This window comes from Raoultella sp. T31 (assembly GCF_002806725.1).
Lineage (GTDB): Bacteria > Pseudomonadota > Gammaproteobacteria > Enterobacterales > Enterobacteriaceae > Klebsiella > Klebsiella electrica.
Map to the genome: position 1 here is coordinate 1 of NZ_PIBO01000033.1, position 55693 is coordinate 55693.

57 protein-coding genes (1 of these 57 cut by a window edge) are annotated in these 55693 nt (G+C 56.9%); 36 read left to right on the top strand and 21 right to left on the bottom strand.

The features are described 5' to 3' along the window. Positions 1 to 184 precede the first annotated feature (184 nt). The 7 genes from CWM52_RS19135 to queG form a co-directional block, all read right to left on the bottom strand. Positions 185 to 1318 carry an NAD(P)-dependent alcohol dehydrogenase gene (locus CWM52_RS19135; protein WP_100685595.1) on the bottom strand — a complete coding sequence of 378 codons (1134 nt, stop codon included), beginning with the start codon at positions 1316 to 1318 and terminating at the stop codon, positions 185 to 187. A gap of 21 nt (positions 1319 to 1339) precedes the next feature. Continuing rightward, positions 1340 to 2812 carry a benzaldehyde dehydrogenase gene (locus tag CWM52_RS19140; protein ID WP_100685547.1) on the bottom strand — a complete coding sequence of 491 codons (1473 nt, stop codon included), beginning with the start codon at positions 2810 to 2812 and terminating at the stop codon, positions 1340 to 1342. 236 nt (positions 2813 to 3048) lie between these two features. Next, positions 3049 to 3810 carry a SphA family protein gene (locus tag CWM52_RS19145; protein ID WP_206057727.1) on the bottom strand — a complete coding sequence of 254 codons (762 nt, stop codon included), beginning with the start codon at positions 3808 to 3810 and terminating at the stop codon, positions 3049 to 3051. Positions 3811 to 3853: 43 nt separating this feature from the next. Then, positions 3854 to 5338 (bottom strand): AMP-binding protein, encoded by a 1485-nt coding sequence (locus CWM52_RS19150; RefSeq protein ID WP_100685548.1) that lies wholly within the window; start codon positions 5336 to 5338, stop codon positions 3854 to 3856. Positions 5339 to 5436: 98 nt separating this feature from the next. Beyond that, entirely contained in the window at positions 5437 to 6267 is an 831-nt protein-coding gene (locus CWM52_RS19155; RefSeq protein WP_100685549.1) for a p-hydroxycinnamoyl CoA hydratase/lyase, read from the bottom strand. A 14-nt stretch (positions 6268 to 6281) separates the two neighbouring features. After that, entirely contained in the window at positions 6282 to 6767 is a 486-nt protein-coding gene (locus CWM52_RS19160) for a MarR family winged helix-turn-helix transcriptional regulator (RefSeq protein WP_100685596.1), read from the bottom strand. 579 nt (positions 6768 to 7346) lie between these two features. Continuing rightward, the gene (gene queG, locus CWM52_RS19165; RefSeq protein ID WP_100685550.1) at positions 7347 to 8486 is read right to left on the bottom strand and encodes a tRNA epoxyqueuosine(34) reductase QueG; all 1140 of its coding nucleotides are present in this window, start codon (positions 8484 to 8486) and stop codon (positions 7347 to 7349) included. A gap of 13 nt (positions 8487 to 8499) precedes the next feature. Between queG and nnr the strand changes: the two genes are divergently transcribed. From nnr to rlmB, 19 genes are all read left to right on the top strand, one after another. After that, a complete protein-coding gene (gene nnr / locus CWM52_RS19170; protein WP_165785417.1) occupies positions 8500 to 10011 on the top strand; it encodes a bifunctional ADP-dependent NAD(P)H-hydrate dehydratase/NAD(P)H-hydrate epimerase in 1512 nt (503 codons plus the stop codon). Next, positions 10004 to 10462, top strand: a complete 459-nt coding sequence (gene tsaE, locus CWM52_RS19175) for a tRNA (adenosine(37)-N6)-threonylcarbamoyltransferase complex ATPase subunit type 1 TsaE (protein ID WP_100685552.1) — start codon at positions 10004 to 10006, stop codon at positions 10460 to 10462. Before nnr ends, tsaE begins: the two co-directional genes overlap by 8 nt. Positions 10463 to 10473: 11 nt before the next feature. Next, positions 10474 to 11808, top strand: coding sequence for an N-acetylmuramoyl-L-alanine amidase AmiB (gene amiB, locus CWM52_RS19180; protein ID WP_100685553.1), 1335 nt, complete (start codon positions 10474 to 10476; stop codon positions 11806 to 11808). 10 nt (positions 11809 to 11818) lie between these two features. Then, the gene (gene mutL / locus CWM52_RS19185; RefSeq protein ID WP_100685554.1) at positions 11819 to 13684 is read left to right on the top strand and encodes a DNA mismatch repair endonuclease MutL; all 1866 of its coding nucleotides are present in this window, start codon (positions 11819 to 11821) and stop codon (positions 13682 to 13684) included. Next, complete coding sequence (gene miaA, locus CWM52_RS19190; protein ID WP_100685555.1) at positions 13677 to 14627, top strand: tRNA (adenosine(37)-N6)-dimethylallyltransferase MiaA; 951 nt, start codon at positions 13677 to 13679, stop codon at positions 14625 to 14627. Before mutL ends, miaA begins: the two co-directional genes overlap by 8 nt. Before the next feature lie 92 nt (positions 14628 to 14719). Beyond that, a complete protein-coding gene (gene hfq / locus CWM52_RS19195) occupies positions 14720 to 15028 on the top strand; it encodes an RNA chaperone Hfq (RefSeq protein WP_100685556.1) in 309 nt (102 codons plus the stop codon). A gap of 254 nt (positions 15029 to 15282) precedes the next feature. After that, on the top strand, positions 15283 to 16563 hold the full coding sequence (gene hflX, locus CWM52_RS19200) for a ribosome rescue GTPase HflX (RefSeq protein WP_100685557.1): 1281 nt from the start codon (positions 15283 to 15285) through the stop codon (positions 16561 to 16563). Positions 16564 to 16628: 65 nt separating this feature from the next. Next, complete coding sequence (gene hflK, locus CWM52_RS19205; protein ID WP_100685558.1) at positions 16629 to 17882, top strand: FtsH protease activity modulator HflK; 1254 nt, start codon at positions 16629 to 16631, stop codon at positions 17880 to 17882. Positions 17883 to 17884: 2 nt separating this feature from the next. Beyond that, a complete protein-coding gene (hflC, locus tag CWM52_RS19210; protein ID WP_100685559.1) occupies positions 17885 to 18889 on the top strand; it encodes a protease modulator HflC in 1005 nt (334 codons plus the stop codon). A gap of 219 nt (positions 18890 to 19108) precedes the next feature. Then, positions 19109 to 19306 (top strand): DUF2065 domain-containing protein, encoded by a 198-nt coding sequence (locus tag CWM52_RS19215; protein WP_054829130.1) that lies wholly within the window; start codon positions 19109 to 19111, stop codon positions 19304 to 19306. A 102-nt stretch (positions 19307 to 19408) separates the two neighbouring features. After that, positions 19409 to 20707 (top strand): adenylosuccinate synthase, encoded by a 1299-nt coding sequence (locus tag CWM52_RS19220; protein ID WP_100685560.1) that lies wholly within the window; start codon positions 19409 to 19411, stop codon positions 20705 to 20707. Between the two features lie 228 nt (positions 20708 to 20935). Beyond that, positions 20936 to 21361, top strand: a complete 426-nt coding sequence (gene nsrR, locus CWM52_RS19225) for a nitric oxide-sensing transcriptional repressor NsrR (protein WP_100685597.1) — start codon at positions 20936 to 20938, stop codon at positions 21359 to 21361. A gap of 38 nt (positions 21362 to 21399) precedes the next feature. Further along, positions 21400 to 23856 (top strand): ribonuclease R, encoded by a 2457-nt coding sequence (gene rnr / locus CWM52_RS19230; RefSeq protein WP_100685561.1) that lies wholly within the window; start codon positions 21400 to 21402, stop codon positions 23854 to 23856. A gap of 314 nt (positions 23857 to 24170) precedes the next feature. After that, positions 24171 to 25187 carry a D-cysteine desulfhydrase gene (locus tag CWM52_RS19235; protein WP_100685562.1) on the top strand — a complete coding sequence of 339 codons (1017 nt, stop codon included), beginning with the start codon at positions 24171 to 24173 and terminating at the stop codon, positions 25185 to 25187. Next, complete coding sequence (locus CWM52_RS19240; RefSeq protein ID WP_100685563.1) at positions 25180 to 25887, top strand: aspartate/glutamate racemase family protein; 708 nt, start codon at positions 25180 to 25182, stop codon at positions 25885 to 25887. Before CWM52_RS19235 ends, CWM52_RS19240 begins: the two co-directional genes overlap by 8 nt. 73 nt (positions 25888 to 25960) lie before the next feature. Beyond that, the gene (locus CWM52_RS19245; protein WP_100685564.1) at positions 25961 to 26968 is read left to right on the top strand and encodes a glycine betaine ABC transporter substrate-binding protein; all 1008 of its coding nucleotides are present in this window, start codon (positions 25961 to 25963) and stop codon (positions 26966 to 26968) included. Continuing rightward, on the top strand, positions 26965 to 27735 hold the full coding sequence (locus tag CWM52_RS19250; protein ID WP_100685565.1) for an ABC transporter permease: 771 nt from the start codon (positions 26965 to 26967) through the stop codon (positions 27733 to 27735). Before CWM52_RS19245 ends, CWM52_RS19250 begins: the two co-directional genes overlap by 4 nt. Beyond that, positions 27735 to 28511 carry an ABC transporter ATP-binding protein gene (locus CWM52_RS19255; RefSeq protein WP_100685566.1) on the top strand — a complete coding sequence of 259 codons (777 nt, stop codon included), beginning with the start codon at positions 27735 to 27737 and terminating at the stop codon, positions 28509 to 28511. Before CWM52_RS19250 ends, CWM52_RS19255 begins: the two co-directional genes overlap by 1 nt. Before the next feature lie 133 nt (positions 28512 to 28644). Continuing rightward, positions 28645 to 29376, top strand: coding sequence for a 23S rRNA (guanosine(2251)-2'-O)-methyltransferase RlmB (gene rlmB / locus CWM52_RS19260; protein WP_100685567.1), 732 nt, complete (start codon positions 28645 to 28647; stop codon positions 29374 to 29376). An 81-nt stretch (positions 29377 to 29457) separates the two neighbouring features. Here rlmB and CWM52_RS19265 read toward each other — a convergent pair whose 3' ends face one another. After that, positions 29458 to 30756: an MFS transporter gene (locus tag CWM52_RS19265; protein ID WP_100685568.1), complete on the bottom strand. Its 1299-nt coding sequence runs from the start codon at positions 30754 to 30756 to the stop codon at positions 29458 to 29460. A 197-nt stretch (positions 30757 to 30953) separates the two neighbouring features. Here CWM52_RS19265 and CWM52_RS19270 point away from each other — a divergent pair, with 197 nt between their 5' ends. Then, on the top strand, positions 30954 to 32591 hold the full coding sequence (locus CWM52_RS19270) for an isovaleryl-CoA dehydrogenase (protein WP_100685569.1): 1638 nt from the start codon (positions 30954 to 30956) through the stop codon (positions 32589 to 32591). On the opposite strand, the gene yjfN is transcribed toward CWM52_RS19270, so the two are convergent. Then, complete coding sequence (gene yjfN / locus CWM52_RS19275; protein ID WP_160702485.1) at positions 32582 to 32857, bottom strand: DUF1471 family protease activator YjfN; 276 nt, start codon at positions 32855 to 32857, stop codon at positions 32582 to 32584. The two genes, CWM52_RS19270 and yjfN, sit on opposite strands and share 10 nt — an antisense overlap. Positions 32858 to 32995: 138 nt before the next feature. Continuing rightward, complete coding sequence (bsmA, locus tag CWM52_RS19280; protein ID WP_032689819.1) at positions 32996 to 33304, bottom strand: biofilm peroxide resistance protein BsmA; 309 nt, start codon at positions 33302 to 33304, stop codon at positions 32996 to 32998. Positions 33305 to 33513: 209 nt separating this feature from the next. Between bsmA and yjfP the strand changes: the two genes are divergently transcribed. Beyond that, complete coding sequence (gene yjfP / locus CWM52_RS19285; protein WP_100685571.1) at positions 33514 to 34230, top strand: esterase; 717 nt, start codon at positions 33514 to 33516, stop codon at positions 34228 to 34230. Here yjfP and ulaR read toward each other — a convergent pair. Both ulaR and ulaG read right to left on the bottom strand, forming a co-directional pair. Further along, positions 34227 to 34982: an HTH-type transcriptional regulator UlaR gene (gene ulaR / locus CWM52_RS19290; RefSeq protein ID WP_100685572.1), complete on the bottom strand. Its 756-nt coding sequence runs from the start codon at positions 34980 to 34982 to the stop codon at positions 34227 to 34229. The two genes, yjfP and ulaR, sit on opposite strands and share 4 nt — an antisense overlap. 118 nt (positions 34983 to 35100) lie before the next feature. Next, the gene (gene ulaG, locus CWM52_RS19295) at positions 35101 to 36165 is read right to left on the bottom strand and encodes an L-ascorbate 6-phosphate lactonase (RefSeq protein ID WP_100685573.1); all 1065 of its coding nucleotides are present in this window, start codon (positions 36163 to 36165) and stop codon (positions 35101 to 35103) included. Between the two features lie 367 nt (positions 36166 to 36532). Between ulaG and ulaA the strand changes: the two genes are divergently transcribed. The 6 genes from ulaA to CWM52_RS19325 are packed head-to-tail and all read left to right on the top strand — an operon-like array spanning position 36533 to position 40957. Beyond that, entirely contained in the window at positions 36533 to 37933 is a 1401-nt protein-coding gene (gene ulaA / locus CWM52_RS19300; protein WP_100685574.1) for a PTS ascorbate transporter subunit IIC, read from the top strand. 12 nt (positions 37934 to 37945) lie between these two features. Continuing rightward, positions 37946 to 38251, top strand: a complete 306-nt coding sequence (ulaB, locus tag CWM52_RS19305; protein ID WP_100685575.1) for a PTS ascorbate transporter subunit IIB — start codon at positions 37946 to 37948, stop codon at positions 38249 to 38251. 9 nt (positions 38252 to 38260) lie between these two features. Beyond that, on the top strand, positions 38261 to 38728 hold the full coding sequence (gene ulaC, locus CWM52_RS19310; protein ID WP_100685576.1) for a PTS ascorbate transporter subunit IIA: 468 nt from the start codon (positions 38261 to 38263) through the stop codon (positions 38726 to 38728). A gap of 13 nt (positions 38729 to 38741) precedes the next feature. Further along, a complete protein-coding gene (locus tag CWM52_RS19315) occupies positions 38742 to 39392 on the top strand; it encodes a 3-keto-L-gulonate-6-phosphate decarboxylase UlaD (protein ID WP_100685577.1) in 651 nt (216 codons plus the stop codon). A 9-nt stretch (positions 39393 to 39401) separates the two neighbouring features. Continuing rightward, complete coding sequence (locus CWM52_RS19320) at positions 39402 to 40256, top strand: L-ribulose-5-phosphate 3-epimerase (RefSeq protein WP_100685578.1); 855 nt, start codon at positions 39402 to 39404, stop codon at positions 40254 to 40256. After that, positions 40256 to 40957 carry an L-ribulose-5-phosphate 4-epimerase gene (locus CWM52_RS19325; RefSeq protein WP_100685579.1) on the top strand — a complete coding sequence of 234 codons (702 nt, stop codon included), beginning with the start codon at positions 40256 to 40258 and terminating at the stop codon, positions 40955 to 40957. Before CWM52_RS19320 ends, CWM52_RS19325 begins: the two co-directional genes overlap by 1 nt. A gap of 111 nt (positions 40958 to 41068) precedes the next feature. Here the strand turns inward: CWM52_RS19325 and CWM52_RS19330 are convergent, their stop codons facing one another. Continuing rightward, positions 41069 to 41344 (bottom strand): DUF1471 domain-containing protein, encoded by a 276-nt coding sequence (locus CWM52_RS19330; protein WP_100685580.1) that lies wholly within the window; start codon positions 41342 to 41344, stop codon positions 41069 to 41071. A gap of 348 nt (positions 41345 to 41692) precedes the next feature. On the opposite strand from CWM52_RS19330, the gene rpsF reads away from it, so the two are divergent. Genes rpsF through rplI form a run of 4 tightly spaced genes read left to right on the top strand, consistent with a single transcriptional unit; the run spans position 41693 to position 43131 of the window. Continuing rightward, positions 41693 to 42088, top strand: a complete 396-nt coding sequence (rpsF, locus tag CWM52_RS19335; RefSeq protein ID WP_004098001.1) for a 30S ribosomal protein S6 — start codon at positions 41693 to 41695, stop codon at positions 42086 to 42088. Positions 42089 to 42093: 5 nt separating this feature from the next. Continuing rightward, a complete protein-coding gene (gene priB / locus CWM52_RS19340) occupies positions 42094 to 42408 on the top strand; it encodes a primosomal replication protein N (protein WP_004857121.1) in 315 nt (104 codons plus the stop codon). 4 nt (positions 42409 to 42412) lie between these two features. Next, positions 42413 to 42640 carry a 30S ribosomal protein S18 gene (rpsR, locus tag CWM52_RS19345; RefSeq protein ID WP_000135199.1) on the top strand — a complete coding sequence of 76 codons (228 nt, stop codon included), beginning with the start codon at positions 42413 to 42415 and terminating at the stop codon, positions 42638 to 42640. Positions 42641 to 42681: 41 nt separating this feature from the next. After that, positions 42682 to 43131 carry a 50S ribosomal protein L9 gene (rplI, locus tag CWM52_RS19350; RefSeq protein WP_015368607.1) on the top strand — a complete coding sequence of 150 codons (450 nt, stop codon included), beginning with the start codon at positions 42682 to 42684 and terminating at the stop codon, positions 43129 to 43131. Between the two features lie 256 nt (positions 43132 to 43387). Here the strand turns inward: rplI and CWM52_RS19355 are convergent, their stop codons facing one another. Beyond that, the gene (locus CWM52_RS19355; RefSeq protein WP_100685581.1) at positions 43388 to 44065 is read right to left on the bottom strand and encodes a LysM-like peptidoglycan-binding domain-containing protein; all 678 of its coding nucleotides are present in this window, start codon (positions 44063 to 44065) and stop codon (positions 43388 to 43390) included. A gap of 352 nt (positions 44066 to 44417) precedes the next feature. Between CWM52_RS19355 and fklB the strand changes: the two genes are divergently transcribed. Both fklB and cycA read left to right on the top strand, forming a co-directional pair. Next, entirely contained in the window at positions 44418 to 45038 is a 621-nt protein-coding gene (fklB, locus tag CWM52_RS19365; RefSeq protein ID WP_015585317.1) for an FKBP-type peptidyl-prolyl cis-trans isomerase, read from the top strand. Positions 45039 to 45346: 308 nt separating this feature from the next. After that, a complete protein-coding gene (gene cycA, locus CWM52_RS19370) occupies positions 45347 to 46750 on the top strand; it encodes a D-serine/D-alanine/glycine transporter (RefSeq protein WP_100685582.1) in 1404 nt (467 codons plus the stop codon). A 110-nt stretch (positions 46751 to 46860) separates the two neighbouring features. On the opposite strand, the gene ytfE is transcribed toward cycA, so the two are convergent. The 4 genes from ytfE to CWM52_RS19390 form a co-directional block, all read right to left on the bottom strand. Further along, entirely contained in the window at positions 46861 to 47523 is a 663-nt protein-coding gene (gene ytfE / locus CWM52_RS19375) for an iron-sulfur cluster repair protein YtfE (RefSeq protein ID WP_100685583.1), read from the bottom strand. An 82-nt stretch (positions 47524 to 47605) separates the two neighbouring features. Then, the gene (locus CWM52_RS19380; protein ID WP_100685584.1) at positions 47606 to 48580 is read right to left on the bottom strand and encodes a DMT family transporter; all 975 of its coding nucleotides are present in this window, start codon (positions 48578 to 48580) and stop codon (positions 47606 to 47608) included. A 75-nt stretch (positions 48581 to 48655) separates the two neighbouring features. Beyond that, on the bottom strand, positions 48656 to 49480 hold the full coding sequence (locus CWM52_RS19385; RefSeq protein ID WP_100685585.1) for an AraC family transcriptional regulator: 825 nt from the start codon (positions 49478 to 49480) through the stop codon (positions 48656 to 48658). Between the two features lie 80 nt (positions 49481 to 49560). Further along, positions 49561 to 50409 (bottom strand): SDR family oxidoreductase, encoded by an 849-nt coding sequence (locus tag CWM52_RS19390; protein ID WP_100685586.1) that lies wholly within the window; start codon positions 50407 to 50409, stop codon positions 49561 to 49563. A 90-nt stretch (positions 50410 to 50499) separates the two neighbouring features. On the opposite strand from CWM52_RS19390, the gene CWM52_RS19395 reads away from it, so the two are divergent. Beyond that, positions 50500 to 50880, top strand: coding sequence for a winged helix-turn-helix transcriptional regulator (locus CWM52_RS19395; protein ID WP_100685587.1), 381 nt, complete (start codon positions 50500 to 50502; stop codon positions 50878 to 50880). A 107-nt stretch (positions 50881 to 50987) separates the two neighbouring features. On the opposite strand, the gene CWM52_RS19400 is transcribed toward CWM52_RS19395, so the two are convergent. Then, positions 50988 to 52931, bottom strand: coding sequence for a bifunctional 2',3'-cyclic-nucleotide 2'-phosphodiesterase/3'-nucleotidase (locus CWM52_RS19400; RefSeq protein ID WP_100685588.1), 1944 nt, complete (start codon positions 52929 to 52931; stop codon positions 50988 to 50990). Between the two features lie 188 nt (positions 52932 to 53119). Here CWM52_RS19400 and cysQ point away from each other — a divergent pair, with 188 nt between their 5' ends. Then, on the top strand, positions 53120 to 53863 hold the full coding sequence (cysQ, locus tag CWM52_RS19405) for a 3'(2'),5'-bisphosphate nucleotidase CysQ (RefSeq protein ID WP_100685589.1): 744 nt from the start codon (positions 53120 to 53122) through the stop codon (positions 53861 to 53863). Here cysQ and CWM52_RS19410 read toward each other — a convergent pair. Beyond that, a complete protein-coding gene (locus tag CWM52_RS19410; protein WP_100685590.1) occupies positions 53853 to 54410 on the bottom strand; it encodes a YtfJ family protein in 558 nt (185 codons plus the stop codon). The genes cysQ and CWM52_RS19410 overlap by 11 nt on opposite strands. 319 nt (positions 54411 to 54729) lie before the next feature. Here CWM52_RS19410 and CWM52_RS19415 point away from each other — a divergent pair, with 319 nt between their 5' ends. After that, positions 54730 to 54936 carry a DUF1107 domain-containing protein gene (locus tag CWM52_RS19415; RefSeq protein ID WP_004857160.1) on the top strand — a complete coding sequence of 69 codons (207 nt, stop codon included), beginning with the start codon at positions 54730 to 54732 and terminating at the stop codon, positions 54934 to 54936. A 74-nt stretch (positions 54937 to 55010) separates the two neighbouring features. On the opposite strand, the gene CWM52_RS19420 is transcribed toward CWM52_RS19415, so the two are convergent. Then, a protein-coding gene (locus CWM52_RS19420; protein WP_100685591.1) for a hemolysin family protein crosses the window boundary here: on the bottom strand, positions 55011 to 55693 show its 3' portion. The gene runs 661 nt beyond the window's last position; only the last 683 of its 1344 coding nucleotides appear in the window; its start codon lies off the right edge, out of view; it ends in the stop codon at positions 55011 to 55013.

Here is a 55693-nt window from a genome sequence, read left to right on the forward strand (position 1 = left end):
GAGCACGACCTTGCCAAGGTCGGGGTCGCGAGTTCGAGTCTCGTTTCCCGCTCCAGATTTACTTCCATAAAATTCCACACGATCCATAAGCCACTGGAAACAGAGCATCACGCCTTTTTTCATCCATGCTGCGTCGACTAAAAACCCCTGTTCCTGTGATATTTACCATCCATTTTTAAGCTCATCAACACCGATGCGTCGGCACCGCTTGCGTGAAACAGGATGGCATGCGAACGATAGCCTTGACCGTTACGCCTCGTTCGGAATCGTGGATAGCCTGATTGATCTGTTCGAACGGGTAGAACGTCACCAGCTTATCGAACGGAAAACGCCCCTGGCGGTAAAGATCGATCAGGCGAGGGATAAGGACGTCCGGGGTACTTTCTCCCTCAACGATGCCCCGCACGCTGCGACCTGCCGACATCAGCCGGGTCAGGTCTAAGGTGACTTCCTGGTTTGATGCGCCGACAATGCCGCAGACTCCACGCGGAGCCAGTGATTCGACGGCCTGGCGTACGACAAGCGCGTTGCCGGTGGTATCCAGCGCATAATCCACACCGTAGCCGGTAATGGCGCGGATCTCTTCATCGGCATCCTTGTCACCGCCGTTGATCGTGTGGGTCGCCCCCAGTTCCCTCGCTAAGGCGAGACGGCTGTCATGCCGGTCTACAGCGATGATTGTGCCTGCGCCAACCAGCCGACAGGCCATAATCGCACTTAAACCGACGGAACCGACGCCGAACACCGCAATGCGTTCTCCGGCCTGAGGGCGCAATACATTGAGGATTGAACCGGCACCCGTCTGAATCCCACAGGCCAGGGGACCAAGGAGTTCCAGCGGCACATCGGCGGGGACCTTGACGATATTGCGCTCATCGCAGATGGCGAATGTCGCGAAGGAAGATTGACCAAAGAAATTTCCGTGTATCTTCTCGCCTGCGGCCGACAGAGTCGTGCTGCCATCCGGGCGGACGGCGAAGAAGTTCCGTGGAAAGAACTGGTGACAATAGGCCGTGGCATGATCCAGACAACTCGGGCAGTGACCGCAGGAAGCAAAGGTCATGACGACCGGATCGCCGGGCGCGACTTTGCTCACCGCGCTGCCGGTCTTCTCGACAATGCCGGCGCCCTCATGACCGAGGACCACCGGGAAGGGGACCGGTAATTGCCGATCGCGAGCAACCAGATCGGTATGACAAACGCCAGTGGCCACCACTCGTACGAGGATCTCATTGGCGCGAGGCTCGTCGATAGAGAGGGTTTCCAGCGACAGTTCGCCGCCCGGCATGCGGGCGACGGCAGCAAGGATGTCAGGCATAAACATGTCTCCTGGTTCAGGTCAGAACGGATATTGTGGGATCTGGTCCTGGATCGTGACCCATTGCCAGTGGGTATAGAGATCAAGATCCGAGCTCCCGCCGACGCTGGTACCATTACCGGAGGCACCGCTGCCGCCGAAGGGGTTAACCACTTCGTCAACAACGGTCTGGTCGTTGATATGCAGCAAGCCGGTATTCAGACGTTCGCTCAGCGCCAGAGCACGCCCGACCGAGCCGGAAAGAATGCCGACGGACAGACCATATTCAGTGTCGTTGGCCAGCGCGATGGCTTCCTCATCGGTATCAAACGGGATAACGCTGACGACAGGCCCAAACACCTCTTCCTGATAGGCCCGCACGCCGGGAGCCACTCCCGACAACACCGTTGGCAGGTAAAATAAGCCTTCATACGTGCCGCCCGCCTCAACCACCGCCCCCTGCGCGACAGAATCACGAACCACCTCAACCACATGTTCGAGCTGACGTTTATCGATGACTGGGCCGAGCGCAGCCTGGCTTGTCGCAGGATCGCCAACGGATAATCGACAGGCTTTTTCGACCAGGCGGCGGGTGAGTTCAGCAGCCAGCGAGCGCTGTACAAGGACGCGACCGGTAGCCATACAGATCTGCCCTTGATGGAACCATCCGCCAAACGCCACCGCTGATGCCGCGCGATCGATATCCGCATCATCAAGAACGATCAGCGAATTTTTCCCCCCCAGCTCCAGCGAAACCTTCTTCAGGTGGCGACCGGCGAGTTCACCGATCTTGCGTCCTGCCGCCGTTGAGCCGGTAAAGGCAATCATCGGGACCCCAGGGGCCTCCACAAGCGCTTGTCCGGCATCGGCTGCGCCGGGCAGCATATGCAGCAGCCCTTTGGGCAGTCCGGCCTGCTCCAGCGCAGCGGCGATCGCGACGCCGCCGCTGAAGGGGGTGCGGGGGTCCGGTTTGAGAATCACCGCGTTGCCAAGCGCCAGCGCTGGCGCGACGGAGCGTAGACCCAATACCAGCGGGAAGTTGAAAGGTGAGATCACGCCAACCACGCCAAGCGGCAGGCGTCGCGCGAGACTCAGCCGCCCCGATCGGCTCGGTAGGACCTCCCCTGATGGTTGCAGCGGAATGGCGGCCGCTTTCTGGAACTGGACGATGGCTTCGGCAACCTCCAGCTGACCCTTGGCGAAAACCCCGCCGGTCTCCCGCGCAATTAAGGCGGCAATTTCTGCGCGTTCGGCGTCGAGGGCCTGGGCGGCACGCAGCATGACCGCCGCGCGTTCACGCGGCGGTGTGGCCGCCCAGTCTCGTTGCGCCGCGCGAGCCGCGATAACGGCAGTTGCGACCTCTTCGGCCCCGGCGCGTCCGACAACATGCAGAGGCTGTCCGGTAGCGGGCTCTTGCACCTGCAGCGTACCGGACGCTGAGGCAATCCACTCGCCGTTGAAAAGGCATCCGTTCCAGCGGGCAACATTAACGATGGTAAGGGCGTGCTGATTCATGCTGATAGCTCCAGTTTTAAACAGGTGGCCAGTAACCCTTCCAGACGGGAAGCCTCTGTCCACGGATCGTATGATTGACCTGTATGCGCCGATCGCAGCGCCATTTTTTAAAAGGTATGAATGTACTGCACGTTCAGGCTGCTACCCGCGCTGGCGTTTTTGACCTCTATCGGGAAATACAGATTGACGTTAAGGAGATCACCGCTCTTCCACTTCCACGACGCCCCCGGCCCCAGCTAGAACCCGCTCTGGCGCGTTCCCTGCACGCGCTGACCGTTGTGAAAGCGAAATCCGTTGAGTTCCGGTACATTCGCGGCCTTGCTGGTACGGAAATTGTAGATGTAGTTGAGACGGGTACTCAGTTCCCACTCCGGTGTGGGCAGTACGGTCATGGCCCACACTGCCGATGCCGACCACTGTCCGGAACTCTGGTTGAGGTTGCGGCTACGATCGAAGCTACCGACCGGTGCAATAGCGCTGAGTTCGAAACGCTGTGAAAACACCGGCCTTCCGTCGCGCATCACCGGTAACATCTGAATGTAAGGGCCGAAAGTGAAGTCTCCGACCCCGAAACCGTTATCGCTGAGCTTCGCCGGACTGTCATGGGCAAATGAACTGTCCAGATTCACCAGGGTGCCGATCATATTCAGACCGAGCACTCCGCCGAAGATTTTGCGATCGCTGGCGTAGATGAACTGGACCTGACCTGCCGTGACGTCGATCCGGGGATCGCGAAACGCGGGAGAGTCTTTGCCATCGCGGTCTTTGATCGCATTCGCATGGGTATGCCGCAGGTAAAGGGCCATTCCCCAGCCAGGCGTAGTGCGGGTGAAGCCATCCAGAAAACTGGTCCCTCCTGTGTTGATACCCGTCGGCATGGAGACGGACTGCGGGACGTCCTGGGCAAGCGCCGGGCAGGGCGCCAGCGCTGACGGTAACCAGACATGCGGGTGAGGTATCATGGACCGTATTGAGCGGCGGCAGGCTGCTTGTTGCATGACAGAATCCTCCTGAGGCGTGGTGGCCGATCTGGTGTCGGCGTCAATGTTCCGCGTTGCGGAACAATTCTCTGAGCCGCGCTCTCTGCAGTTTTCCGGTCGCCGTGCGCGGGAGTTCGGCTACGATCTGGATATATCGGGGGATCTTGTAGCGGGCCAGACGTGCGCTCAGAAACGCTCGCACCTCGTCTTCCCGTAATTCGGGCTGTGCGGCAACGACCGCCAGATACCCGGCCTCTCCCCACTGGGGATCGGGTACGCCGACGACCGCGCATTGGGCGATAGCCGGGTATTGTGCCAGTACCCTCTCGATTTCGGCCGGGTAGACGTTTTCTCCGCCGGAGATGTACATGTCCTTCTTGCGATCGACAATCCAGAAAAAGCCCTCTTCATCGCACAGAACAACGTCGCCAGTGGCAAACCAGCCATGGGCATCAAACGCCCTGTCGGTGGCTTGCGCATCCCGCCAGTAACCGGAAAAAAGATTAGGACCGCGTAGCCATAATTCGCCGGGCGTTCCGGGCGGGCAGTCATGCCCGTCAATGTCGACAATACGCGTCTGAACAGTCGGTCCTGGCAAGCCGACGGAGCCAGGGCGGGTGCGAATGACCTCTTTCTCGACCGACATGCCGAATACCGTTCCGGCTTCACTCATGCCAAAGCCGGGTACCATTGCTACGCCGTCGTCCAGCCAGGCGACGAGGCTGTTGACCGGGTGGGGGGCGCCACCGGTCACCACAGCCGTCAGGCGGCGTAATGGGGCCGGGTCGAACTGGGGCTGGCTGCGGAATGCCTCCATCATTTGTGGGACGCCAACATAATGACTGACAGCAAGCTGCGGGTCCGACAGCCAGTTCAGGGTCCGTTCCGGCTCGAATCCATTTGACACAAGGATGGAACCGCCATGCATAAGCGCGGATCGGATATTGATGACCAGGCCAATGACGTGGAACATTGGGGCATCGCATAAAAAGCAGCTATCGGGCCCTACCCGGGTACAGGCGCTGAAATTGATCGCGCTCTGCCGTAGATTGTCTTCGGTCAGCATTACGCCCTTAGGCTGGCCTGAAGTCCCGGAAGTAAACAGCAGCACGCTGAGGCGATCGGGCCCGGACGCAAAGCCCTGCGCTAAGGGCGCTCGTAAGCTGGCTTCGCGCACGAAACTGTCCAGCGCAATGGCGGCGGGAAAGCGTGCAGCCATGTCGTCACCCAGCAGCAGCCGGGGTTCAGCAAGCGCTATCAGCGACTGGAGTTCGCTATCGTTGAGTCGCCAGTTCAGCGGGGCATAGATGGCCCCGACACGCGAACAGGCAAAGTGGAGGGCGACCAGTGAAACGGAATTCCGCGCCAGAACCGCCACCCGATCGCCGGGCTGGCAACCCCGTTCACGTAGTTGTGCTGCCAGCAGATCGGTGAGGCCATTGAGGTCAGCATAGGTCCATGTTTGTCCAGTGCTTAGATCGCGCGCTGCCAACCGGGTCGGGGAGAGGCGCGCATGTAGCGAAATTGAATCATCGGGTAGAAACATGGTGCTGAGATCCTCATTATTGAACCACAGGCATGGGCTGGCGACGCGTCGCCAGGCTTCTGCACCCGCAGGTTTCTGGACACCTGCGGTAGACGGTATTACCCCGGTTTGTTTCTGCTCACGTCGTAGCCGCCGAGCCCCGGCTTGTAACTCTTCTCATCAATGAACTGGCGAATACCTTCCTTGCGGCCATCAGGGTCGAAGCTGTTGGCCGCTTCCTGCAGGCGAACCAGGTAGTCTTCCGCCTCGTCGTAGGTCATGGCGCCGACGCGGCGTACCGCATCCTTGGCGTACTTGAGTGTGATAGGGTTTTTCTTCAACAGCAGTTCGGCAACCTCGCGGGTACGTTCCTTCAGCTGTTCCAGCGGTACGCTTTCATTGACCAATCGCCATTCGGCCGCCTTCCTGCCGTCGATTCGTTCTCCTGTGAGGGTCAACCACATCGCGTCGCGAAACGGGAGCAGTTCTACCGCGACTTTGGTGACGCCACCGCCGGGCAAAATTCCCCAGTTGATTTCCGATAAGCCGAACTGGGCTTCATCGGCCGCGATGGCAAGGTCGCATGCGAACAGGGGACCAAAGCCGCCGCCGAAGCACCAGCCGTTAACCATCGCGATGGTCGGTTTCTGAAACCAACGCAGACGGCGGAACCAGCCGTAGGACTCACGCTGGGACTGCCGGGTGCCGCGCAGCCCCTGAGCTTCGGTTTCCCTGAAGTACTCCTTCAGATCCATTCCCGCAGACCAGGCCGACCCCTCACCACCGAGTACAAGCACCCCGATCCGATCGTCGAATTCAATTTCATCAAGTACTTCCATCATGCGGCGGTTGAGCGTTGGACTCATGGCATTGCGCTTGTCGGGGCGGGCGAAATCGACCCAGGCGATACGATCTTCGATACGGACCGACACGACATCTTTCTCGTTCATAGCGTTCTCTCCTGTTACGGCAAGCTGGGAAGGGGGGTGGATACATCCTCAGTCTCCGGGGATTGAGCCACCTCCGACGGTCTTGAGGCATTGAGTTTCTGGAGCAGGTGCAGCAGTTGCTCACGCTCCTCTGCGGTCAAACCTTGACAGGTTCGATCGCTGGCTCGCGCAAGCCGGTGGGTGGCATCGGTGAGCACCTGTTTTCCGTGCGGCGTCAGAGTCAGGCCGCGGCTGCGACGATCGCGCCCTTCACTGCGCTCGATCAGACCGGCTTCAGCGAGTGCGTTTGCTATCTTCATCCCTGCCGCGCGATTAACGAGCAGCCGCTGGCCTAGCTCAGTCTGATCGCAGCCTGGTTGTTCGCGAATATGGACCAGGGCGGTGACGCGAGCGGGGGTCAGTTGTAGATCGACCAGCTCCTGCCTTGCCTCGTGATTGGACGTCAACGTCGCGAGCTGTAGCTGGTAACCGATGTCGTTGTTGAGTTGCGGTGACGGCATTGTGCATTCCCTATATTGTATCCAGTGGATACAATATAGGTGGAGGAAAACGAATATTGCAAGTTTATTTTTTGAACAATTAAGCGGGTTTTCTATCGACGACAGGGACTGCATCCGTCGCTTCTGGATTTGCTGCTGCGGTGGGGCCTGTCGCGCGGGGTATCCGCCTGGAGGGAAATTTTTCTGGCGTAAGGCTTGCTATCCGCGTGAAGCTAGTCCATAATCCTTACCTCTCTGCCGTCCGTATTTCAAAAAATATCATGAAATCAAAAGGTTAGAGACAAACAGCCCGTTTATTTCCAGCATCCGCATCTCTCCACGAATTGAGTTTATCCACAGTGCAAAGTCGCACAGGGGATGCTTTCCACTGTCGAAAGAAAAATACTGTAAACAGAGTTATCCACAGGTTAAACTCTCGCCGTCTGACGTCGAAAAACTTCAGTTTTTGAATGATATAAATATATCTATTTGATATTTAATAATAAAATTTCATTCCAAAGTGTTAATGCGATCACTTGACGAACGTCTGCGTGTTGAAACGCAATGTGTTTTTGTTTTTATTCACAGCCTGTGAATGAATCAGGCATCTCTCGGCAACCCTTTCTCAATCACCCGGACCAGACGCTGTTTCTTCGGCAGTTGCACTTCAACGACGTTGGCATTGCGTTTGTCAATTTGTTGCGCCACCGCCCACTCAATGTGTTCATCGAGTAGTGGGTGCTCACCTCGGCGACTTTCCAGCGCGGTAAGGTGCGCCTCATCCCAGGCCGCATTGCCCAATGCGACGGCAATATTGCGTAGCCAGCGCAGATGGCCAATCCGGCGGATGGCAGAACCCTCCGTCACCTTCAGAAAATGCGCCTCGCTCCAGGCAAACAGTTCTATCAGCGGCGGCGCATGTAGCGCCTGGCGTGGGCTGAAATCCGCTTCGTCGGTTAACTGCGAGAAGCGGTTCCACGGGCAAATCAGCTGGCAGTCATCGCAGCCGTAGATGCGGTTACCGATAAGCGGGCGAAGCTCCTCGGGAATGGCCCCTTCCAGCTCAATGGTCAGATAAGAGATACAGCGGCGGGCATCAACGGTATAGGGTTCGACAATCGCGCCGGTGGGGCAGATAGTCATGCAGGCCACGCAACGGCCGCACTCTTCCGTCACCGGGCTGTCGATGGGCAGCGGAATATCAACGAGCAGTTCGCCGAGAAAAAAGAACGATCCGGCATCGCGGTTAAGAATCAGCGAGTGCTTGCCGGTCCAGCCAAGCCCCGCTTTTTCCGCCAAAGGGCGCTCCAGAATGGGCGCGGAATCGACAAACGGTCTAAAATTGAGCGAAGTACACTGTTCCTGAATCAGCTCTCCAAGTTTTTTCAGGCGGTTACGCAACAGCTTATGATAATCACGCCCGAGGGCATACCGGCTGACGTAACCCAGCGAGGGATCTTTCAGGGTGCGGGCAAAAGCGGCGTTGGCGGGGAGATAGTTCATCCGCACGCTGATCACGCGTAACGTACCGGGCTGGAGCTCATGGGGACGGGCGCGCATCATGCCGTGACGCGCCATCCATTCCATCTCGCCGTGGTATTGTTTATCCAGCCATGCCTGCAGTTTAGGTTCGCTGGCGCTGAGATCGGTATCGGTAATCCCGACCTGCTGGAACCCCAGTTCAGTGCCCCATTGCTTGATTTGCTGCGCTAACTTATTGAGATCGAGGGGCTGAGACATGATGGACCATACAATGACGAAAAACCCTGTAAGTATACCACACTTCATCTGGCCGGCGGATGCGCTGCGGTGCGCGGAAAAAGCGGCGGCGGACAGTCTGGGCCTGACGCTGTTTGAGCTGATGATGCGGGCCGGGGAAGCGGCTTTTCAGCGGGCGCGAGCCGACTATCCTGCCAGCCGGCACTGGCTTATCCTCTGCGGTCATGGCAATAACGGTGGTGACGGCTACGTGGTGGCACGCCTGGCGCAGGCCGACGGCATCGCCGTCACGCTGCTGGCCCTTGAGAGCGAAAAACCGCTGCCGGAAGAAGCCCGCGCCGCGCGTGATGCGTGGCTGAGCGCCGGTGGCACCATTCACGCCGCGGATATTCCCTGGCCACAGGATATCTCTCTGATTATCGACGGGCTGCTTGGCACCGGGCTGCATAGCGCTCCACGGGAAAATATCGCGACCTTAATCCAGCGTGCGAATGCGCATCCTGCGCCGGTTTTGGCGCTGGATATCCCCTCGGGACTCAATGCGCAAACCGGTAGCACCCCCGGCGCGGTGATAGATGCGGCCTGCACAATCACCTTTATCGGCCTCAAGCCCGGGCTGCTGACGGGTAAAGCCCGGGATGTGGTTGGCCGCCTGTACTACCACGCGCTGGGACTCGAAAACTGGCTGGCCGCGCAGACGGTGCCGCTACGGCGTTTCGATGCGTCACAGCTGGCCGACTGGCTCCCTCCCAGGCGTCCGACATCGCATAAGGGCGATCACGGTAAGCTGGTGATTATCGGCGGCGATCGCGGTACCGCCGGCGCCATCCGCATGGCTGGCGAAGCGGCATTACGCGCAGGCGCGGGTTTGGTGCGAGTGCTCACTCACAGAGAAAACATTGCCCCTGTTGTCGCCGCCAGACCTGAATTAATGGTCCACGAGCTGACGACGCAGAGTGTTGATGACAGTCTGCAATGGGCCGATGTGGTGGCGATTGGCCCCGGCCTTGGACAACGCGAATGGGGAGCCCAGGCGCTGCGCCAGGTACGGGATTGTCGCAAGCCGATGGTATGGGATGCGGATGCGTTGAACCTGCTGGCAATCAATCCCGATAAACGTCACAATCGTGTGCTGACGCCGCACCCCGGTGAAGCCGCCCGTATGTTGAACTGCAACGTAGCAGAAATTGAAAGCGATCGCTTACTTTCTGCGCAACGTCTGGTAAAACGGTACGGAGGTGTGGTCGTGCTGAAAGGCGCGGGCACGGTAGTGGCCAGCGAAGCAGGCGAGATGGGTATTATCGATGCCGGCAATGCCGGGATGGCCAGCGGCGGAATGGGCGATGTGCTGACCGGTATTATCGCCGCGCTGTCAGGACAACGGCTGACGCCGTATGATGCTGCCTGCGCCGGCTGTGTGGCGCATGGTGAAGCCGCTGATCGCCTGGCTGCCCGTTATGGCAGCCGCGGGATGCTGGCGACCGATCTCTTTTCCACGCTCAGGCGTGTTGTTAACCCGGATGTGATTGACCTGAACCATGATTAACCGAGTGATTCCTTTAGCCGATGAGCAGGCAACTTTAGACCTTGGTGACCGTATTGCGCAGGCCTGTACTGGCGCGACGGTTATCTATCTGTATGGCGATTTAGGGGCGGGTAAAACGACCTTCAGCCGCGGCTTTTTGCACGCGCTCGGCCATCGCGGGAATGTCAAAAGCCCGACCTATACGCTGGTGGAGCCCTACACGCTCGACAATCTGATGGTGTACCACTTTGACCTGTATCGTCTGGCGGACCCTGAAGAGCTCGAATTTATGGGGATCCGTGATTATTTTGCTAACGACGCCATCTGCCTGGTGGAGTGGCCACAACAAGGTGCGGGTGTCTTGCCTGAGCCGGATGTCGAAATCCATCTTGCGTATCAGGCACAAGGGCGTGAGGCGCGCGTAACGGCGGTCTCTGCATTGGGTGAGTCTTTATTGACGCGTTTAGCCTGAAGGATAACGGGATGATCTATCGCATAACCAGTTGGCTGGCCGCGACGCTGATGCTGTTGAGCATTCAGGCCACAGCGGCAAGTTTATCCGATATCCAGGTTGCCAATGGAGATCAGCAGGCCCGTATTACGATTAGCTTTATCGGCGATCCCGAATACTCGTTCAGTCCGCAGGGCAAGCGTACCGTGGCGCTGGATATTAAGCAGAGCGGTGTGCTACAGGGGCTGCCGCTGCTGTTTAGCGGCAACAATCTGGTGAAAAGTATTCGCGCGGGAACGCCGCAGGATACCCAGACTCTGCGCCTGCTGGTGGATCTGACGGAAGATGGTAAAACGCGCGCGGTGAAGCAGCAAAACGGCTCAAACTACACCGTAGTTTTCACGATTAATGCCGATGCGCCGCCTCCGCCACCACCGCCGCCGCCGGTGGTGGCTAAACGGGTTGAAACGCCGGTGCAGCCATTACGTCCGGCTGAACCCGCGCGCAATCCGTTCAAATCGTCCGGTAGCGAACGACAAACGGCGATGACCAGCAGCCAGGGCACAGCGCGCCCGGTGAGTCGCGCGGTGGCGTCGGATGATAAGGTGATTATCGCCATCGATGCCGGTCACGGTGGGCAGGATCCTGGCGCGATTGGACCGAACGGTACCAAAGAGAAGAATGTCACCATTGCCATCGCCCGCAAACTGCGCGCGCTGTTAAATGCCGATCCGCTATTCAGGCCGGTGTTGACCCGCGATGGGGATTACTTTATTTCGGTGATGGGGCGTTCGGACGTGGCGCGTAAGCAAAACGCTAACTTCCTGGTATCTATTCATGCCGATGCGGCACCGAATCGCGATGCCACCGGCGCGTCGGTATGGGTGCTATCCAACCGTCGCGCGAACAGCGAGATGGCCGGCTGGCTCGAACAGCATGAGAAGCAGTCTGAACTGCTCGGCGGGGCGGGCGATGTGCTGGCGAACAGCCAGTCCGATCCCTACCTCAGCCAGGCGGTGCTGGATTTACAGTTCGGGCATTCTCAGCGCGTTGGCTATGATGTGGCAACGGATGTCTTAAGCCAGCTGCAGCGGGTGGGCGATCTGCATAAACGGCGTCCTGAGCATGCCAGCCTTGGCGTATTGCGCTCGCCGGATATCCCGTCGATCCTGGTGGAAACCGGCTTTATCAGCAATACCGGGGAAGAGCGTCTGTTGGGGAGCGACAATTACCAGCAGCAGATTGCCGAAGCTATTTATAACGGTCTGCGTAACTACTTTACGCAACATCCGCTTCAGTCGGCACCGCGCGGAGAGACAGCCCAGACCGCCAGCGCCACTTCGCCTGGCAGGACGTTGATTAATTAAGGAGTCAGTCATGCCGATTCAGGTTCTACCGCCGCAGCTCGCCAACCAGATTGCCGCAGGTGAGGTGGTGGAACGTCCGGCGTCGGTGGTGAAGGAGCTGGTAGAAAACAGTCTCGATGCTGGCGCGACGCGAATTGATATTGATATCGAGCGCGGCGGCGCAAAGCTTATCCGCATTCGCGATAACGGCTGCGGGATCAAAAAGGACGAGCTGGCACTGGCGCTGGCCCGTCATGCCACCAGTAAAATTGCCACGCTTGACGATCTGGAAGCGATTATCAGCCTCGGTTTTCGCGGTGAAGCGCTGGCCAGTATCAGCTCGGTCGCCCGGCTGACGCTGACCTCCCGTACCGCGGAGCAGCAGGAGGCCTGGCAGGCCTACGCCGAAGGGCGCGATCAGGCGGTGACCGTCAAACCCGCGGCGCATCCGGTGGGAACCACGCTGGAAGTGCTGGATCTGTTTTACAACACGCCGGCGCGGCGCAAGTTCATGCGCACCGAAAAGACCGAGTTTGGCCACATCGATGAAATCGTCAGACGCATTGCGCTGGCGCGTTTCGACGTCACCATTAACCTCAGCCATAACGGCAAAGCGGTGCGCCAGTATCGTGCGGTGCCTGAGGGCGGCCAGCGCGAACGGCGGCTGGGCGCGATCTGCGGTATGTCGTTTCTCGAACATGCCCTGGCGATCGAGTGGCAGCATGGCGATCTGACCCTGCGCGGCTGGGTGGCCGATCCTTTACATACCAACCCGACGCTGGCGGAAATTCAGTATTGCTACGTCAATGGCCGCATGATGCGCGATCGTTTAATCAATCATGCGATTCGTCAGGCCTGCGAAGATAAGCTGGGGGCCGACCAGCAGCCGGCATTTGTGCTTTACCTGGCGATCGACCCGCACCAGGTGGATGTTAACGTCCACCCGGCGAAGCATGAAGTTCGTTTCCACCAGTCGCGTCTGGTGCATGACTTTATCTATCAGGGCGTATTGAGCGTGCTCCAGCAGCAGCTTAACGTCCCGCTGGCGGAAGAACATGAAGCCGAGCCGCTGCGCCCGACGGTCCCGGAAAACCGGGTGGCGGCGGGGGGGAACCACTTTGCCCGACCGGCGGCGGCTCGCGAGCCCGCGGCGCCGCGCTATGGCAGCGAGACGCCGCGCCCGTCGTCGGGAGCCGCTGCTGCGGGCACCGCCAGCTGGCCGAATGCGCAGCCCGGCTATCAGAAACAGCAGGGGGCGCTCTATCGCCAGCTGCTGGAAACACCGGCGGTGGAACGCAAAAGCAGCGTGCCAGCGCCTGCCGCGGACGGGCTATCCGGCCACAGTCAAAGCTTTGGCCGCGTACTGACTATCGTGGCGGGGGATTGTGCGCTGCTGGAGCGAGACGGCAAGCTGGCGCTGCTGTCGCTGCCGGTCGCCGAACGCTGGCTGCGGCAGGCGCAGCTGACGCCGGAGGTTGAAGAGGTGTGCGCTCAGCCGCTGCTGATCCCACTGCGGCTGAAAGCGTCCGCCGCGGAGAAAGCGGCGCTGGATAAAGCGCAGTCGGCGCTGGCGGCGCTGGGTATCGATCTGCAGTCTGACGCGCAACATTTGACGGTTCGCGCCGTGCCTTTACCCTTAAGACAACAAAATTTACAAATCTTGATTCCTGAACTGATAGGCTACCTGGCGCAGCAAAAGGCATTCGACGTCGGCAACATCGCGCAGTGGATCGCGCGTAATCTGGCGAGCGAACATGCGCAGTGGAATATGGCGCAGGCGATTACCGTGCTGGCCGACGTTGAACGTTTGTGCCCGCAGCTGGTAAAAGCGCCGCCGGGTGGTCTGTTACAACCTGTTGATTTACATTCGGCGATGACTGCCCTGAAAGATGAGTGATACCACCACGGCGAGCCTGCCTAAGGCAATATTTTTAATGGGCCCGACGGCCTCCGGTAAAACCGCCTTAGCGATTGCGTTGCGTAAAATTTTACCGGTAGAGTTGATTAGTGTTGATTCCGCCCTTATCTATCGAGGAATGGATATTGGCACTGCCAAGCCAGATGCCGCGGAGCTGAGCGCTGCGCCGCATCGGCTGCTGGACATTCGCGATCCGGCAGAGGCTTATTCCGCGGCGGATTTTCGCCGCGATGCGCTGGCTGAAATGGCGGAGATCGTCGCAGCCGGGCGCATTCCGCTGCTGGTTGGCGGAACAATGTTGTATTTCAAAGCGTTGCTGGAAGGGTTGTCGCCGTTACCGTCGGCGGATCCGCAGGTCAGGGCTAAAATTGAGCAGCAGGCAGCAGAGCAGGGGTGGCACGCGTTGCACCGGCAGCTACAGGAGATCGATCCCGTTGCCGCCGCGCGTATTCATCCAAATGATCCGCAAAGACTTTCCCGGGCACTGGAAGTTTTTTTCATTTCGGGTAAAACTTTAACGGAACTGACGCAAACGTCAGGAGACGCTCTGCCGTACCAGGTGCATCAGTTCGCCATCGCCCCGGCGAGCCGTGAACTGCTCCATCAACGCATAGAACAGCGTTTTCATCAGATGTTGGCTTCGGGTTTTGAAGCAGAAGTACGGGCGCTTTTTGCCCGCGGAGATTTGCATACGGATATGCCTTCCATTCGTTGTGTCGGATACCGCCAGATGTGGTCATATCTTGATGGCGAGATCCCGTATGATGAAATGGTTTATCGAGGTGTTTGCGCCACGAGACAGTTAGCAAAACGTCAGATGACCTGGTTACGCGGCTGGGAAGATATTTACTGGTTAGAGAGTGAACATCCTGAACAGGCGCTCAACAAAGTATTACAGGTAGTTGGTGCGAGCCAGGACTGAACGTGTACAATCAAACGGTATCGTGCGTAATTTTTTTTAAGAATCGTCAGGTTCTGAGTACAAAACAAGCATACATATAAGGAAAAGAGAGAATGGCTAAGGGGCAATCTTTACAAGATCCGTTCCTGAACGCTTTGCGTCGGGAACGCGTTCCGGTTTCTATTTATTTGGTGAATGGTATTAAGCTGCAAGGGCAAATTGAGTCTTTCGATCAGTTCGTGATCCTGTTGAAAAACACGGTCAGCCAGATGGTCTACAAGCACGCAATTTCTACTGTTGTCCCGTCTCGCCCGGTGTCTCACCACAGCAATAATGCTGGCGGCGGTACAAATAACTATCACCACGGTGGTAGCGCGCAGGGTTCATCTGCGCCGCAGCAAGACAGCGAAGACACCGAATAAGGTTGATGCTGTTTTTCCATGCCGGGGAGCCAAGTTCATTCGATGCGTTTCAGGTTGCAGAAAGGCGGCGCGTAGTGACTCCCCAGCCATTTGCGTAAGTAAATGACTGGGGTGAATAACAAATTTGCCACGGGCAGATTTGAACGACGCGTGTGGCGGCCCGGCCAGAGTCGGGCAAGAAAGCCAACGTCCATGCGGCCTGAAAGACAACGGGTAACTGTGTTCCCCGCTGGTATTTTATAAGGGGTTTACGCTTGTTTGACCGTTATGATGCCGGTGAGCAGGCGGTGCTGGTACACATCTATTTTTCGCAAGACAAAGATATGGAAGACCTTCAGGAGTTTGAATCCCTGGTCTCCTCTGCCGGTGTCGAAGCAATGCAGGTGATTACCGGTAGCCGTAAAGCACCGCATCCAAAATATTTTGTTGGTGAAGGTAAGGCTGTCGAAATTGCGGAAGCCGTAAAAGCGACCGGCGCGTCAGTCGTGCTGTTCGATCATGCCCTGAGCCCGGCTCAGGAACGAAACCTGGAACGCTTATGCGAATGCCGGGTTATCGATCGCACCGGTCTTATTCTGGATATTTTTGCCCAGCGCGCGCGTACCCATGAAGGGAAATTGCAGGTTGAGCTGGCACAGCTGCGCCATATGGCTACGCGCCTGGTTCGCGGCTGGACCCACCTTGAAAGACAGAAAGGCGGAATTGGTTTGCGCGGCCCGGGTGAAACCCAGCTCGAAACTGACCGTCGACTCCTGCGCAACCGGATCATGCAGATCCTGTCGCGGCTGGAGAAAGTGTCAAAACAGCGTGAGCAAGGACGGCGGTCACGAGCCAAAGCCGATATTCCAACCGTCTCGCTGGTGGGCTACACCAACGCCGGAAAATCAACGCTGTTCAACCAGATAACGGAAGCCGAGGTCTACGCTGCGAACCAGCTGTTCGCGACGCTGGATCCGACGCTGCGCCGCATTGATGTTACCGATGTCGGCGAGACCGTACTTGCGGATACCGTTGGCTTTATTCGCCATCTGCCGCACGACCTGGTCGCGGCGTTTAAGGCCACTTTACAGGAGACGCGTCAGGCGACGCTGCTGCTGCATGTGATTGATGCCGCCGATGTCCGGGTGCAGGAAAACATTGATGCCGTCAATACGGTACTGGCGGAAATTGAGGCCGATGAGATCCCGACGCTGCTGGTAATGAACAAAATCGACATGCTGGATGATTTTGAACCGCGTATCGACAGAGATGAAGAGAATAAACCGATTCGGGTCTGGCTCTCCGCCCAGACCGGGGTTGGCGTACCGCTGCTTTTTCAGGCTTTGACGGAACGGCTTTCCGGTGAAGTAGCGCAGCACACGCTGCGTCTACCGCCACGGGAAGGGCGGCTGAGAAGTCGGTTCTATCAGCTTCAGGCGATAGAAAAAGAGTGGCTGGAGGATGACGGCAGCGTGGGTCTGCAGGTGCGCATGCCGATCGTTGACTGGCGTCGCCTCTGTAAACAAGAGCCAGCGCTGGTTGATTACGTGATTTGACCTTGCAGCTTGCCTGAAGATATTAACCCCTGTGGGGATATCAAAAACAAATATGGAGCATATACATGGCGTGGAATCAGCCCGGTAATAACGGACAGGACCGCGACCCGTGGGGGAGCAGCAAACCTGGCGGCAACTCTGAGGGAAATGGCAATAAAGGCGGTCGCGAGCAGGGGCCGCCCGATCTGGATGATATCTTCCGCAAGTTAAGTAAAAAACTTGGCGGTCTCGGCGGCGGTAAAGGGGGCCAGGGGAGCGGTAGCAGCTCTCAGGGACCGCGTGGCCCGATGGGTGGACGCATTGTCGGCATCGTGGCGGCTGCCGCGGTTATTATCTGGGCTGCCAGCGGTTTCTATACCATCAAGGAAGCTGAACGTGGTGTGGTCACTCGCTTTGGTAAATTCAGCCATCTGGTTGAGCCAGGTCTTAACTGGAAGCCAACCTTTATCGATAACGTTCAGGCGGTAAACGTTGAGTCGGTACGTGAACTGGCGGCTTCTGGCGTCATGCTGACGTCTGATGAAAACGTCGTGCGCGTTGAGATGAACGTCCAGTATCGAGTGACCGATCCTGAGCGCTACCTGTTTAGCGTGGCCAGCGCGGACGATAGTCTGCGTCAGGCGACCGACAGCGCCCTGCGCGGCGTGATTGGCAAGTACACGATGGACCGCATCCTGACCGAAGGTCGTACCGTTATTCGTAGCGATACCCAACGTGAGCTGGAAGAGACGATTCGTCCGTACAACATGGGGATCACCCTGCTGGACGTCAACTTCCAGACGGCGCGTCCGCCGGAAGAAGTGAAGGCAGCATTTGATGATGCGATTGCGGCGCGTGAGAACGAGCAGCAATACATCCGTGAAGCCGAAGCTTACACCAACGAAGTTCAGCCGCGAGCCAATGGTCAGGCGCAGCGTATCCTTGAAGAGGCGCGCGCGTACAAAACTCAGACCGTTCTCGAAGCACAGGGTGAAGTTGCGCGCTTTGCGAAGATCCTGCCGGAGTATAAAGCCGCGCCGGAAATCACCCGCGAACGTCTGTATATCGAAAGCATGGAAAAAGTGTTGAGCCATACCCGCAAAGTGCTGGTGAACGATAAAGGCGGCAACCTGATGGTTCTGCCTCTGGACCAGATGCTGAAAGGCGCCGGTGCCCCGGCGGCAAAGAGCGGTAGCAGTAGCGCGAGCGATCTGCTGCGTCTGCCGCCTGCATCCAGCTCAAGCAGTGCCAGCACCACGCCGACCACCACGGACGGCAGTATTATGGACCAACGCCGCGCTAACGCGCAGCGTAACGACTACCAGCGTCAGGGGGAATAACGATGCGTAAATCTGTTATTGCGATAATTGTCATCGTGCTGGTAGTGCTTTACATGTCGATTTTTGTCGTCAAAGAAGGCGAGCGTGGGATTACGCTGCGCTTTGGTAAAGTTCTCCGCGATAGTGAAAACAAACCGCTGGTCTATTCGCCGGGTCTGCACTTTAAGATCCCGTTTATTGAATCAGTGAAAATGCTGGATGCGCGTATTCAGACCATGGACAACCAGGCCGATCGCTTTGTCACCAAAGAGAAGAAAGACCTGATCGTTGACTCCTACATCAAATGGCGTATCAGCGATTTCAGCCGCTACTATCTGGCAACCGGCGGCGGCGACGTCTCCCAGGCCGAAGTGCTGCTGAAGCGTAAGTTCTCTGACCGTCTGCGTTCCGAAATTGGTCGCCTGGACGTCAAAGATATCGTCACCGACTCCCGCGGTCGTCTGACGCTGGAAGTACGTGACGCGTTGAACTCCGGTTCAGCGGGCACAGAAGACGAAGTCAGTACGCCGGCGGCCGACGATGCTATCGCTAAAGCGGCGGAGCGCGTATCGGCGGAAACCAACGGTAAGGTGCCGGTTATTAACCCGAACAGTATGGCGGCGCTGGGTATTGAAGTTGTCGACGTACGCATCAAGCAGATCAACCTGCCGGCTGAAGTGTCCGAAGCGATTTACAACCGTATGCGCGCCGAGCGTGAAGCGGTTGCGCGTCGCCATCGTTCACAGGGTCAGGAAGAGGCTGAGAAGCTGCGCGCAGCGGCGGACTATGAAGTCACCAGGACGCTGGCTGAAGCGGAACGTCAGGGCCGTATCATGCGCGGTGAAGGTGATGCGGATGCGGCGAAGCTGTTTGCCGATGCGTTTAGCCAGGATCCGGGCTTCTATGCCTTTATCCGTAGCCTGCGCGCCTATGAGAATAGCTTCCAGAGCAATCAGGATGTGATGGTTCTCAGCCCGGACAGCGATTTCTTCCGCTATATGAAATCGCCAGATTCGGCTCGCAAGTAAGTTATCGCGTGAGTAAAAAGGCGCCTTGAGAAAGGCGCCTTTTTTATGGGCGAAGTTTAATAAATAACTTGTAACACAATAAGTTATAGGTTTTTTTGTGCGACACCCGTTCATAATGAACGTGAAATACCGGACAATGTCGCAGGGGTCTGTTACCACATTACGCTGCCGCCGATGCCTGTCTGGGGCGGCGACGCGCTTTCTTTCTAAGGGTCCATAATGAACGCAACAATCTGGCTGGCACTGGCGCTGGTTTTAGTACTCGAAGGGCTCGGGCCGCTGCTTTATCCGCGCGCCTGGCGGCGGATGGTCGCGACCATGAGCCAGCTGCCGGATAATTTATTACGCCGTTTTGGCGGGGGGCTTGTGGTTGCCGGGTTTGTCATCTACTACATGTTGACGAAATCGATGGCCTGATCAAAAAGTGGTCAGACTTGCCTGGAATTGAGTGCAAAAAGTGCTGTAACTCTGAAAAAGCGATGGTAGAATCCATTTTTAAGCAAACGGTGATTTTGAAAAATGGGTAACAACGTCGTCGTACTGGGCACCCAATGGGGTGACGAAGGTAAAGGGAAGATCGTCGATCTCCTGACTGAACGGGCTAAATATGTTGTGCGCTACCAGGGTGGCCACAACGCAGGCCATACTCTCGTAATCAACGGTGAAAAAACCGTCCTCCATCTTATTCCATCAGGTATTCTGCGCGAAAATGTCACCAGCATCATCGGTAACGGTGTGGTGCTGTCTCCGGCTGCGCTGATGAAAGAGATGAAAGGTCTGGAAGACCGTGGTATCCCTGTTCGTGAGCGTCTGCTGCTGTCCGAAGCCTGCCCGCTTATCCTCGATTATCATGTCGCGCTGGACGTTGCGCGTGAAAAAGCACGCGGTGCGAAAGCTATCGGTACCACCGGTCGCGGCATCGGCCCTGCTTACGAAGATAAAGTCGCACGCCGCGGTCTGCGCGTTGGTGACCTGTTTGATAAAGCAACCTTCGCCGTCAAACTGAAAGAAGTGATGGAATATCACAACTTCCAGCTGGTGAATTTCTACAAAGCGGAAGCGGTTGACTATCAGAAAGTGCTGGATGATGTCATGGCGATTGCCGATATTCTGACGGCGATGGTGGTGGATGTTTCCGATCTGCTGGACCAGGCGCGTAAGCGCGGCGACTTCGTGATGTTCGAAGGCGCGCAGGGGACTCTGCTGGATATCGACCACGGTACCTATCCGTACGTGACCTCGTCTAACACCACCGCGGGTGGCGTGGCGACCGGTTCCGGCCTGGGTCCGCGTTACGTGGACTACGTGCTGGGCATCATTAAAGCCTACTCGACTCGCGTCGGCGCAGGCCCGTTCCCGACTGAGCTGTTCGATGATATCGGCGAGTTCCTGTGCAAGCAGGGTAACGAGTTCGGCGCCACTACCGGCCGTCGTCGTCGTACCGGCTGGCTGGATATCGTGGCGATCCGTCGCGCGGTGCAGATCAACTCCCTGTCCGGCTTCTGCCTGACCAAGCTGGATGTTCTGGACGGCCTGAAAGAAGTGAAACTCTGCGTTGCCTACCGTCTGCCGGACGGCCGCGAAGTGACGACCACGCCGCTGGCTGCTGACAACTGGGAAGGCATTGAGCCGATTTATGAAACCATGCCGGGCTGGTCTGAAAGCACCTTCGGCGTGAAAACGCGCAGCGCTCTGCCGCAGACTGCGCTGAACTATATCGCGCGCATTGAAGAGCTGACCGGCGTACCGGTTGATATCATCTCTACCGGTCCCGACCGTTCTGAGACGATGATTCTGCGCGATCCGTTTGACGCATAATCATCCCCTGGGGCGCCGCTAAGGCGCCCCTTGTTTTTGCTGTTCACCCGCCCCATTTCAAATAAATTAGCGGCCTGAGCGCTGGCTGGTTTATCATCAATACAGTATCAATACGGTCATTACCCGAGGATCAATATACGCAAGCTTTCAGGATGTGTCCGATCGCACCACGCGGCAATGGCCTGAATGATGAGTGTATACCGCTTTCCCCCTTACCCTGAGGTTGATGTGCAGTTAACGAGTTTCACGGATTACGGATTACGAGCGCTGATTTATATGGCCTCGTTGCCGGATGGAAGAATGACGAGTATCTCCGAAGTGACGGAGGTTTACGGCGTTTCCCGTAATCATATGGTAAAAATAATCAATCAGTTAAGTCGTGCTGGCTATGTGATGGCCGTGCGGGGTAAAAACGGGGGGATCCGCCTGGGTAAGCCGGCGAATACCATTCGGGTTGGCGATGTCGTCCGCGATCTGGAACCGCTGTCGCTGGTCAATTGCAGCAGCGAATTTTGCCACATTACACCCGCTTGCCGCCTGAAAAAGGCGCTGGCTGAAGCAGCGCAAAGTTTTCTCAAGGAACTAGATAACTACACGCTGGCTGATTTGGTTGAAGAAAATCAACCGCTTTATAAATTATTACTGGTGGAGTGACATAAACTTTCATCAGAGATGACAACGGAGGAACCGACATGTCACAAGATCCTTTCCAGGAACGCGAAGCTGAAAAGTATGCGAATCCCATCCCAAGCCGGGAATTTATCCTCGATCATTTAGCAAAACGTGAAAAACCGGCCAGTCGCGACGAGCTGGCGATAGAACTGAATATCGAAGGAGAAGAACAACTCGAGGGGCTGCGCCGTCGCCTGCGCGCCATGGAACGTGACGGGCAGTTGGTCTTTACCCGCCGCCAGTGTTACGCATTGCCGGAGCGTCTCGACCTGCTTAAAGGCACGGTTATCGGTCATCGCGACGGTTATGGCTTCCTGCGCGTCGAAGGGCGTAAAGACGACCTTTATCTCTCTTCCGAGCAGATGAAAATGTGCATCCATGGCGATCAGATCCTCGCGCAGCCGCTGGGCGCGGACCGTAAAGGCCGCCGCGAAGCGCGCGTGGTGCGTATTCTGGTGCCAAAAACCAGCCAGATTGTCGGCCGCTATTTCACCGACGCCGGCGTGGGCTTTGTCGTACCGGACGACAGTCGCCTGAGCTTTGATATCCTGATCCCGCCGGAAGAGGTGATGGGTGCGCGAATGGGCTTCGTGGTGGTAGTGGAGCTGACCCAGCGCCCGACCCGTCGTACTAAAGCGATCGGTAAAATCGTCGAAGTGCTGGGTGACAATATGGGCACCGGCATGGCGGTGGATATGGCGCTGCGTACCCATGAAATCCCTTACACCTGGCCGCCGGCAGTAGAGAAACAGGTTTCGGTGCTGAAAGAGCAGGTGCCGGAAGAGGCGAAAGCGGGCCGCGTGGATTTACGCGACCTGCCGCTGGTGACTATCGATGGTGAAGATGCCCGCGACTTTGATGACGCCGTGTACTGCGAGAAAAAACGCGGCGGCGGCTGGCGCCTGTGGGTGGCGATTGCCGACGTCAGCTACTATGTGCGTCCTGGTACGCCGCTGGACGCTGAAGCACGCAGCCGCGGCACCTCGGTCTACTTCCCGTCTCAGGTCGTGCCGATGCTGCCGGAAGTGCTCTCCAACGGCTTATGTTCCCTGAACCCGCAGGTCGACAGGCTATGTATGGTCTGCGAGATGACCATTTCGTCTAAGGGACGTCTCACCGGCTACAAGTTCTATGAAGCGGTGATGAGCTCACACGCGCGTCTGACCTACACCAAGGTGTGGCATATGCTGCAGGGCGACCAGGAGCTGCGTGAGCACTATGCGCCGCTGGTGAAGCATATCGAAGAGCTGCATGCGCTTTATAAAGTGCTGGATAGCGCCCGTGAAGAACGCGGCGGGATCTCCTTTGAGAGCGAAGAAGCGAAGTTTATCTTTAACGCCGAGCGCCGCATTGAGCGTATTGAGCAGACGCAGCGTAACGATGCGCATAAGCTTATCGAAGAGTGCATGATCCTGGCGAACATCTCCGCCGCCCGCTTTGTTGAGAAGGCGCTGGAGCCGGCGCTGTTCCGTATCCACGATAAACCGAGCACCGAAGCGATTACCGCTTTCCGTTCCGTACTGGCGGAGCTGGGGCTGGAACTGCCTGGCGGCAATAAGCCCGAGCCGCGTGATTACGCTGAGCTGCTGACCTCGATTGCCGATCGCCCGGATCATGAAATGCTGCAAACCATGCTGCTGCGTTCGATGAAACAGGCGATATACGACCCGGAAAACCGCGGTCACTTTGGCCTGGCGCTGCAATCATACGCGCACTTCACTTCGCCCATTCGTCGTTACCCTGACCTGTCGCTGCACCGTGCGATTAAGTATCTGCTGGCGAAAGAACAGGGCCATAAAGGCAACAGCACCGAAACCGGCGGCTGGCACTACAGCATGGATGAAATGCTGCAGCTGGGCGCGCACTGTTCGATGACCGAACGTCGTGCTGATGAAGCCACCCGCGAAGTCTCCGACTGGCTGAAGTGCGACTTTATGCTGGATCAGGTGGGGAACGTCTTTAAAGGCGTGATTGCCAGCGTGACCGGCTTTGGTTTCTTCGTGCGTCTGGATGAGCTGTTTATCGATGGCCTGGTGCACGTCTCCTCGCTGGATAACGATTACTATCGTTTCGACCAGGTCGGACAACGTCTGATCGGCGAATCCGGCGGCCAGACTTACCGCCTGGGCGATCGCGTGGAAGTCCGTGTAGAAGCGGTCAACATGGACGAACGTAAAATCGACTTCTCGCTGATCTCCAGCGAACGCGGTCCGCGCAACGTCGGCAAGACCGCCCGGGAGAAGACGAAGAAGGCCAACGGCGCCAGCAATAATGCAGGCAAACCGTCCGGTCGTCGCCGTCAGACGGGCAAGAAGGTGAACTTCGAGCCAGACAGCGCTTTCCGTGGTGATAAGGGCCAATCGAAACCGGCGAAAGCGAAGAAAGAGAAAGGCGCGAAAAAGCCGTCGGCCAGGACGCAGAAAATAGCGGCGGCGACCAAGGCGAAGCGCGCGGCGAAGAAAAAAGCGGCTGAGTAAGCGCCCCTCAATCATGCGGGTTGCAGGAAATCCCCCGGTACATCAATAACGATGTTCCCGGGGACATGCGGATCGCCAACGTACAGGCAACCTGAAGTATGACGGGCATATCACCCCCTCCAGCCGGAGGGGGTTATTCTTTTTTGCCGTAAGTCATTCCACAACAGAATAGATATTTCTCCCTTCCCCGCGTATTTCCTGCTTAGTCTTTTTTCAGCAATCGTTATTTATTCTTTTTGATTAGCCCTGTTTTTTCACTGTGTATAGTGGATTTTACTTTTGCTTCCCCCCCTTTTTATGTGCAAGGAGCATATATGCATCTGGCTCGTTTTCCTCGTGTGTCTCTTGGTCATTTCCCGACTCCGCTTGAGCCGCTGGATAATTTGTCGACATTATTAGGCGGGCCCAAAATATGGATAAAACGCGATGATGCGACCGGTCTGGCGAGCGGGGGGAATAAAACCCGTAAGCTGGAATTTTTGCTGGCGGATGCGCTGGCGAAAAATGCGGACGTGGTGATTACTCAGGGGGCCACGCAGTCTAACCATGTCCGTCAGACCATTGCCGGCGCGGCGCGACTTGGCCTGCAGGCTAAAGCGCTGCTGGAACGGCGGGTGACGGATTTTGGCGAGGATTATCAACGCTCCGGTAACGTACTGCTCGATGAGCTGCTGGGCGGGGAGATCGTTGCCCATCTGCCGGGCGGCAGCGATATGCAGCAGGCAATGGAGGAGTATGCCGCCACGCTGCGTGAACAAGGACGCAATCCGTACCTCATCCCCGGCGGCGGTTCTAACCCCATCGGCGCGCTGGGTTATGTCGCCTGTGCCGAAGAGCTGCTGTATCAGTCATCTCAGCTACGCCTGCTCATCGACCACGTGGTTCACGCTACGGGCAGCACCGGTACCCAGGCGGGGCTGGTGGCGGGCTTTACGGCGACCAACAGCCACGTTCCGGTGCTGGGCATCAGCGTGCGTGCGCCGAAGGCGAAGCAGGAAGAGAACGTCTGGAATCTGGCGGCGAGAACGCTCAGCCTGCTGGGCGTGGCGGGCGAGCTGCCGCGTAGCGCCGTGGTGGCCAATAGCGATTACGTCGGCGAGGGCTACGGCCTGCCCACCGCGGGAACGCTGGAAGCGCTGACGCTGCTGGCCCGCCACGAGGGGATTCTGCTGGATCCGGTCTACTCCGCGAAAGGGATGGCGGGGCTTATCGATCTGATTCGTCAGGGCCACTTCCGTCAGGATGAGAATATCGTCTTTATCCATACCGGCGGTTCTGCCGGACTGTTCGGCTACCGCCAGTTGTTAGAGGCGCAGACCCGCCATGACTAAACCGTTTCTGCTCGGCGTGCTGGGCGGGATGGGGCCGCTCGCCACGCTGGACTTTCAGCGACGCCTGCTTGACGCCACGCCGGCGCAGAACGATCAGCAGCAGCTCCCTTCGGTGGTGTGGAACGTCCCGCAGATCGCGGACCGACAAAAGGCGCTGGCGGGAAGCGGACCGTCGCCGCTGCCGCAGCTTATCCACGGCATTGAAAAGCTTAATCAGGCGGGGGCCAGCCATATCGCTATCCCTTGTAATACGGCGCATCACTGGTATGACGCCCTCAGCCAGGTGAGCGATGCCCCGATTTTGCACATCGTTGATGCGACGCTAGCCGCGCTGGCGCAGCAGGCGGACAAACCGCAGCGGGTAGGGATTATCGCCACGCAAGGCACGCTGGAGGCGGGCTGGTATCAGCGCAAACTGGCGGCGCAGGGCGTGGAGGTGGTTGAATCGACGCAGGAGGAGCTGGCCCGCTGGTTTGTCCCCGGCTGTTACGCGGTCAAACGCGGCGCGCTGGAAGAGGGAGGCGAGCTGCTGGCGCATCAGGCCAACGCGCTGTTTGCACGCGGCGCGCAAAAGCTGATTCTGGCCTGTACCGAGGTCCCCGTTGCGCTTGCGGCGGTGAAAGCGCCGTTTTATGACTTAACGTTCGATCCGGCCCAGGCGCTGGCCGAGCGATGTTCGCAATTATGGCAGGCCCGTTAAAACATCACTGAATACGATTGAGTCCGGTTATTTTCCGGGCGTGAAATTTCTGAACTTTCGAAGGGTAAATATAATGAAAAAAATTCTCTGCTTATTCCTTGCAGCGGGTAGCTTATGGGCCAATGTCAGCTTTGCAGATACCCCGGCCGAAGTCCGGGTGGCGTATAGCGGCGGCTCTCAGGTATTAATGCTGGCGAAAGCCGACGGCTCTCTGGATAAAGCGTTAAACAGCAAAGTGAAGTGGGTGCAGTTTGCCTCCGGCGCCGATGCGTTAAATTATTTCGCCAGTAATGCTATCGATATTGCTAACTTCGGCTCCAGCCCGGCAGCGGCAGGGATTGTCAGAAAACTGCCGGTAGAGATTATTGGCGTTTCCGGCGTCATCGCCAGCTATGAGCGGCTGATTGGCAAGGAGGGCATCAGCAGCATTAAAGATATCGAAGGCAAGCGCGTGGCCTACCCGCCGAATTCGACGGCGCAGTACGCCCTGGAAGCCGCCATCGACGTCAACAAACTGGATCGCAGCAAGATAACCCTGCTGCCGCTGCGCCCGGCCGAGATGGTCGCCGCTTGGAAGCGCGGCGATATCGATGCCGGCTACGTCTGGGCGCCGTTTGCCCAGGAGCTGGAGTCCTCCGGCGGACACCAGGTCTTCGCCACCAAAGATCTGCAAAAAGAGGGCTACCTGATTTACAACAACTACGTGGTGCGCAAAGCCTTTGCCGAGCAATATCCCCAGGTGGTGACCGCCTTCCTGCGCGTGCACCAGCAAAAGGTTGACGAATTTAAGCAAGACCCGGAGCGCGCGGCGGCGATCGTGGCGCAAGAAGTTGGCGCCCCGGTGACCACCGCGGCGAATACGCTCGGCGGCCTGGAATACCCCACGCTGAGCCAGCAGGGGACCGCGGCATGGCTGGGTAACGGGACGCAAACCTCCGACAGCGGTATCGGCAAAGCGTTGAGCAAAACCTCCAGCTTCCTCGCGGCGATTGGCGAAATCCGCAAACGCGATATACCGGCAAACTGGGATACCGCGATTAATTCACGCTATATCCGCGAAGCGGCGGTAGCCGCGCAATGAGATTGAGCCAGCATATCGCTATCAGCACTGTCTCGGTGGCGGTTTTCTTTATCGTCTGGCAGGTGGCGGCGACGCGGCAGTGGGTTGACCCGCTGCTGCTGCCCTCCCTGACGGATATCGGCCTGACAACCGAAGAGCTGCTGGCGGAGGGCTATCGTCAGGTGCCGCTGTGGGAGCATATCGCGGTGAGCCTCGCGCGCGCCCTCAGCGCCTTTGCGGTAGCGATTATCATCGGCATTCCGCTGGGGCTGCTGATGGGGCTGTCGGATGGCCTTGCCGCCGTGTTAAATCCGTTCGTGCAGTTCCTGCGTCCGCTGCCCAAAATCGCCCTGATCCCGCTGGCCGTGGTCTGGCTGGGGATCGGCGAAGCCTCCAAATTCTTCCTGATATTTATCGCCACCTTTTTAAGCGTGGTGGTCGGGGCCTCCGCCGCCGTCGAGCGGATTGGCCGCTCGCGCATTCGCGTGGCGCAAACCCTCGGCGCCTCGCGTAAGCAAATTTTCCTGCGGGTGGTGTTGCCGGATGCGCTACCCGATCTCTTCACTACCGTCAGGCTGTCGATCGGTATCGGCTGGACCTCGCTGATTGCGGCAGAGATGGTGGCGGCCAGCTCCGGCCTGGGCTGGATGGTGATTAACGCCAGTTCTTATCTGCGTACCGATATCGTCATGCTCGGCATTCTGCTGCTGGGCGGCATTGGCTATCTGCTGGATTTATTGCTGCTGGGGCTGCAACGCCTGTTTGTGCCCTGGGCGGGGAAAGAATAATGAGTGCCATCACGCTGGAAAATGTCTCGCTCTCCTTTGCGGCCAGGCCGCAGCCGTTCACGGTGCTCGAGGATATTAGCCTGTCACTGAATAAAGGGGAGTTTGTCGTTCTGCTCGGCCCTTCGGGCTGCGGAAAATCGACCATTCTCAACCTGGTGGCCGGGTTTACCCAACCGGACCGGGGACGCGTCGCGGCGGGCGGCAAACCGGTACGTGCGCCGGGGCCGGATCGCGGCATGATTTTCCAGCAGCCGAATCTGTTCCCGTGGCTGTCGGTGCTGGAAAATGTCACTTTCGGCCCACGGCTGGGCAAATACCGCAAACAGGAGGTCAACGCGCGAGCGCTGGACTGGCTGGGGCGCGTGGGCCTGAAAGGGTTTGAGCATCATGCTCCCTGGCAGCTCTCCGGCGGCATGAAACAGCGCGTGGCGCTGGCGCGCGCCTGGCTACCCGGCCCGGAGGTGCTGCTGCTGGATGAGCCATTCGGCGCGCTGGATGCGCAAACCCGGCTGATGATGCAGGAGCTGCTGCGCGAGGCCTGGCTTTCGACCGGCACCACGCTGCTGTTTGTGACCCACGATGTCGAAGAGGCGCTGTTTCTCGCCGACCGCATTCTGATTATGTCAGCGAAACCGGGAAAAATCGTCGAAGAGATAGTCCTGCCCTTCGGCCGCGAACGGGATATCGAAACCCTGGCCGAACATCCGCGCTACAGCGAGATTAAGCATCACGTTTTGCACCGGGTGCGCCAGGAGGCAAAACGGCATTTAGGTTAAACGCGACGCCCGGCGGCGGGCAGTTTAATCGGACAAGAGTCGATTTGAACGCCATGTCGGTTATAATAGGCGCAAGTGAAGTGGTTCACGGCCCTATTAACCCGGCGCATACCGCCCCAGATGAGTACCTTTAATGAGTGAAATGATTTACGGCATCCACGCGGTGCAGGCCCTGCTCGAGCGCGCTCCAGAGCGTTTTCAGGAAGTTTTTATTCTGAAAGGCCGCGAGGATAAACGCCTGCTGCCGCTGATCCATGCGCTGGAAGCGCAGGGCGTGGTGATTCAGGTGGCTAACCGTCAGTTTCTTGACGAGAAAAGCGAAGGTGCCGTGCATCAGGGGATTATTGCCCGGGTGAAGCCGGGGCGTCAGTATCAGGAGAACGATCTCCCGGACCTGCTTGCCTCGCTTGAGCAGCCGTTCCTGCTGATCCTCGATGGCGTCACCGATCCGCACAACCTCGGCGCCTGTCTGCGTAGCGCCGATGCCGCCGGCGTACACGCGGTGATTGTACCGCGCGACCGTTCCGCCCAGCTGAACGCGACCGCGAAAAAAGTGGCCTGCGGCGCGGCGGAAAGTGTCCCGCTGATCCGCGTCACCAACCTCGCGCGCACCATGCGCCTGCTGCAGGAAGAGAATGTCTGGATCGTCGGCACCGCGGGTGAAGCGGACCACACGCTGTTCCAGAGTAAAATGACCGGCCCGATGGCACTGGTTATGGGAGCGGAAGGGGAAGGGATGCGTCGGCTGACCCGCGAGCACTGCGATGAGTTAATCAGTATCCCGATGGCCGGCAGCGTCTCTTCACTGAACGTCTCTGTCGCGACCGGGATTTGCCTGTTTGAAGCGGTGCGTCAGCGTAGCTGATATGTTTGCCGGGTGGCGGCTGCGCCTTACCCGGCCTACAGAAGCGTAGGCCCGGCAAGCTCGCGCCGCCGGGCAATGTTGTCACTCATCCAGCGACCGCAGATGGTCGTTTTTCTTCAGCGTCATCAGCGCGAAAATACTCACCACCGCCGTCGCCATCACGTAATAAGCCGGAATATCGAGGTTCCCCGTCTGCTTAATCAGACCGGTGATAATCAGCCCTGCACATCCCGAGAAAATCGCGTTCGACAGTGAATACGCCAGCCCAAGCCCGGTGTAACGTACTTTGGTCGGGAACATCTCTGACAGCATCGCGGGTCCTGGGCCCGCCAGCATGCCGACTAATCCCCCGGCCACCAACACGACCAGCGCTTTTACCAGCAGTGTACTGGATTCCGCCTGCAGAATTTTCAGCAGCGGGAGCGCCAGGATAAGCAGCAACACGGCGGCCATCACCATCACGTTGCGGCGTCCCCATTTATCGCTGAGCATTCCGGCGGGCAGAATCGTTATGGCGAAACCAATATTAGAGATAACCGCAATCAGCAATGCCTGATGAAAACCGGTATGCAGCGAGGATTGCAGATAGGCGGGCATAATCACCAGATAGGTGTAACCCGCAGCGGACCAGACCATCAGGCGGCCAATGCCGGTCAGAATAGCCTTCAGAGTCTGGCCGACGTTCGCCGTGGGCTGCGGATACTGTTGTTGCTGCTTCTGCTGGCGGAGAAAGCCCGGCGTCTCCTCCATCTTCATCCGTAGCCAGAGCGCCACGCCACCCATCGGGATAGCGAGGAAGAACGGGAGGCGCCAGCCCCAGGCGTACAGTTCCTCCGGGCTCAGAATGGCGGAAATCAACGCCACGACGCCGGCCCCCGCCAGCAGCCCTAATGCCACGGTAAAGGATTGCCAGGCACCATACAGCCCGCGCTTGCCGCGTGGGGCGAACTCGGTCATCAGCGACACCGCGCCGCCATATTCACCGCCGGCAAACAGGCCCTGAAGAATACGCAGTCCCGTCAGAATCAGCGGCGCGGCAATCCCGATGCTGGCATAAACCGGCACCAGGCCAATGGCTGTGGTCGCCAGGGTCATCATTACCAGCACGATAATCAGCGTGGGTTTACGGCCAATACGATCGCCGATCCGGCCAAAAATAATGGCGCCCAAAGGGCGGAAGAAGAAAGCGATCGCGAACGACGCATAGGTCAGGATCAGGCCCGTCAGCGGCGCTTCCCCGGCAAGCTGAAAGAAGTTGCGGGCGATAACCGTCGCCAGAAAGCCATATACCGCGAACTCGTACCACTCAATAAAGTTGCCGATAGAGCCGGCGATCAGCGCGCGTTTATGCGCGCCCATAGTCGTTGTTACGGTCTGCATAAATCATCCCGGCATGAGCAAAAAAGTCACAATTGAATAAACTATTCCATATATTTTCCATTATGAAATTTAAAATTCTTGTGGCTGTGATGGGCTTCACGAAGGGGGGCGATGGTTTTTTTGTGACCGGACTCGCGGGCGATGTCCGGCGAGGGTAGCCATACTGAATAATCATGCCGATGACGCAAGGAGACAGTATGGTCTGGCAAACGCATACCGTGTTCAATCAGCCTGCGCCGCTGATGAACAGCAATTTATTTCTCTCGGATAGCGCGCTGCGTGAGGCCGTAACGCGCGAAGGGGCCGGATGGGACAGTGATTTACTGGCCAGTATCGGCCAGCAGCTGGGGGCGGCGGAGTCGCTGGAGCTGGGGAGACTGGCGAACAGTAATCCGCCGGAGCTGCTGCGCTACGATGCGACCGGTAGCCGGCTTGATGATGTCCGGTTCCATCCTGCCTGGCACCTGTTGATGCAGGGGCTGTGCGCCAACCGGGTGCATAATCTGGCCTGGCAGGAGGATGCCCGCGCAGGCGCCTTTGTCGCGCGCGCCGCCCGCTTTATGCTGCATGCGCAGGTAGAAGCGGGGACGCTGTGTCCGATAACCATGACCTTTGCGGCGACGCCGCTGCTACAGCAGGCGCTACCGAAACCTTTTAGCGACTGGCTGTCCCCTTTGCTGAGCGACCGCTACGATCCGCATCTGGCGCCGGGCGCTCAGAAACGTGGGCTGTTAATTGGCATGGGGATGACGGAAAAGCAGGGGGGATCTGACGTACTGATCAATACCACCCGGGCGGAAAAAACCGCCGAAGGTTTTTATCATCTGGTCGGTCATAAATGGTTTTTCTCGGTCCCGCAAAGCGATGCGCACCTGGTCCTGGCTCAGGCGGCGGGAGGTCTCTCCTGCTTTTTCGTGCCCCGTCTGCTTCCCGACGGGCAGCGCAATGCCCTGCATCTGGAGCGGCTGAAAGATAAGCTTGGCAACCGCTCGAACGCCAGCAGCGAAGTCGAGTTTTTTGCAGCCCGCGGCTGGCTGGTGGGCGAAGAGGGCGATGGCGTTCGGCAAATCCTCAAAATGGGCGGGCTCACCCGTTTTGACTGCGCGCTTGGCAGCCACGCATTAATGCGTCGGGCCTATTCGGTAGCGCTCTATCATGCGCTGCAGCGCCAGGCATTCGGTAAGAATCTGGTCGATCAGCCGCTCATGCGTCAGGTGCTGGGCCAGATGGCGCTGCGCCTTGAAGGGCAGACCGCTTTTCTGTTCCGGCTGGCGAGGGCGTGGGAGAGTCTTGATGACGCCAGAGAGGTCCTCTGGGCCCGCCTGTTTACGCCGGCGGCGAAGTTTGCCATCTGCAAATCCGGGATCCCGTTTGTCGCTGAGGCGATGGAGGTACTGGGCGGGATTGGCTACTGTGAAGAGAGTGAGTTGCCGCGCCTGTATCGTGAGATGCCGGTCAATAGTATCTGGGAAGGCTCGGGCAATATCATGTGTCTGGACGTGATGCGGGTGCTGGGTAAACATCCGGCGGCGCTGGAGCTGCTGGCGGCGGAGTGCGCGGAGGTGAAAGGGCAAAACCGCCATTTCGACCGGACATGGCGGCAGTTGCAACAGCTGCTGCGGCGGCCCGCAGAAGAGCAGGGCAGAGAGATAGCACGCCGGGTTTATATGCTCGGCGTCGGCGCGCAGATGCTGCGCTACGCCTCGCCGCCGCTGGCGGAGGCCTGGTGTCGTATGATGCTCGACACGCGCGGCGGTATGCGGCTGGATGAGCCGACGCTGGAGGATTTGCTGCTACGTGCGATGGGGCGTGGACGTCAGGCGCCTCAGGCGTAAAGAATGGCCTGGACTCGCCAGTTATCCGGCTGCTGATCCTCGTACATCTGTACGATGCGATACCACGACGCGCCTTGTTCATCGGCCTTTACGGCGATGGCGCGTTCAACGTCCTGCTGGCTGCCGGCAATATTATTGACGGAGATCAGGCCAATTTCATTCAGACCGGTAACGCAGTCCGCGCTGGCGAATTCCGCCGACTGCGCGGAGGTGTTTGCTGTCGCTGTGGTCAGCAGCAGAGCGGGTAGGGTAAAAGATCGTTTCATCGTCAGCTCCATTTCACGTAGTCCCGAGGGCAGTCCGTTGCTAACGTCCTGCCAGGTTGGCTGGCCGAACGTTATTATGCACAGGAGAACGTGAATGGACGCAAAGCAGTGTAAAGCTGGCTAAAAGACGGTGTACCGCTATTTACGGTACAGAATCGCTTGCGAATACCACTGGCCGGGAACCATGGTGTCATCAATCATGATGATGACGTAGTAATCCGCTTTAGCCGTTTCTGCCTTCGTTTTCAACGCCGCTTCGACATCCATTGGCGAACCGTACATCAACACGCTCACCGTCCCCATTTTCTGTAGCCCTGTCGTCTGGTTACGGTGAATCTCTTGCGGATGGTCGGTTGCGGGTGGCGGTGCTTCTGGCGTCCCCTGCAGGGCACTACAACCGCTCAGTGCGATAGCCAGAAACCACGGTGTTAACCTGCGCATAACCATATCTCGTTTCCTGATAGTCATAGTGTAGTGGTAGCCTGAATGTCATTTCCGGGGAATGTTCCCGAAGTGTTATCTCTGACGCGATTTTCGGATGAAAATATCGTGAAAGCGTAACCAAGTTCTCAACATTATGAATCATGGTGAACCTGGTTTCTTGCTGAATATATCAGCCCATGACACACCGCGACCTGAGTGAAAGGAGAGGGTCAATGATTACTCTTGAAATACGTCGTCTGGCGGGCGGCGAAGTCCTGCATGCTTGCCCGCAATATGCGCTGGATAAGCCGTTGCCCAGTATCATCTTTTATCACGGTTTTACCTCCTCGAAGCTGGTATATAGCTACTTCGCCGTGGCGCTGGCAGAAGCCGGGTTTCGCGTCATTATGCCCGATGCGCCGGAACATGGCGCACGTTACGATGGCGATGAAGGCGGGCGGATGCAGCGCTTCTGGCCGATTTTACTGCAAAATTTTGCCGAGTTTCCGGCCTTGCGCGCGGCGGTTATCGACCAGGGGTGGGTTGAGGGGGGCAGGCTGGCGGTCGCCGGGGCATCAATGGGCGGCATGACGGCGCTGGGAATGATGACCCACCATCCGGAGATAAAAAGCGTGGCCTGCCTGATGGGCTCCGGCTATTTTACCCAGCTGTCACAGAGCCTGTTTCCTTCGCCCGGCGCCAGTGCCGAACAGCTGGCAGAATGGGACATCACCGGGCAACTCGACACCCTGGCGAATCGACCGCTTTTGCTCTGGCACGGCGATGAAGACGATGTGGTTCCGCCAGATGGCACGTTCCGGCTCCAGCAGGCGCTGCGGCAAAACGATCGGGATACTCATCTGACCTGCGTCTGGCAAAAAGGGGGTCGCCACCGGATAACGCCGGAGGCATTAGCGGCGACGGTGGCGTTTTTTCAACGCCACCTTTAAACGCGAATCACCTTAACGCCTTGATCCTCAAGCTGCCTGAGGATCGCTTCATCCGCCTGTTTTCCGGTAATCACCAGGTCGATTTGCCCGGCCTGGCTGAACAGCATTCCGGCACGTTCGCCCACTTTGCTGCTATCGACCAGTACCGCGAGTTTACCGATGACATTAAGCATTTTTTGCTCCGCCATCGCCGTCAGCATATCGGTTTTATACAGCCCTTCGGCGGTCAGCCCTTTGCCGCTGGTAAACATCCAGTGCCCGGCGTACAGGCTGTTTTCGCTGCCCTGCGGGCTCAGGGTGATGGAGTGGCTGCGGTTATACTGCCCACCCATAATAATGACGCTGTCGTGTTCCTGATCGATCAGATAATTGGCCAGCGGCAGGTAGTTAGTAATGATCTGTACCGGTTTACCGCACAGTTCCTGCCCAAGCAGGAAGGCGGTAGAGCCGCAGTTGATGACAATGCTTTCACCGGGATTCACCAGTTGCGAAGCCGCATGCGCAATCCGTACCTTCTCATCATGGTTTTGCGCCTGATGGATGTTCATCGGCGACCAGCGTGGGCGCTGTTCACTGATGGCTTCTGCGCCGTTGCGGACTTTTTTCAGCCTGCCGCTTTCGTCGAGTTTATTGATATCGCGTCGTGCCGTCGCCGGAGAAATTCCCAGCCGGGAAATCACCTGCTCCACGGTGACAAATCCCGTTTGTGCCAACAAATCCAGTAAAATTTGATGTCTTTGCGCTTCCGTCATGAGCAAATCCGATTAAAAGTGATAAGTAAAGATGATATTTGAAATCAGGTGAAAATACTAATACTGGCGGGGATAATTTCCGGCGAACGGTCAACGATGACCGCTTGCCGGAGAAGCCTTACAGGAAGGACTTAAAGGGCAGGTCCGGTTCCATAGTGAAGCAGTCGTCGAATCCGCGTGGATAGTGGTATTCGAAGTTGTCTTTATCCAGCGGCCAGGTGAATTTACCGCCGACCTGCCAGATGAAAGGCTTAAAGCCATACTTCAGGCGGTCTTTTTTCATCTCCCACAGAACGCGGATTTCCTGCGGGTCAGCCTGGAAGTTTGACCAGATATCATGATGGAACGGGATAACCACTTTGGTATTCAGCGACTCGGCCATGCGCAGAATATCGGCGCTGGTCATTTTGTCGGTAATGCCGCGCGGGTTCTCGCCATAGGAGCCCAGCGCCACGTCGATCTGATGCTCGTTGCCGTGTTTCGCATAGTAGTTAGAGTAGTGAGAGTCGCCGCTGTGGTACAGGTTGCCGCCCGGCGTTTTGAACAAGTAGTTTACCGCGCGCTGATCCATCCCGTCCGGCAGTACGCCCGCGGCTTTTTGATCCGCGGGTAAGGTGATGAGGGCGGTACGGTCAAAGGCGTCGAGCGCGTGGATTTCAATATCTTTGATTTTTACCACATCACCCGGTTTCATCACGATGCAGCGCTCTTTCGGTACGCCCCAACCCATCCACAGGTCGACACAGGTTTGCGGACCGATAAACGGTACGTCCTCGGCGCAGTTCTGCATGACCGCGGCAGCCACGTTCACATCAATGTGATCGTTATGATCGTGGGTCGACAGCACGGCATCGATCTGGCGAATAGCGAACGGATCGAGAACAAACGGCGTAGTACGCAGATTTGGCTGGAGCTTTTTCACGCCCGCCATGCGCTGCATCTGATGGCCCGTTTTCATCAGAGGGTTGCCGTGGCTTTGTTTGCCAGTACCGCACCAGAAATCAACGCAGATATTGGCTCCGCCTTCGGATTTCAGCCAGATGCCCGTACAACCTAACCACCACATGGCAAAGGTGCCTGGTGCAACCTGCTCTTGTTCAATTTCTTCATTCAGCCAGCTACCCCACTCCGGAAAAGTGTTGAGGATCCATGATTCGCGGGTGATGGTTTGTACTTTACTCATTGATTTTCCCCTCATATTGAATCAGAAGTAATCACATTGTGATTTGTTTTGATTGATACTGGCACCGTTTTTTCAGGATTGCAATCCTGAATTTTGCCATTCATAAAAGGGGGGCGGAGGGTTAAAGCGAGACACATGTGTAACTTATTAAACTTGAATATTTTTATATTATTGATTTGTATTAATAATTTTTACTTCATGGAAAATGAGAATTAATACGGCAACGGACTGAAGGATTATTTGCGGCGTGCGTCACATTTAATCAAATATAATCTTGTTGTGATTATTTTTGATTATTAGAGTTGATCCCAACAACAAGCCCTGAGCGTAGCGTGCGTTCTGGAGCGTCCACCTTCTGGAGTGTGTTATGGCGATTCTCTACCACATCTTTACCGTGTTCTTTAACCAGGTAATGACCAACGCCCCGCTGCTGCTGGGTATTGTGACCTGTCTGGGCTATATCCTGCTGCGTAAAAGCGCCAGCGTTATTGTTAAGGGGACGATTAAAACCATTATCGGTTTCATGCTGTTGCAGGCCGGCTCCGGCATTCTGACCAGCACGTTTAAACCGGTGGTAGCGAAAATGTCGGAGGTTTACGGCATCAACGGCGCTATCTCCGACACCTACGCTTCAATGATGGCAACTATTGAGCGCATGGGGGATGCCTACAGCTGGGTGGGGTATACCGTGCTGTTAGCCCTGGCGCTGAATATTTGTTATGTCCTGCTGCGGCGCATTACCGGGATTCGTACCATCATGCTGACCGGGCACATCATGTTCCAGCAGGCGGGGCTGATTGCCGTCTCTTTCTATATCTTCGGTTACCCGATGTGGACGACTATTATCTGCACGGCGGTGCTGGTGTCGCTCTATTGGGGCATTACCTCCAACATGATGTACAAGCCGACCCAGGAAGTGACCGACGGCTGCGGCTTCTCCATCGGACACCAGCAGCAGTTTGCCTCCTGGATTGCTTATAAGGTCGCCCCGTATCTGGGTAAAAAAGAGGAGAGCGTTGAGGATCTTAAGCTACCGGGCTGGCTGAACATCTTTCACGACAACATCGTCTCCACGGCCATCGTGATGACCATTTTCTTCGGCGCGATTTTGCTCTCCTTCGGCATCGACACCGTACAAGCGATGGCGGGCAACACCCACTGGACGGTCTATATCCTGCAAACGGGCTTCTCGTTCGCCGTCGCTATTTTCATTATCACCCAGGGCGTGCGCATGTTCGTCGCCGAGCTCTCTGAAGCGTTCAACGGTATCTCCCAACGCCTGATTCCCGGTGCCGTACTGGCGATTGACTGTGCCGCGATTTATAGCTTTGCGCCCAACGCCGTCGTCTGGGGCTTTATGTGGGGCACCATCGGCCAGCTGATCGCCGTCGGTATTCTGGTGGGCGTCGGTTCTTCCATTCTGATTATTCCGGGCTTTATCCCAATGTTCTTCTCGAACGCCACCATCGGCGTCTTTGCTAACCACTTTGGCGGCTGGCGCGCGGCGCTGAAGATTTGTCTGGTGATGGGGATGATTGAAATCTTTGGCTGCGTCTGGGCGGTGAAACTGACCGGTATGAGCGCCTGGATGGGCATGGCGGACTGGTCGATTCTGGCGCCGCCGATGATGCAGGGTCTCGCCTCTATCGGTATCGCGTTTATGGCCGTCATCATCATTATTGCACTGGTTTATATGTTCTTTGCAGGGCGTACGCTGCGCGCTGAAGAGGATGCGGAAAAACAACTGACAGATGCTTCTGCTCAATAAGGAGTTTTGACTATGACCGTACGTATTCTGGCTGTATGTGGTAACGGGCAAGGAAGTTCCATGATCATGAAAATGAAGGTGGACCAGTTTTTGACCCAGTCAAATATCGATCACACGGTGAACAGCTGCGCGGTGGGGGAATACAAAAGTGAACTAAACGGCGCGGACATCATCATCGCCTCCACCCATATCGCCGGTGAGATTAGCGTCTCCGGTAATAAATACGTGGTTGGCGTACGCAACATGCTATCGCCCGCGGACTTTGGCCCAAAGCTGCTGGAAGTGATCAACGCGCACTTCCCGCAGGATGTGAAGTAAGGAGGTCAGATGAAATTACGTGATTCGCTGGTGGAGAATCACTCCATCCTTCTACAGGCCGACGCCAGCACCTGGCAGGAAGCTGTCAAGCTGAGCGTCGATTTACTGGTGAAGGCGGATGTCGTAGAGCCGCGCTACTACCAGGCCATTCTGGATGGCGTTGCTCAGCACGGCCCCTATTTCGTGATTGCTCCCGGTCTGGCGATGCCGCACGGTCGCCCGGAAGAGGGGGTGAAGAAAACCGGCTTTGCGCTGGTCACGCTGAAAACGCCGCTGGTTTTCAATCATGAGGATAACGACCCGGTCGATATCTTGATCACGATGGCCGCCGTGGATGCCAATACTCATCAGGAGGTCGGCATCATGCAGATCGTCAATCTGTTTGAAGATGAAGCTAATTTTGACCGTTTACGCGCCTGCCGCACCGCGCAGGAAGTGCTGGATTTAATTGATAACGCCACTGCGGCGACCGTTTAAAAGGAATAGCAAAATGTCATTACCTATGTTGCAGGTTGCGCTGGATAACCAATCGATGTCTTCCGCGTATGAAACGACGCGTCTGATAGCCGATGAAGTGGATATTATTGAAGTCGGCACCATTCTCTGCGTGGCTGAAGGCGTACGCGCCGTTCGCGACCTGAAGGCGCTCTATCCCAATAAAATCGTGCTGGCGGATGCCAAGATCGCCGATGCCGGTAAAATTCTCTCCCGTATGTGCTTTGAAGCCAATGCCGACTGGGTAACCGTGATCTGCTGTGCGGATATCAACACCACCAAAGGCGCGCTGGACGTGGCGAAAGAGTTCAACGGCGATGTACAGATCGAACTGACCGGCTACTGGTCCTGGGAGCAGGCGCAGGAGTGGCGTGAAGCGGGCATCCAGCAGGTAGTTTATCACCGTAGCCGCGATGCGCAGGCGGCCGGCGTGGCATGGAGCGAGGCGGATATCAACGCTATCAAACGCCTGTCCGATATGGGCTTTAAAGTCACCGTCACCGGCGGTCTGGCGCTGGAAGATTTGCCGCTGTTCCAGGGGATTCCGATCCACGTCTTTATCGCCGGGCGCAGCATTCGCGACGCCGCTTCTCCGGTGGAAGCCGCACGGCAGTTCAAACGTTCTATCGCCCAGCTGTGGGGCTAAGGAGCGACTATGCTGTCGAAACACATTCCGCTCGGTATCTATGAAAAAGCGCTCCCCGCCGGGGAGTGCTGGCTGGAACGCCTGCAGCTGGCTAAAGCGCTCGGTTTTGATTTCGTCGAAATGTCGGTAGATGAAACCGAGGCGCGCCTGGCGCGGCTTGACTGGCGTCGGGAGCAGCGCCTCGCGCTGATCGAGGCGATTGCTGAAACCGGAGTGCGCGTACCCTCTATGTGCCTGAGCGCCCATCGGCGCTTCCCGCTCGGTAGCGAAGACGACGCGGTACGCGCGCAGGGTCTGGTGATTATGCGCAAAGCCATTCAGCTGGCGCAGGATGTCGGGATTCGCGTTATCCAACTGGCGGGTTACGACGTTTACTACCAGGAAGCCAACAACGAGACGCGCCGACGTTTCCGCGACGGGTTAAAAGAGAGCGTCGAAATGGCGAGCCGCGCGCAGGTGACGCTGGCGATGGAGATCATGGATTATCCGCTGATGAATTCGATCAGCAAGGCGCTGGGCTATGCCCACTACCTGAATAATCCGTGGTTCCAGCTCTATCCGGATATTGGCAACCTGTCTGCATGGGATAACGATGTGCAGATGGAGCTACAGGCCGGGATAGGGCATATCGTGGCGGTACATGTCAAAGACACGAAACCCGGCGTATTTAAAAACGTGCCGTTCGGCGAAGGGGTGGTTGATTTTGAGCGCTGCTTCGAAACCCTCAAACAGACGGGCTACTGTGGCCCGTATCTGATTGAGATGTGGAGCGAAACGATGGACGATCCGGCCGCTGAAGTGGCGAAAGCGCGCGATTGGGTGAAGGCGCGGATGGCCAGCGCAGGACTGGTGGAGGCGGCATAATGCAAAAGCTCAAACAGCAGGTATTTGACGCCAATATGGATTTGCCGCGCTACGGCCTGGTCACTTTTACCTGGGGTAACGTCAGCGCTATCGACCGTGAACGCGGGCTGGTGGCGATTAAGCCCAGCGGTGTCGACTACGAGGTCATGAAAGCGGATGAGATGGTCATCGTGGATCTTGAGGGTTACGTGGTGGCGGGGCGGTATCGTCCCTCTTCCGATACCGCCACGCATCTGGCGCTGTATCGCCGCTACCCGAACCTGGGAGGCGTGGTGCATACCCACTCGACGCACGCGACGGCCTGGGCGCAGGCAGGTCTGGCCATTCCCGCGCTGGGGACGACCCATGCGGATTACTTCTTTGGCGATATCCCCTGCACCCGGGCGTTAAGCGCACAGGAAGTGGAAGAGGCTTATGAACTGAATACCGGCCGCGTGATTATCGAAACGCTGGGTGACGTTGAGCCGCTGCATACGCCGGGAATAGTGGTCTATCAGCACGGGCCTTTTGCCTGGGGCAAAGATGCGCACGATGCGGTGCACAACGCGGTGGTGATGGAAGAGGTGGCGCGGATGGCGTGGATAGCACGCGCTATCAACCCTCAGCTGAAGCCCATCGATAGCTGGCTGATGGACAAACATTTTATGCGTAAGCACGGGCCAGATGCCTACTACGGACAAAACGTGGAACCATGCAGTTAAAAGAGAGATGGCATCAGGTTGCGCTGAAGCGGATCCGTTACAAGGAAAAGTAATGCTCAATTGCATTAAAACTTCGCCCTGATTATCGGGCGAAGTCAAAGAGAGAGGGGATTAGCGATAAATGGCTGCGCTGGCATGAATCACGCCGTTGCTTTGCGGTTCGTGAATCAGGATCGGCTGAAAATATTTTGCGCCTTGCGCATCGCTCAGCTGATTAAGTGCCTTGTCGGCCTCTTGCTCCGTCGCCATATTATGGTTGATATAGATAACGCCCAGGCTCTGCACATCGTCCATGTTGCGTGCCTGGCGCCCATCGATCTTGATGGCTGCGAGCGCGTTGGCGCTCAGTAAAAGCGCAGCCGTAGCGGCAATGATGATGTATTTCATACTCTACGCTCCTGACGTTCTGTCGACCATGCTGGCGTTAAATACGGGATCCTCCGGGGTTATCGATAGCTCTGATTTAAGTGTAATCTCTGGCGACGGTGGGTATCGCGACCATTTCTGATGAAGTTGTTCAAAAAAGTGTCGCTGGTGTCGTTGATTAATTTTAAATCACTGACTTAGCGCGGCTTTACCGTTAGTGCGAATTATTTGCGCAATTCGCTTGTCTTCCCAGAGCGACGAAAGTAGAATGACGCGTCAATTTTTCGGCCGCCCTTTAACACGTTCCTTGCCTCCATGGGCCGCGGCTGACCCAGACAGGAGGCTGAATAATCCGTAAGGAGCAATTCGATGCGTCATTACGAAATCGTTTTTATGGTCCATCCTGACCAGAGCGAACAGGTTCCGGGTATGATCGAACGTTACACTGGTGCAATCACTGCAGCAGAAGGTACGATCCACCGTCTGGAAGACTGGGGCCGCCGTCAGCTGGCTTACCCGATCAACAAACTGCACAAAGCTCACTACGTTCTGCTGAACGTTGAAGCTCCGCAGGAAGCGATCGATGAGCTGGAAACTAACTTCCGCTTCAACGACGCCGTTATCCGCAGCATGGTAATGCGTACTAAGCACGCTGTTACCGAAGCATCTCCGATGGTTAAAGCGAAAGACGAGCGCCGTGAGCGTCGCGAAGATTTCGCAAACGAAACCGCAGATGATTCTGAAGCTGGGGATTCTGAAGAGTAATCCTGATGACCAATCGTCTGGAGCTGTCCGGCATAGTTTGCAGGACGCCACTGCGTAAGGTCAGCCCGTCAGGAATTCCACACTGCCAGTTCGTGCTTGAGCATCGTTCAGTGCAGGAGGAAGCCGGTTTTCACCGGCAGGCATGGTGTCAAATGCCCGTAATTATTAGCGGACACGAAAACCAGGCCATTACTCACAGTATAACGGTCGGTAGCGCAGTGACCGTTCAGGGGTTCATCTCTTGCCACAAGGCAAAGAACGGCCTGAGCAAAATGGTTCTGCATGCCGAGCAGATTGAATTGATAGATTCTGGAGACTAGCCAAATGGCACGTTATTTCCGTCGTCGCAAGTTCTGCCGTTTCACCGCGGAAGGCGTTCAAGAGATCGACTATAAAGATATCGCAACGCTGAAAAACTACATCACCGAAAGCGGTAAGATTGTCCCAAGCCGTATCACCGGTACCCGTGCAAAATATCAGCGTCAGCTGGCTCGCGCTATCAAACGCGCACGCTACCTGTCCCTGCTGCCGTACACTGATCGTCATCAGTAATCGGTCACGGTCCATTAATACGACTTTGAGAGGATAAGGTAATGCAAGTTATTCTGCTTGATAAAGTAGCAAACCTCGGTAGCCTGGGTGATCAGGTTAACGTTAAAGCGGGCTATGCTCGTAACTTCCTGGTACCGCAGGGCAAAGCTGTTCCTGCTACCAAGAAAAACGTTGAATTCTTCGAAGCGCGCCGCGCTGAACTGGAAGCCAAACTGGCTGACGTTCTGGCCGCTGCTAACGCACGTGCTGAAGCAATCAACGCACTGGGCACCGTTACCATCGCGTCTAAATCTGGCGACGAAGGTAAACTGTTCGGTTCCATCGGTACCCGCGACATCGCTGACGCTGTATCTGCAGCTGGCGTTGCTGTTGCTAAGAGCGAAGTTCGTCTGCCGAACGGCGTTCTGCGCACCACCGGTGAGCACGAAGTGGACTTCCAGGTTCACAGCGAAGTCTTCGCGAAACTGGTTGTTAACGTTGTAGCTGAGTAATTTTTTACTCAGTTTGCGTCGAGACGCCGGCCTTGTGCCGGCGTTTTGCTTTTCTGCCTCCCCCTTCTGTTGTTCTCTCCTGACAAAATGGCCATATCAGGCCGTCAATGACCCATCCTTTGAGTGGGAGGCATTGCTATAAGCGGACGCGACGCGATACATAATGAAGCAGGATCAAGGACGCGGGAGCGGGAGAGGGTGTCTCTGCACGGGCCGGGCATGATACCCGGCATGACCAGTGGATTTTTTCCGACGATTAGCGCGCGCGAATAAAACTGCCGTTCGCCTGACGGGTGAACAGCACCTGCTGTCCGCTATCGGTATCAATTGTCAGGCCGGTCACGACGCCATTGGCATTCTGCCGAATTTGCACCGTCTGCCCGGTTTGCAGCGAACTGAGCGGTTTGCCCGGACCTTCTACCTGGGCCATCGCATAGACGTCGGTGGGCGGCAGATTATGGTCGCGGAACAGCTGGGCCAGGGTTTTACCCGCTTCTATGCGGTAGGTGCGCCACTGCTGCTCAATCCCCGCAGCTGAATGTTGCTGTTGTTGTCGCGGTTGCGGCTGAGAGGGCTGAGAGTAAGCCTGGCTCTGTCCCTGATCCACCGGCTCGTCCTGAACCGGCTCCGGCGCTACCGGCGCCATCTGATCGGCGTCATTGACCGTCGGCGTGGTGGTAATCGGCGGCAGCGGCATGGCCTGTTGGGAAGATGGCGGCTGGGACTGCGATTGCAGGTCGATACTGGCTTCGCGGCCACTTTGTCGTGGGCTACCGCTGTCCTCTGACGGGAGCAGTATGCCGATAATCACCAGCAACGCGCCGGCAATGATGCCCCGGCGATGCATGGGCGGCAGCGGATCCATAATGCGAATATGATCCGGGGCGTGCCAGATCTTCGCCAGGGTAGTTGTGATGTCAAAGCGCCCGGGCATGGCTTTCCTCCTGCTCCGCATATTTTTATCCTGCTCCGTAGAGTATAGATGGCTAACTTCCTGATGGCCGAGACAAAGATATGTTTCGTGAGGTTAACCTGATATCCCTATTGTTTCTGTTTCCCTCAGATTTGTCATCATCTCCGCGACAAAGTTTTACCCATCGGACGATGGCTGATATGCTGCCCACCACTTTATACTCGTCGTCTTTCGAGTCGCTGATGCGCTGGCTGCGCCTGCCTGCACTGGTCACACTGTGGCCTGTCCTGCCGGTGAATCATCTGCATGCCGCCTTCTTGCTGTCTGGAATCCGTCGAGTGTGAAATTTCCCCCCGAAAAATAAGGAAAGAAGATGGCAACCCCGACTTTTGACACTATTGAAGCACAGGCAAGTTACGGTATCGGCTTGCAGGTTGGACAACAGCTGAGCGAATCCGGCCTGCAGGGGCTGCTGCCTGAAGCACTGGTTGCCGGCATTGCCGATGCGCTGGAAGGCAATCAGCCGCAGGTGCCGGTGGAAGCCGTTCACCGCGCGCTGCGTGAAATCCACGAGCGTGCTGACGCGGTACGTCGCGAGCGTTTCCAGGAGATGGCGGCCGATGGTCAGAAATACCTCGATGAAAACCGCGAGCGTGAAGGCGTGAACAGCACCGAATCTGGTCTGCAGTTCCGCGTTCTGACCCAGGGCGAAGGCGCGATCCCGGCGCGTACCGACCGCGTCCGTGTACATTACACCGGTAAACTGATCGACGGTACCGTATTTGACAGCTCTGTAGCCCGCGGCGAACCGGCTGAGTTCCCGGTGACCGGCGTGATCGGCGGCTGGATTGAAGCTCTGACCCTGATGCCGGTGGGTTCCAAATGGGAACTGACTATTCCGCACAACCTGGCCTATGGCGAGCGCGGTGCAGGAGCTTCTATTCCTCCGTTCAGCACCCTGATTTTTGAAGTTGAACTGCTGGATATTATCTAATCAGCAGGTGCTTCCTCTCCCTTAAGGGGGAGGGAGCGAATAAAAATAGCGCAAAATACTTAAGTTGGAAATTTTCTGGAATTTTATGTTGCACTCAGGCTTTTTAGGTGTATTTTTGTGAGCTGTTTCGCGCAGCGGGAGTGATATAACACTCACTTTAAACATAAAATTAACATTATATCTAAATCATAGTATTCATCCCTCCGATTCTTACCTAATATCGATAAACCCTTTTTTTCAGGGTAATGACGAATGACGGGCCATCAGAGCCTGAACAACACAGACAGGTACAACAGGAAGAAAATCACATGGTAGATCAGGTTAAAGTCGCTGCCGAAGAGCAGGCTCCGACTGAACAATCGCTACGGCGAAATCTCACGAATCGACATATTCAGCTTATTGCTATCGGCGGCGCCATCGGGACCGGACTGTTTATGGGCTCCGGCAAAACCATCAGCCTCGCCGGGCCATCCATTATTTTTGTTTATATGATTATCGGCTTTATGCTGTTTTTCGTGATGCGCGCGATGGGCGAATTACTGCTGTCGAATCTGCAATATAAGTCGTTCAGTGATTTTGCCGCTGACCTTCTGGGACCGTGGGCGGGCTATTTTACCGGCTGGACCTACTGGTTTTGTTGGGTGGTGACCGGGATGGCCGACGTGGTGGCGATTACCGCCTACGCCCAGTTCTGGTTCCCTGGACTTTCCGACTGGGTCGCTTCGCTGGCGGTTATCCTGCTGCTGCTGAGCCTTAACCTTGCCACCGTGAAAATGTTCGGTGAGATGGAGTTCTGGTTCGCAATGATCAAAATCGTCGCCATTGTGGCGCTGATTGTGGTCGGCCTGGTGATGGTGATGATGCATTTCAAATCGCCGACCGGCGTGGAGGCGTCTTTTGCCCATCTGTGGAATGACGGCGGCTGGTTCCCGAAAGGGATCAGCGGATTCTTTGCCGGCTTCCAGATAGCGGTCTTCGCATTCGTCGGTATTGAGCTGGTAGGGACCACCGCTGCAGAAACCAAAGATCCGGAAAAATCCCTGCCGCGCGCGATTAACTCGATCCCGCTGCGTATTATTATGTTCTACGTCTTCGCGCTGATCGTGATTATGTCGGTGACGCCGTGGAGTTCCGTGGTGCCGACTAAGAGCCCGTTCGTTGAGCTGTTTGTGCTGGTGGGGCTGCCGGCTGCGGCCAGCCTGATTAACTTTGTGGTGCTGACTTCGGCTGCCTCTTCGGCTAACAGCGGCGTGTTCTCAACCAGCCGTATGTTGTTCGGTCTGGCGCAGGATGGCCAGGCGCCGTCGATGTTCGCCAAACTGTCGAAACGGGCGGTACCGGCGAAAGGGCTGACCTTCTCCTGTATGTGCCTGCTGGGCGGCGTGGTGATGCTGATGGTCAACCCGAGCGTGATTGCCGCCTTCACCATGATTACCACGGTATCGGCGATCCTGTTTATGTTCGTCTGGACCATTATCCTGTGCTCGTACCTGGTCTACCGCAAAAAGCGTCCGCATCTGCATGAGCAGTCAAAATATAAGATGCCGCTGGGTAAGCTGATGTGCTGGGTCTGTATGGCGTTCTTCGTCTTCGTGCTGGTGCTGCTGACCCTGGAAACCGACACGCGCGAAGCGCTGATCGTCACCCCGCTGTGGTTCGTTCTGCTGGCGGCAGGTTGGTTCTTTGCCGGTAAGAAGCGTCTGGCGAAATAAAAAATCTTCGGCAGAGATTTTTAACGTTGCCTGCAACGGCCCGTCATAAAAAAGGCCACCGGAGTGGCCAATCAGACTGACAATGTCGAGGGCGCCTGCGGGCGCCTTTTTTATTTTCCGGCGAGGGCACGCGGAAACAGAACGTTATTCTCCAGGCTGATGTGTTCCATCAGGTCGTCAATCAATTCGTTAATGCCGTTGTACATCGCTTTCCACGTGGTGCAGGCTTCCGGCGGCGGGGTGACATTGTTGGTGACATGCTTAATCACTTCCAGCAGCTCGCCCGCGTCGTCGTGTTCGCTTTCCATCACGCTGATGGGACCGGCGGCCTGAGTCCCCATGCCCTGTTTGATCATCGGGAACAGGATCTGCTCTTCTTTCATCATATGGCTGGAGAGTTCCTGGTGCAGCATGGTCAGGTATTTGGTTAAGCCGTTCGGCACATTGGGCTTATCGGCATGCACGCGCTCCACTTTGCTGGCCTGCAGGATAAGCTCCGGCAGCTGTTCGCGATGCCTGTCGTGATAGCGAACGATGATATGGTCGATGATCTCCGCATACGGCGCGACGCGCCACTCTTTCTCTATCGGCTCTTCCGCCAGTCTGGCCAGCTCGGCTTCAATCACCGCGACGTCCAGTTCCTTACGCGATGCGGCGCGTTCCAGCGTCTGTTTGCCGCCGCAGCAGTAGTCCATATCGTATTGACGAAAGAGTGCGGAGGCGCGCGGAATCGTCAACGCCAGCTCGCCTAAAGGTTGGTCACGAAAAGCCATAGCGGATACCTCGTCTTTAAAAATATAAGATGTATATTAAATGCATCTTATAGGTAAGGAAATACCCCTTTCGGATAGCAGGCTATTTTTTAGTCTCGCAGACCCGCGCCACAACCATCGGTTTTTGTGGCCGGGAACAGACCGCGTAGACCACGCCAACAACCAGCAGCAGGATGCCGCTGAGCGTCAGCAGCGGCGGCATGCTTTGCCGCAACAGGAAGGTATACAGCAGGCCAGCCAGCGTTTCGAAGACGATGAGCGGCCCGAGAATCACCGTCGGCAGCTTCTGGCTGGCGATATTCCAGCACAATGCGCCGACCCAGGAGCAGAGGACGGCAATGGTCAGCATCAGCGTCACAAAGAGCAGGGGACGTGGGCCAAAGGGCAGCGGGAAGCCGACCTGCTGAACATGCAGCCATCCGCAGGCAATCAGATAGCCGACCAGCGAGACCGGTAGCGTCACCAGCGCCTGCGCCGTCGCCCACATCATCGGATGCTTATCCGGGTTTTCCCGCAGCCAGCGGGCATTGCGCAACGCGTACCAGGCCCAGCAGGCCACCGATACCAGTGCCAGACCCATACCGACGCCGTAGCGCCAGATACTGAAATTGGGCAACCCCTGGCGCAGTTCGGCAATATTGACACACACCAGGCCGACGGCGATACAGGAGAGCGCCGGAAAGAGGCGTCGCCACGGCAGCTTACCGTCACGCTGGCTGTAGAGCAGGTTAGCCATCACCGGCAGCACGACCGGAAGCGTGCCAATAATCATGGTGGAAACCGGGGCGCCGGTACGCTGGATAGCGCTGGCAAGACATACGTAATAGATCAGATTGCCCGTCATGGTCAGCACCAGCGCCGTCCACCAGTCTCGCCCGGAAAGCTGCCGCAGTCGCGCGCGACCGAGCCAGGCCAGCGGCAGGGCAATCAGCCCCAGGGCCAGATAGCGTCCCATGGATTGCAGGACCGCCGGGTATTCCGGCACCAGCATCGGGCCGACGAATATGAGCCCCCACATCATCCCTGCCAGCAGGGCATACAACACACCACTAATCATTACGCCATCCGCGCCGCTTTTCGTTGGCTAAAGTGTAGAAGAGGCCGCGTCGGGAATATTGTATGAGATTGCGCTTTAGCGCCGGGCGACCTGCTTTTGATAGCGCACCGGGGTGATGCCGTAGCGGCGGGTAAAGGCGCGGGTCAGGTGCGACTGGTCGGTAAGACCGGTGGCGGCAGCCACTTCGGCGGCGGGCATTCCGTGGGTGAGGAAGGCTTTGGCGCGCCACAGGCGAATGGCCATCAGCATCTGATGGGGCGTGACGTGGAAATGGGCCTTAAACTGGCGCTGAAAGTGATACGGGCTCAGGGCGGCAACCTGCGCCAGCTGATCAAGGGAGACGGCGTGCATATAGTTGTCATGCAGGTAGTCGCGCACGCGCTCGAAACGGTGGGCGGCTTCCGCGATAACCGGGGCGTGATGGGCCAGCGGGCGGAAGGTATCGATCACGTCGAGCAACAGACCTTGCTGCGCCAGCGGATCGTCGGTATGCCATAAGCCATAAATAAGCTGACAGAGCCGCTGCGAGCGCTGCGGATCCTGACGTACCACCTCACTGAACCACCAGTGGCGCACGCCGGTGACCTCTTCCAGCATCTGCGGTTCCAGATAGACCATACGGTAGCGCCAGCCGTCGGCGGTGGCCGCTTCTCCGGTGTGCAGTTCGTCAGGGTTCATGGTAACGACGGAGTTAACCGGAGCGACATACTGGCTGCCGCGATAGCGAAAACGCTCGGCGCCGAGTTCTATCGCACCGATGCCGAAGGCTTCATGGGTATGGGGCTCGAAGGCGTAGCGGGAGATATGGGCATGGTACAGCTCAACGCCGGGCAGCTGCGCCGGATGGCGAAAGCGTGCGCTGTCTCTCTCATCGCTGAACTGTTCCGGTACGCCCTGCATTGCGTTTCTCCCGACGGATATCCTGTTATTATTGGGGATGGTCCGTCGGGAAGCTACAAAAATTAACCTTTTTGTAACCGTTACAGAATGCCTTTGATGCTCTCAGCCAGCGGTGTCGTCGGGCGGCCAATCAACGCGCTCAGGGTGCGGCTGTCGTCAAACAGACCGCCTTTGGCGGCGCCGACATCGGAGTCGGCGAGCATGTCCGCCAGCCCTGCCGGCAGGCCTACGCTCTTCAGCGCAGCGGCGAAGTCGGCTTCGCTCAGGTTCTGATACATCACATTTTTACCGCTCTGCTTGCTCAGTTCAGCGGCAAGTTCGCTCAGGGTCCAGGCTTCATCGCCGGCCAGTTCATACACCTTCCCGGCATGGCCCTCTTCAGCGATAACGCGGGCGGCGGCGGCGGCATAGTCGGCGCGGGTCGCCGAGGCGATTTTGCCCTCACCGGCAGCACCGATAAACACGCCATGCTCAAGCGCCGGTGGCGCGCTGGCGAGATAGTTCTCGGTGTACCAGCCGTTGCGCAGCAGAGCATAGGGGATAGCGGAATCGGCGAGCATTTTCTCGGTTTCAACATGCTCAACGTGCAGGCCAAGCGGGGATTTATCGGCATGCAGCAGGCTGGTGTAGGCGATAAATTTAACCCCGGCGGCTTTGGCGGCGTTGATAACATTACGATGCTGCGACGCACGCTGACCGACTTCGCTGGAAGAGATCAGCAGCAGTTTGTCGACCCCTTGCAGGGCCGCAGTGAATGCCGCTTCATCAGTATAATCAGCCTGACGTACGACAATGCCCTGTTGGCTTAGGGATTCGGCTTTTGCCGGGTTACGCACAATGGCCACAATCTGGCTGGCGGCGGTGGTTTTTAACAGATTTTGTAGGACGAGGTGGCCAAGCTGGCCGGTCGCACCGGTAATCGCGATCATCAGTCTTCTCCTTCGTGTTGCGTGACAGTTGTGGTAAGCTAACACCTTAACTAACTTTTAGTAAGTACGTACAAAAAGGTAAGTGTTAAAATGGCGAAGTTGACGCTGAGCGAAAAAATGCGCGACGGTAATTTGTTTGCCGAGCAGTGCCCGTCACGCGATGTGCTGAAGCACGTGACCAGTCGCTGGGGGGTGTTAATCCTGGTGGCGCTGCGCGGGGGAACCCATCGCTTTAGTGAGCTACGCCGTAAAATGGGCGGCGTCAGCGAAAAGATGCTGGCTCAGTCGCTGCAGGCGCTGGAGCAGGATGGCTTTATCAACCGGGTCTCGCGACCGGTCGTCCCGCCGCATGTAGAGTATAGTCTGACGCCGCTTGGCGAGCAGGTTAGCGCGAAAGTGGCGGCGCTGGCGGACTGGATTGAGCTGAATCTGCCCGCGGTTCTGGCGAACCACGAGCAGGCCGTCGCCTGACGGGAGAAGCCGGATCGCGGCGGCAGTATCTGATCCGGCCTGTCGCCGCGCGTGGAACGCCTGCTTTGCGCCCCCGTTAAGCGTCGCGCGAGCGGGGAAGGCAATCGTTATTGACTCAAATCCACCTGGTAAATCGCGAAGCCGATATCATCGGTGGCCACCTGATGCATCGGATACTGCGCTTTCTCTTTAATAAATGCCGCCGCTTTTTCACCCGGAGAGGTCTCAAAGCGGATATCCAGCGGCACCTTGCTATGGACAGGGGCCAGACGCCAGTTGTTGTCGGCGGCCGGGTGGATAGCGCCCGCTTTTTTCGACTCCGCGCCGATCCATGCCGCCAGCACCGCACGGTTCTCGTCGGGGGAGGCAAAAGCAATGTGGCTATCGCCGGTTCCGGCAAATTTACCGCCGTAGGCGCGGTAGTTATTGGTGGCGACGAGGAAGGTGGCTTGGGGGTCAACAGGTTTGCCGTTAAAGGTCAGATCCCGAATCCGTTCAGCCTGCGGGTGAATCATCTGACACTCGCCGTCGTAACGCGCTGGCTGGGTGACATCAATCTGGTAGTTTACGCCGTCAATCACATCAAAGTTGTAGGTGCGAAAACCGTCCCAGTTAATTAACGACTGCGCTTTGCTGCTGGCGGGGTCAATCTGGTTAAACTGCCCGGCGGAACACTCCAGCCACTCTTTCACCTCTTTACCACTGACCTTCATCACCACCAGGGTATTCGGGTAGAGATAGAGGTCGGCGGCGTTGCGGAAGGTGAGCTGGCCTTTCTCCACCTCGACGAAGCTGGTCGGGTCGTTTTTGCGGCCGCCGACTTTAAACGGCGCGGCGGCAGAGAGCACCGGCAGTTTAGCCAGGTCAGGATCGCCCTGAATGTAGTGCTCAACGTAGGCCTTCTGCGCCATATTCACCACCTGCACGGTCGGGTCATCCTGTACCAGCGCCAGGTAGCTGTACATGTTGTCTGAGGATTTGCCGATCGGCTTGCTGACGAATTCACGGGTGGCATCATGATCGGTTTTCAGCACCGCCACCATCTTCGCATCTTCCGCCGCCAGCGATTTCTTAGCGACCGCGTCATAGATCGGGCGAGCTTCCGCTTTTGCCTGGCTGACCTGCCATTTGCCGGTATCGTTATTCAGCACCAGGTCGACGACGCCGAGATGATCGCCCCACATGCCGGGCATCACCGCCGGAATGCCGTTAAGGGTGCCTTTCGCAATATCAGCGCCTTTAATACTGGCAAAATCTTTCCCTGGGAATACCGCATGCGCATGGCCGAACATGATGGCATCCACGCCGGGAACCTGGCTTAAGTAGTACACCGAGTTTTCCGCCATCGCCTGGTATGGATCGGCGGAGAGACCGGAGTGGGCAATGACCACCACCACATCGGCGCCTTTTTCACGCATTTCAGGAACGTATTTGCGCGCGGTTTCGGTGATGTCGTTGACGGTGACTTTGCCGCTAAGGTTTGCTTTATCCCAGGTCATAATTTGCGGCGGCACAAAACCGATATAGCCGATACGCAGGGTCTGCGTTTTGCCGTCGTTATCCTGCACCGTGGTCTCTTTAATCAGGTACGGCGTAAACATCGGTTGACCGGTTTTGGTATCGATAATATTGGCGTTGACGTAAGGGAATTTCGCCCCGGCGAGCGCCTTGTGCAGGAAATCAAGACCGTAGTTGAACTCGTGATTGCCGAGGTTACCTACTGCGTAATCCAGCGTATTCATCGCCTTGTAGACCGGGTGGACATCGCCGCTGTTGAGCCCTTTGGCGGCGATATAGTCACCCAGCGGACTTCCCTGAATAACATCGCCGTTATCGATCAGCACGCTGTTTTTGACTTGCAGGCGGGCTTTTTCAATCAGCGTAGCGGTGCGCACGAGGCCAAATTTTTCCGTTGCGGCGTCTTTGTAATAGTCGAAATCCATCATATTGCTGTGCAAATCGGTGGTTTCCATAATCCGCAAATCGACCGTCGCGGCGTTCACGCTGGCGGCAACCAGCGTGGCCAGTAACGTTGCGCTAAACTTAATCATCAGAGGCGTCCTTTTATGAGCAATGACACAGAAGAAAATGTATGTACATCCTGTTGCTTACAGAAATGTGAATCATGCCGAAAAATGGTTTATGAAACCGCCATCGTTATCACAGATAGCGGAACTCGCACCGATGCGATATAACTAAAACAACGAGTTAACGCCACTGTAACCAGATGAGGTGGAGAATGTTAGAACAAGTATGTCAACTTGCCCGGATTGCAGGTGATGCCATCATGGAAGTCTATGATGGAAAGCAGCCGATGGACGTGGCCAGCAAGAAGGATGATTCTCCGGTCACTGCGGCGGATCTCGCCGCGCACAAGGTGATTATAAGCGGCCTGCTGGCGCTGACGCCCGATATCCCGGTGCTCTCCGAAGAAGATCCCCCCGGATGGGAGGTGCGCCAGCACTGGCAGCGCTACTGGCTGGTGGATCCGCTGGACGGCACCAAAGAATTTATTAAACGTAACGGTGAATTTACCGTCAATATCGCCTTGATTGAAAAAGGAAAACCGGTACTTGGCGTGGTTTACGCGCCGGTCTTAAAGGTGCTGTACAGCGCGGAAGGTGGAAAGGCGTGGAAAGACGAATGCGGTATGCGTAAGCAGATTCAGGTACGGGATGCCCGGCCGCCGCTGGTGGTCATCAGTCGCTCCCACGGCAACGATCCGGAACTGCAGGAGTATCTGGAACATATTGGCGAACATCAGACCACGTCGATCGGTTCGTCGCTGAAATTCTGCCTGGTGGCGGAAGGTCAGGCCCAGCTTTATCCGCGCTTCGGGCCGACCAGCACCTGGGATACCGCCGCCGGTCATGCCGTCGCGGTGGCTGCCGGGGCGCACGTTCACGACTGGCAGGGGCGCACTCTGGACTATACCCCGCGTGAATCGTTCCTCAACCCCGGCTTTCGGGTTTCTATTTACTAAGCAACTTGTGCAGCAGGGCGACCACCTGCTGCACTTCATCCTGGGTGAGCGCGCCGTCTTTGGCCCATTGAATGCGACCGTCTTTATCCAGCACCACAATCGCCGAGCCCTCCTCCTGCAGCTGCCAGGCTTTACGGGCCAGGCCGTTGCTGTCGACAATAAACTGCGACCACGGGTAGAGCTGTTTGTTGCTCTCAATGCTGCTGCGCACGAACATACCGGACCCCGGAATGGCGTCGTCGGTATTAACGATGGTGGTGGTCTGGTAACGGTCGTGCGGGAATTTGGCTTCCTTAATCGCCTCGATCAGGGCGGCATTTTTCTCTTTTGCCGACGTGCGTCCGGCGATGTGTTGCACCACGCGAACTTTTCCTGCCAGCTGCGAGCTATTCCAGTTTTTATAGCTAAACTTATCATTATCCAGAATTAATTCTCCCCGGTCGGCAATGCCAACCGGCGCGACGCGCTGACCATCGACAAAATTATGCGCTGAGGCCATCAGCGGGAACAGGAGGCAGGAAACCGCCAGTAGCTTACGTAGGGTCATGATGAGTCCTTATTTTTATGCAGGTGATCCGACCACTTGGTCTCGTTTAAGCATAAATGCGATTTCCCGGCATTACACGCAATCAGGGTGCCAGTTTGCGTGATAACGCACATATTCGAAGGAAATCGGCGACTTATACTAGCTTTTACGTATGTTTGAAAAGAAAGTTCTTAATTATTGTCATCAAAAGGTAAATAAACTTATGCATGCTGGGTATTACAGAAGTTCTGGACTATAGTTTCAGGGCATTAAAATTTGCGCTCCCGAATCGTGGGCCAAGTGTGGCACCACAAGAGCGTAACCCTGGCAGGAGACAACAATGAAAATTTTCCAACGCTACAATCCGCTGCAAGTAGCGAAGTACGTGAAGATCCTGTTCCGTGGACGGTTATACATCAAGGATGTTGGCGCTTTTGAATTTGATAAGGGCAAAATCCTTATCCCGAAGGTTAAAGACAAGCAGCATTTGTCTGTGATGTCTGAAGTCAATCGTCAGGTTTTGCGTCTGCAAACAGAGATGGCTTAACCTGAATAACGATATAGCTATGCGGTAAAAAAACGGCTCCTGATGGGAGCCGTTAGTGTTTCAGACCTCAAGCGCTACGCTACGCCTTGCTCATCTTCAGCAGCGTCCGTCTGCTTGGGCACCAGCACGGTCGGTTTGTTGTCGATGCGGGTAACCAGCAGCTGGTCGATTCGGTAGTTGTCGATATCCACCACCTCAAATTTGTAGCCGGAGAATTTCACCGCATCGGTGCGTTTCGGGATCTTACGCAGCATAAACATCATAAAACCGCCGATGGTCTCGTAGTTGCCGGACTGCGGGAATTCGTCGATATCCAGCACGCGCATGACGTCGTCAATCGGTGTGCCGCCATCAATCAGCCATGAGTTCTCATCGCGAGCGACAATCTGCTCCTCCAGCCCCTGACCAACCAGATCGCCCATCAGAGTGGTCATCACGTCGTTGAGGGTGATAATCCCCACCACCAGCGCATATTCGTTCATGATCACCGCGAAGTCTTCCCCGGCGGTTTTAAAGCTTTCCAGCGCCTCCGACAGCGTCAGCGTATCCGGAACAATCAGCGTATTGCGAATCTGTACGCCGCCGGTCAGCACCAGGCTTTGGTTCGCCAGCACGCGATTAAGCAGATCTTTAGAGTCAACGTAGCCGATGATGTGGTCGATATCTTCGTTGCAGACCAGGAATTTGGAGTGCGGATGTTCCGCCACCTTGTTCTTCAGGCTCTGCTCGTCTTCGTGCAGATCGAACCAGATGATAT

Bases quoted from the DNA above. Each gene is read 5' to 3' on its own strand.
- CWM52_RS19135 (WP_100685595.1), bottom strand. From the start codon at position 1,318: ATGCCTGACATCCTTGCTGCCGTCGCCCGCATGCCGGGCGGCGAACTG.
- CWM52_RS19140 (WP_100685547.1), bottom strand. From the start codon at position 2,812: ATGAATCAGCACGCCCTTACCATCGTTAATGTTGCCCGCTGGAACGGA.
- CWM52_RS19145 (WP_206057727.1), bottom strand. From the start codon at position 3,810: ATGCAACAAGCAGCCTGCCGCCGCTCAATACGGTCCATGATACCTCAC.
- CWM52_RS19150 (WP_100685548.1), bottom strand. From the start codon at position 5,338: ATGTTTCTACCCGATGATTCAATTTCGCTACATGCGCGCCTCTCCCCG.
- CWM52_RS19155 (WP_100685549.1), bottom strand. From the start codon at position 6,267: ATGAACGAGAAAGATGTCGTGTCGGTCCGTATCGAAGATCGTATCGCC.
- CWM52_RS19160 (WP_100685596.1), bottom strand. From the start codon at position 6,767: ATGCCGTCACCGCAACTCAACAACGACATCGGTTACCAGCTACAGCTC.
- queG (WP_100685550.1), bottom strand. From the start codon at position 8,486: ATGTCTCAGCCCCTCGATCTCAATAAGTTAGCGCAGCAAATCAAGCAA.
- nnr (WP_165785417.1), top strand. From the start codon at position 8,500: ATGACGAAAAACCCTGTAAGTATACCACACTTCATCTGGCCGGCGGAT.
- tsaE (WP_100685552.1), top strand. From the start codon at position 10,004: ATGATTAACCGAGTGATTCCTTTAGCCGATGAGCAGGCAACTTTAGAC.
- amiB (WP_100685553.1), top strand. From the start codon at position 10,474: ATGATCTATCGCATAACCAGTTGGCTGGCCGCGACGCTGATGCTGTTG.
- mutL (WP_100685554.1), top strand. From the start codon at position 11,819: ATGCCGATTCAGGTTCTACCGCCGCAGCTCGCCAACCAGATTGCCGCA.
- miaA (WP_100685555.1), top strand. From the start codon at position 13,677: ATGAGTGATACCACCACGGCGAGCCTGCCTAAGGCAATATTTTTAATG.
- hfq (WP_100685556.1), top strand. From the start codon at position 14,720: ATGGCTAAGGGGCAATCTTTACAAGATCCGTTCCTGAACGCTTTGCGT.
- hflK (WP_100685558.1), top strand. From the start codon at position 16,629: ATGGCGTGGAATCAGCCCGGTAATAACGGACAGGACCGCGACCCGTGG.
- hflC (WP_100685559.1), top strand. From the start codon at position 17,885: ATGCGTAAATCTGTTATTGCGATAATTGTCATCGTGCTGGTAGTGCTT.
- CWM52_RS19215 (WP_054829130.1), top strand. From the start codon at position 19,109: ATGAACGCAACAATCTGGCTGGCACTGGCGCTGGTTTTAGTACTCGAA.
- CWM52_RS19220 (WP_100685560.1), top strand. From the start codon at position 19,409: ATGGGTAACAACGTCGTCGTACTGGGCACCCAATGGGGTGACGAAGGT.
- rnr (WP_100685561.1), top strand. From the start codon at position 21,400: ATGTCACAAGATCCTTTCCAGGAACGCGAAGCTGAAAAGTATGCGAAT.
- CWM52_RS19235 (WP_100685562.1), top strand. From the start codon at position 24,171: ATGCATCTGGCTCGTTTTCCTCGTGTGTCTCTTGGTCATTTCCCGACT.
- CWM52_RS19240 (WP_100685563.1), top strand. From the start codon at position 25,180: ATGACTAAACCGTTTCTGCTCGGCGTGCTGGGCGGGATGGGGCCGCTC.
- CWM52_RS19245 (WP_100685564.1), top strand. From the start codon at position 25,961: ATGAAAAAAATTCTCTGCTTATTCCTTGCAGCGGGTAGCTTATGGGCC.
- CWM52_RS19250 (WP_100685565.1), top strand. From the start codon at position 26,965: ATGAGATTGAGCCAGCATATCGCTATCAGCACTGTCTCGGTGGCGGTT.
- CWM52_RS19255 (WP_100685566.1), top strand. From the start codon at position 27,735: ATGAGTGCCATCACGCTGGAAAATGTCTCGCTCTCCTTTGCGGCCAGG.
- rlmB (WP_100685567.1), top strand. From the start codon at position 28,645: ATGAGTGAAATGATTTACGGCATCCACGCGGTGCAGGCCCTGCTCGAG.
- CWM52_RS19265 (WP_100685568.1), bottom strand. From the start codon at position 30,756: ATGCAGACCGTAACAACGACTATGGGCGCGCATAAACGCGCGCTGATC.
- CWM52_RS19270 (WP_100685569.1), top strand. From the start codon at position 30,954: ATGGTCTGGCAAACGCATACCGTGTTCAATCAGCCTGCGCCGCTGATG.
- yjfN (WP_160702485.1), bottom strand. From the start codon at position 32,857: ATGAAACGATCTTTTACCCTACCCGCTCTGCTGCTGACCACAGCGACA.
- bsmA (WP_032689819.1), bottom strand. From the start codon at position 33,304: ATGGTTATGCGCAGGTTAACACCGTGGTTTCTGGCTATCGCACTGAGC.
- yjfP (WP_100685571.1), top strand. From the start codon at position 33,514: ATGATTACTCTTGAAATACGTCGTCTGGCGGGCGGCGAAGTCCTGCAT.
- ulaR (WP_100685572.1), bottom strand. From the start codon at position 34,982: ATGACGGAAGCGCAAAGACATCAAATTTTACTGGATTTGTTGGCACAA.
- ulaG (WP_100685573.1), bottom strand. From the start codon at position 36,165: ATGAGTAAAGTACAAACCATCACCCGCGAATCATGGATCCTCAACACT.
- ulaA (WP_100685574.1), top strand. From the start codon at position 36,533: ATGGCGATTCTCTACCACATCTTTACCGTGTTCTTTAACCAGGTAATG.
- ulaB (WP_100685575.1), top strand. From the start codon at position 37,946: ATGACCGTACGTATTCTGGCTGTATGTGGTAACGGGCAAGGAAGTTCC.
- ulaC (WP_100685576.1), top strand. From the start codon at position 38,261: ATGAAATTACGTGATTCGCTGGTGGAGAATCACTCCATCCTTCTACAG.
- CWM52_RS19315 (WP_100685577.1), top strand. From the start codon at position 38,742: ATGTCATTACCTATGTTGCAGGTTGCGCTGGATAACCAATCGATGTCT.
- CWM52_RS19320 (WP_100685578.1), top strand. From the start codon at position 39,402: ATGCTGTCGAAACACATTCCGCTCGGTATCTATGAAAAAGCGCTCCCC.
- CWM52_RS19325 (WP_100685579.1), top strand. From the start codon at position 40,256: ATGCAAAAGCTCAAACAGCAGGTATTTGACGCCAATATGGATTTGCCG.
- CWM52_RS19330 (WP_100685580.1), bottom strand. From the start codon at position 41,344: ATGAAATACATCATCATTGCCGCTACGGCTGCGCTTTTACTGAGCGCC.
- rpsF (WP_004098001.1), top strand. From the start codon at position 41,693: ATGCGTCATTACGAAATCGTTTTTATGGTCCATCCTGACCAGAGCGAA.
- priB (WP_004857121.1), top strand. From the start codon at position 42,094: ATGACCAATCGTCTGGAGCTGTCCGGCATAGTTTGCAGGACGCCACTG.
- rpsR (WP_000135199.1), top strand. From the start codon at position 42,413: ATGGCACGTTATTTCCGTCGTCGCAAGTTCTGCCGTTTCACCGCGGAA.
- rplI (WP_015368607.1), top strand. From the start codon at position 42,682: ATGCAAGTTATTCTGCTTGATAAAGTAGCAAACCTCGGTAGCCTGGGT.
- CWM52_RS19355 (WP_100685581.1), bottom strand. From the start codon at position 44,065: ATGCCCGGGCGCTTTGACATCACAACTACCCTGGCGAAGATCTGGCAC.
- fklB (WP_015585317.1), top strand. From the start codon at position 44,418: ATGGCAACCCCGACTTTTGACACTATTGAAGCACAGGCAAGTTACGGT.
- cycA (WP_100685582.1), top strand. From the start codon at position 45,347: ATGGTAGATCAGGTTAAAGTCGCTGCCGAAGAGCAGGCTCCGACTGAA.
- ytfE (WP_100685583.1), bottom strand. From the start codon at position 47,523: ATGGCTTTTCGTGACCAACCTTTAGGCGAGCTGGCGTTGACGATTCCG.
- CWM52_RS19380 (WP_100685584.1), bottom strand. From the start codon at position 48,580: ATGATTAGTGGTGTGTTGTATGCCCTGCTGGCAGGGATGATGTGGGGG.
- CWM52_RS19385 (WP_100685585.1), bottom strand. From the start codon at position 49,480: ATGCAGGGCGTACCGGAACAGTTCAGCGATGAGAGAGACAGCGCACGC.
- CWM52_RS19390 (WP_100685586.1), bottom strand. From the start codon at position 50,409: ATGATCGCGATTACCGGTGCGACCGGCCAGCTTGGCCACCTCGTCCTA.
- CWM52_RS19395 (WP_100685587.1), top strand. From the start codon at position 50,500: ATGGCGAAGTTGACGCTGAGCGAAAAAATGCGCGACGGTAATTTGTTT.
- CWM52_RS19400 (WP_100685588.1), bottom strand. From the start codon at position 52,931: ATGATTAAGTTTAGCGCAACGTTACTGGCCACGCTGGTTGCCGCCAGC.
- cysQ (WP_100685589.1), top strand. From the start codon at position 53,120: ATGTTAGAACAAGTATGTCAACTTGCCCGGATTGCAGGTGATGCCATC.
- CWM52_RS19410 (WP_100685590.1), bottom strand. From the start codon at position 54,410: ATGACCCTACGTAAGCTACTGGCGGTTTCCTGCCTCCTGTTCCCGCTG.
- CWM52_RS19415 (WP_004857160.1), top strand. From the start codon at position 54,730: ATGAAAATTTTCCAACGCTACAATCCGCTGCAAGTAGCGAAGTACGTG.